General features: G+C 64.8%; 52 protein-coding genes (1 of these 52 running past the window's edge). 22 read left to right on the top strand and 30 right to left on the bottom strand.

The features are described from left to right. Nucleotides 1-3097, bottom strand: the 5' portion of a protein-coding gene (gene recB, locus FLQ03_RS04575) for an exodeoxyribonuclease V subunit beta (protein WP_144373308.1). The gene continues 473 nt to the left of window position 1, outside the view; 3097 of the gene's 3570 nt are visible here — the first part of the coding sequence; it begins with the start codon at nucleotides 3095-3097; its stop codon lies beyond the left edge, outside the window. Nucleotides 3098-3359: 262 nt separating this feature from the next. Then, on the bottom strand, nucleotides 3360-6536 hold the full coding sequence (gene recC, locus FLQ03_RS04570; RefSeq protein ID WP_144373307.1) for an exodeoxyribonuclease V subunit gamma: 3177 nt from the start codon (nucleotides 6534-6536) through the stop codon (nucleotides 3360-3362). Nucleotides 6537-6635: 99 nt separating this feature from the next. Here recC and FLQ03_RS04565 point away from each other — a divergent pair, with 99 nt between their 5' ends. The 3 genes from FLQ03_RS04565 to FLQ03_RS04555 all read left to right on the top strand — a co-directional run bounded on the left by FLQ03_RS04565 (nucleotide 6636) and on the right by FLQ03_RS04555 (nucleotide 9251). Beyond that, nucleotides 6636-7013 carry a SirB2 family protein gene (locus tag FLQ03_RS04565; protein WP_144373306.1) on the top strand — a complete coding sequence of 126 codons (378 nt, stop codon included), beginning with the start codon at nucleotides 6636-6638 and terminating at the stop codon, nucleotides 7011-7013. 78 nt (nucleotides 7014-7091) lie between these two features. Next, nucleotides 7092-8753: a S8 family serine peptidase gene (locus tag FLQ03_RS04560; protein WP_144373305.1), complete on the top strand. Its 1662-nt coding sequence runs from the start codon at nucleotides 7092-7094 to the stop codon at nucleotides 8751-8753. A gap of 42 nt (nucleotides 8754-8795) precedes the next feature. Continuing rightward, a complete protein-coding gene (locus FLQ03_RS04555; protein WP_144373304.1) occupies nucleotides 8796-9251 on the top strand; it encodes a hypothetical protein in 456 nt (151 codons plus the stop codon). 204 nt (nucleotides 9252-9455) lie between these two features. Here the strand turns inward: FLQ03_RS04555 and FLQ03_RS04550 are convergent, their stop codons facing one another. Both FLQ03_RS04550 and FLQ03_RS04545 read right to left on the bottom strand, forming a co-directional pair. After that, entirely contained in the window at nucleotides 9456-10742 is a 1287-nt protein-coding gene (locus FLQ03_RS04550) for an NAD(P)/FAD-dependent oxidoreductase (protein WP_144373303.1), read from the bottom strand. Between the two features lie 218 nt (nucleotides 10743-10960). Next, nucleotides 10961-11929, bottom strand: coding sequence for a LysR family transcriptional regulator (locus FLQ03_RS04545; protein ID WP_144373302.1), 969 nt, complete (start codon nucleotides 11927-11929; stop codon nucleotides 10961-10963). Between the two features lie 524 nt (nucleotides 11930-12453). Here FLQ03_RS04545 and FLQ03_RS04540 point away from each other — a divergent pair. The 8 genes from FLQ03_RS04540 to FLQ03_RS04505 all read left to right on the top strand — a co-directional run bounded on the left by FLQ03_RS04540 (nucleotide 12454) and on the right by FLQ03_RS04505 (nucleotide 20843). Then, a complete protein-coding gene (locus FLQ03_RS04540; RefSeq protein ID WP_206210867.1) occupies nucleotides 12454-13011 on the top strand; it encodes a helix-turn-helix domain-containing protein in 558 nt (185 codons plus the stop codon). Between the two features lie 113 nt (nucleotides 13012-13124). Then, the gene (locus tag FLQ03_RS04535; RefSeq protein WP_144373300.1) at nucleotides 13125-14300 is read left to right on the top strand and encodes an NAD(P)H-dependent flavin oxidoreductase; all 1176 of its coding nucleotides are present in this window, start codon (nucleotides 13125-13127) and stop codon (nucleotides 14298-14300) included. Nucleotides 14301-14421: 121 nt separating this feature from the next. Then, nucleotides 14422-15777 carry an aldehyde dehydrogenase family protein gene (locus FLQ03_RS04530; RefSeq protein WP_144373299.1) on the top strand — a complete coding sequence of 452 codons (1356 nt, stop codon included), beginning with the start codon at nucleotides 14422-14424 and terminating at the stop codon, nucleotides 15775-15777. A gap of 55 nt (nucleotides 15778-15832) precedes the next feature. Next, a complete protein-coding gene (locus tag FLQ03_RS04525) occupies nucleotides 15833-16480 on the top strand; it encodes an exopolysaccharide biosynthesis protein (RefSeq protein WP_144373298.1) in 648 nt (215 codons plus the stop codon). 80 nt (nucleotides 16481-16560) lie between these two features. Then, complete coding sequence (locus tag FLQ03_RS04520; protein WP_144373297.1) at nucleotides 16561-17184, top strand: glutathione S-transferase family protein; 624 nt, start codon at nucleotides 16561-16563, stop codon at nucleotides 17182-17184. An 8-nt stretch (nucleotides 17185-17192) separates the two neighbouring features. After that, nucleotides 17193-17534 (top strand): hypothetical protein, encoded by a 342-nt coding sequence (locus tag FLQ03_RS04515; protein ID WP_144373296.1) that lies wholly within the window; start codon nucleotides 17193-17195, stop codon nucleotides 17532-17534. Continuing rightward, complete coding sequence (locus FLQ03_RS04510) at nucleotides 17527-18909, top strand: FAD-binding oxidoreductase (protein ID WP_144373295.1); 1383 nt, start codon at nucleotides 17527-17529, stop codon at nucleotides 18907-18909. The genes FLQ03_RS04515 and FLQ03_RS04510 overlap by 8 nt, the downstream gene beginning before the upstream one ends. A gap of 122 nt (nucleotides 18910-19031) precedes the next feature. After that, nucleotides 19032-20843, top strand: a complete 1812-nt coding sequence (locus FLQ03_RS04505; protein WP_144373294.1) for a PAS domain-containing protein — start codon at nucleotides 19032-19034, stop codon at nucleotides 20841-20843. Nucleotides 20844-21211: 368 nt separating this feature from the next. Here FLQ03_RS04505 and FLQ03_RS04500 read toward each other — a convergent pair whose 3' ends face one another. The 3 genes from FLQ03_RS04500 to FLQ03_RS04490 all read right to left on the bottom strand — a co-directional run bounded on the left by FLQ03_RS04500 (nucleotide 21212) and on the right by FLQ03_RS04490 (nucleotide 24169). After that, a complete protein-coding gene (locus tag FLQ03_RS04500; protein WP_144373293.1) occupies nucleotides 21212-21739 on the bottom strand; it encodes a response regulator transcription factor in 528 nt (175 codons plus the stop codon). Beyond that, a complete protein-coding gene (locus FLQ03_RS04495; protein WP_144373292.1) occupies nucleotides 21736-22986 on the bottom strand; it encodes an ATP-binding protein in 1251 nt (416 codons plus the stop codon). The genes FLQ03_RS04500 and FLQ03_RS04495 overlap by 4 nt, the downstream gene beginning before the upstream one ends. 193 nt (nucleotides 22987-23179) lie before the next feature. Then, complete coding sequence (locus tag FLQ03_RS04490) at nucleotides 23180-24169, bottom strand: isocitrate/isopropylmalate dehydrogenase family protein (protein ID WP_144373291.1); 990 nt, start codon at nucleotides 24167-24169, stop codon at nucleotides 23180-23182. Nucleotides 24170-24411: 242 nt separating this feature from the next. Between FLQ03_RS04490 and FLQ03_RS04485 the strand changes: the two genes are divergently transcribed. Beyond that, nucleotides 24412-25191: a ferredoxin--NADP reductase gene (locus FLQ03_RS04485; protein WP_144373290.1), complete on the top strand. Its 780-nt coding sequence runs from the start codon at nucleotides 24412-24414 to the stop codon at nucleotides 25189-25191. 72 nt (nucleotides 25192-25263) lie between these two features. Here FLQ03_RS04485 and FLQ03_RS04480 read toward each other — a convergent pair whose 3' ends face one another. Beyond that, nucleotides 25264-26205, bottom strand: a complete 942-nt coding sequence (locus FLQ03_RS04480) for a LysR family transcriptional regulator (protein ID WP_144373289.1) — start codon at nucleotides 26203-26205, stop codon at nucleotides 25264-25266. 86 nt (nucleotides 26206-26291) lie between these two features. Here FLQ03_RS04480 and FLQ03_RS04475 point away from each other — a divergent pair, with 86 nt between their 5' ends. Then, the gene (locus FLQ03_RS04475) at nucleotides 26292-27176 is read left to right on the top strand and encodes a DMT family transporter (protein WP_144373288.1); all 885 of its coding nucleotides are present in this window, start codon (nucleotides 26292-26294) and stop codon (nucleotides 27174-27176) included. Nucleotide 27177: 1 nt separating this feature from the next. Here FLQ03_RS04475 and FLQ03_RS04470 read toward each other — a convergent pair whose 3' ends face one another. From FLQ03_RS04470 to cydP, 15 genes are all read right to left on the bottom strand, one after another. Further along, a complete protein-coding gene (locus FLQ03_RS04470; RefSeq protein ID WP_206210866.1) occupies nucleotides 27178-27840 on the bottom strand; it encodes an EAL domain-containing protein in 663 nt (220 codons plus the stop codon). Between the two features lie 6 nt (nucleotides 27841-27846). Then, the gene (locus FLQ03_RS19250) at nucleotides 27847-28002 is read right to left on the bottom strand and encodes a hypothetical protein (RefSeq protein ID WP_206210865.1); all 156 of its coding nucleotides are present in this window, start codon (nucleotides 28000-28002) and stop codon (nucleotides 27847-27849) included. Nucleotides 28003-28101: 99 nt separating this feature from the next. Further along, nucleotides 28102-29031: a CysB family HTH-type transcriptional regulator gene (locus FLQ03_RS04465; protein WP_144373287.1), complete on the bottom strand. Its 930-nt coding sequence runs from the start codon at nucleotides 29029-29031 to the stop codon at nucleotides 28102-28104. Then, a complete protein-coding gene (locus tag FLQ03_RS04460; protein WP_144373286.1) occupies nucleotides 29028-30104 on the bottom strand; it encodes a sulfate/molybdate ABC transporter ATP-binding protein in 1077 nt (358 codons plus the stop codon). The genes FLQ03_RS04465 and FLQ03_RS04460 overlap by 4 nt, the downstream gene beginning before the upstream one ends. A 1-nt stretch (nucleotide 30105) precedes the next feature. After that, on the bottom strand, nucleotides 30106-30996 hold the full coding sequence (gene cysW / locus FLQ03_RS04455) for a sulfate ABC transporter permease subunit CysW (RefSeq protein WP_144373285.1): 891 nt from the start codon (nucleotides 30994-30996) through the stop codon (nucleotides 30106-30108). Then, entirely contained in the window at nucleotides 30996-31835 is an 840-nt protein-coding gene (gene cysT, locus FLQ03_RS04450) for a sulfate ABC transporter permease subunit CysT (protein ID WP_144373284.1), read from the bottom strand. The genes cysW and cysT overlap by 1 nt, the downstream gene beginning before the upstream one ends. Before the next feature lie 196 nt (nucleotides 31836-32031). Next, nucleotides 32032-32484, bottom strand: coding sequence for a hypothetical protein (locus FLQ03_RS04445; protein WP_144373283.1), 453 nt, complete (start codon nucleotides 32482-32484; stop codon nucleotides 32032-32034). Further along, on the bottom strand, nucleotides 32484-33485 hold the full coding sequence (locus FLQ03_RS04440) for a sulfate ABC transporter substrate-binding protein (protein ID WP_144373282.1): 1002 nt from the start codon (nucleotides 33483-33485) through the stop codon (nucleotides 32484-32486). Before FLQ03_RS04440 ends, FLQ03_RS04445 begins: the two co-directional genes overlap by 1 nt. A 123-nt stretch (nucleotides 33486-33608) precedes the next feature. After that, nucleotides 33609-34076 (bottom strand): hypothetical protein, encoded by a 468-nt coding sequence (locus FLQ03_RS04435; protein ID WP_144373281.1) that lies wholly within the window; start codon nucleotides 34074-34076, stop codon nucleotides 33609-33611. Nucleotides 34077-34106: 30 nt separating this feature from the next. Continuing rightward, nucleotides 34107-34388: a cyd operon YbgE family protein gene (locus FLQ03_RS04430; RefSeq protein ID WP_144373280.1), complete on the bottom strand. Its 282-nt coding sequence runs from the start codon at nucleotides 34386-34388 to the stop codon at nucleotides 34107-34109. After that, entirely contained in the window at nucleotides 34381-34506 is a 126-nt protein-coding gene (gene cydX / locus FLQ03_RS04425) for a cytochrome bd-I oxidase subunit CydX (RefSeq protein WP_144373279.1), read from the bottom strand. Before cydX ends, FLQ03_RS04430 begins: the two co-directional genes overlap by 8 nt. A 25-nt stretch (nucleotides 34507-34531) precedes the next feature. Beyond that, nucleotides 34532-34882, bottom strand: a complete 351-nt coding sequence (locus FLQ03_RS04420; protein ID WP_144373278.1) for a NifB/NifX family molybdenum-iron cluster-binding protein — start codon at nucleotides 34880-34882, stop codon at nucleotides 34532-34534. Between the two features lie 10 nt (nucleotides 34883-34892). Then, nucleotides 34893-36032, bottom strand: coding sequence for a cytochrome d ubiquinol oxidase subunit II (gene cydB, locus FLQ03_RS04415; protein WP_206210864.1), 1140 nt, complete (start codon nucleotides 36030-36032; stop codon nucleotides 34893-34895). Nucleotides 36033-36041: 9 nt separating this feature from the next. Next, a complete protein-coding gene (locus tag FLQ03_RS04410) occupies nucleotides 36042-37595 on the bottom strand; it encodes a cytochrome ubiquinol oxidase subunit I (RefSeq protein ID WP_144373276.1) in 1554 nt (517 codons plus the stop codon). Further along, nucleotides 37585-37776 (bottom strand): cytochrome oxidase putative small subunit CydP, encoded by a 192-nt coding sequence (cydP, locus tag FLQ03_RS04405; RefSeq protein ID WP_144373275.1) that lies wholly within the window; start codon nucleotides 37774-37776, stop codon nucleotides 37585-37587. The genes FLQ03_RS04410 and cydP overlap by 11 nt, the downstream gene beginning before the upstream one ends. Nucleotides 37777-37991: 215 nt before the next feature. Between cydP and FLQ03_RS04400 the strand changes: the two genes are divergently transcribed. Continuing rightward, complete coding sequence (locus tag FLQ03_RS04400) at nucleotides 37992-39332, top strand: sigma-54 interaction domain-containing protein (protein ID WP_144373274.1); 1341 nt, start codon at nucleotides 37992-37994, stop codon at nucleotides 39330-39332. 56 nt (nucleotides 39333-39388) lie between these two features. Here FLQ03_RS04400 and FLQ03_RS04395 read toward each other — a convergent pair whose 3' ends face one another. Both FLQ03_RS04395 and FLQ03_RS04390 read right to left on the bottom strand, forming a co-directional pair. After that, entirely contained in the window at nucleotides 39389-40891 is a 1503-nt protein-coding gene (locus tag FLQ03_RS04395; RefSeq protein WP_144373273.1) for a mechanosensitive ion channel family protein, read from the bottom strand. Between the two features lie 185 nt (nucleotides 40892-41076). Then, the gene (locus FLQ03_RS04390; RefSeq protein ID WP_144373272.1) at nucleotides 41077-42705 is read right to left on the bottom strand and encodes a phosphoethanolamine transferase; all 1629 of its coding nucleotides are present in this window, start codon (nucleotides 42703-42705) and stop codon (nucleotides 41077-41079) included. Nucleotides 42706-42907: 202 nt separating this feature from the next. Here FLQ03_RS04390 and FLQ03_RS04385 point away from each other — a divergent pair, with 202 nt between their 5' ends. Both FLQ03_RS04385 and FLQ03_RS04380 read left to right on the top strand, forming a co-directional pair. After that, a complete protein-coding gene (locus tag FLQ03_RS04385) occupies nucleotides 42908-43708 on the top strand; it encodes a UDP-2,3-diacylglucosamine diphosphatase (protein ID WP_206210863.1) in 801 nt (266 codons plus the stop codon). Beyond that, entirely contained in the window at nucleotides 43696-44760 is a 1065-nt protein-coding gene (locus FLQ03_RS04380) for a glycosyltransferase family 4 protein (protein WP_144373270.1), read from the top strand. Before FLQ03_RS04385 ends, FLQ03_RS04380 begins: the two co-directional genes overlap by 13 nt. On the opposite strand, the gene FLQ03_RS04375 is transcribed toward FLQ03_RS04380, so the two are convergent. From FLQ03_RS04375 to FLQ03_RS04365, 3 genes are read right to left on the bottom strand one after another with little or no spacing between them, the layout of a single operon-like run. Further along, nucleotides 44741-45529, bottom strand: coding sequence for a substrate-binding periplasmic protein (locus FLQ03_RS04375; protein ID WP_170252308.1), 789 nt, complete (start codon nucleotides 45527-45529; stop codon nucleotides 44741-44743). The two genes, FLQ03_RS04380 and FLQ03_RS04375, sit on opposite strands and share 20 nt — an antisense overlap. Before the next feature lie 2 nt (nucleotides 45530-45531). After that, nucleotides 45532-47721, bottom strand: coding sequence for a patatin-like phospholipase family protein (locus FLQ03_RS04370; protein WP_144373268.1), 2190 nt, complete (start codon nucleotides 47719-47721; stop codon nucleotides 45532-45534). 9 nt (nucleotides 47722-47730) lie between these two features. Next, on the bottom strand, nucleotides 47731-48369 hold the full coding sequence (locus FLQ03_RS04365) for a ribonuclease T2 family protein (RefSeq protein ID WP_144373267.1): 639 nt from the start codon (nucleotides 48367-48369) through the stop codon (nucleotides 47731-47733). Between the two features lie 163 nt (nucleotides 48370-48532). Here FLQ03_RS04365 and FLQ03_RS04360 point away from each other — a divergent pair, with 163 nt between their 5' ends. Further along, the gene (locus FLQ03_RS04360) at nucleotides 48533-49075 is read left to right on the top strand and encodes a DUF1523 family protein (RefSeq protein WP_144373266.1); all 543 of its coding nucleotides are present in this window, start codon (nucleotides 48533-48535) and stop codon (nucleotides 49073-49075) included. A gap of 120 nt (nucleotides 49076-49195) precedes the next feature. On the opposite strand, the gene FLQ03_RS04355 is transcribed toward FLQ03_RS04360, so the two are convergent. After that, entirely contained in the window at nucleotides 49196-49399 is a 204-nt protein-coding gene (locus FLQ03_RS04355; RefSeq protein ID WP_144373265.1) for a cold-shock protein, read from the bottom strand. A 271-nt stretch (nucleotides 49400-49670) separates the two neighbouring features. Beyond that, on the bottom strand, nucleotides 49671-50441 hold the full coding sequence (gene xth / locus FLQ03_RS04350) for an exodeoxyribonuclease III (protein WP_144373264.1): 771 nt from the start codon (nucleotides 50439-50441) through the stop codon (nucleotides 49671-49673). Between the two features lie 392 nt (nucleotides 50442-50833). On the opposite strand from xth, the gene FLQ03_RS04345 reads away from it, so the two are divergent. From FLQ03_RS04345 to FLQ03_RS19245, 5 genes are all read left to right on the top strand, one after another. Then, complete coding sequence (locus FLQ03_RS04345; protein ID WP_144373263.1) at nucleotides 50834-51037, top strand: helix-turn-helix transcriptional regulator; 204 nt, start codon at nucleotides 50834-50836, stop codon at nucleotides 51035-51037. Nucleotides 51038-51130: 93 nt separating this feature from the next. After that, entirely contained in the window at nucleotides 51131-52066 is a 936-nt protein-coding gene (locus tag FLQ03_RS04340; RefSeq protein ID WP_144373262.1) for a replication initiation protein, read from the top strand. Between the two features lie 1431 nt (nucleotides 52067-53497). Then, nucleotides 53498-54154 (top strand): hypothetical protein, encoded by a 657-nt coding sequence (locus FLQ03_RS04335; RefSeq protein ID WP_144373261.1) that lies wholly within the window; start codon nucleotides 53498-53500, stop codon nucleotides 54152-54154. 160 nt (nucleotides 54155-54314) lie between these two features. After that, nucleotides 54315-55853: a type I restriction-modification system subunit M gene (locus FLQ03_RS04330; protein WP_144373260.1), complete on the top strand. Its 1539-nt coding sequence runs from the start codon at nucleotides 54315-54317 to the stop codon at nucleotides 55851-55853. Further along, nucleotides 55850-56362: a restriction endonuclease subunit S gene (locus FLQ03_RS19245; RefSeq protein WP_206210862.1), complete on the top strand. Its 513-nt coding sequence runs from the start codon at nucleotides 55850-55852 to the stop codon at nucleotides 56360-56362. The genes FLQ03_RS04330 and FLQ03_RS19245 overlap by 4 nt, the downstream gene beginning before the upstream one ends. Nucleotides 56363-56414: the final 52 nt, after the last annotated feature.

Genomic DNA, 56414 nt, shown 5'->3' with positions numbered 1-56414 from the left:
GCTGCGTCGCCGGCACCGTGGCCAGCCGCACGCCGGGGGCCAGCTCGGCGGTGATGGTGGCGTGCAGCATGTCCAGCGCGGCGTCCTGCCACAGCGCGTCAAAACCATGGCGCTGCAAGGCCTCGGCCACCACCTGCGGCCAACCTTGCGGCTGGGTGAAGTCCACCCGCTCGAACATGTCGTGCAGGCAGGTGCCGGCGCGCGCGCCGCGCGGGAAGGCAAAACGGTCCGGCCGCAGCTCGGTGGGGTCCACCGGCTGTAGCACGCCATGGTCGTGGTCCGGCGCCTCGCTGGCCTGCGGCGCACTGCCGTGCAGCGTGCGCGTCAGGCTGCTGAAGCTGCTGATGAACCACGGCGTGCGCAGGCGGCGGTGCACCGCCTGCACCTGCGGCTGGAACACGCTGGCCGGCGGCGGCGGCAAGGTGTTCACCGCCACATTCACCTCGCGGCAGCACACCGCCCCGCCCTGCCCGGCGGCGTAGGCGGCCAGGTCGGCGCCGATCAGCGCGTCGGACAACTCGGTGTCTTCCAGCGCCGCCAGGTTGGCCGCATGGCGGCCGTGCAGCAGCCACGACAGCGCCGCGGTCTGCATGTCTTTCACGTGGCCCCACACGATGTACTGGCGGTGCTCAGCGCGAGTCAGCGCCACGTACAGCAGGCGCAGCTTTTCGGCCAGGATCTCGCCGCGCGCCGCGTCGCGGGCGGCAGCGTCCACCAGCTCGCCCGGCGCCAGCCAAGCCTCGTCGCCGTCGCGGTAGCGCCAGAAGGTGGTGTCGCGCCGCTCCAGCGCGCCGTCCCACAGGAAGGGGCAGAACACCAGCGGGTACTGCAGCCCCTTCGAGGTGTGGATGGTGACGATCTTGACCAGTTCGGCGTCGCTTTCCAGCCGCAGCAGCGCCTCCTCGCCGGCCGGCGGGTTGGCCACCGCCGCCTCGAACCAGGCCAGCAGCGGCGCCATGCCGGCAATGCGTTCGGCCTCCTGCTGCAGCAGTTCGGCCAGATGGCCGAGGTTGGTCAGCCGCCGCTCGCCGTCGGGCAACGGCAGCAGGCGCGCTGCCACGCCCTCGCGTGCCATGAAGCTGCGCCAGGCCGCCATGAAGCCGCGCTGCAGCCAACGGCGGTGGTCGTCCTGGTTGGCCGCCAGCCGCGCTTCCCACGCCGTTTCGTCTTCGGTCAGCGCCAGCAGCTGCGCTGCGTCCAGCCCCAGCAGCGTGGTGGCGCACAGCACTTTCAGCCGCGTTTCCGACGCCGGCTCGGCCCAGGCGCGCAGCAGCGCCAGCAGCTCGCCGGCCTCGTGGCTGGCGAACACGCTTTCCTGCGTCAGTGCCACCGCTTTCACGCCGCGTACCGCCAGCGCCTCGCGCACGGCGTCGCCCTGGCGGTGGGTGGCGACCAGCACCGCGATGTCGCCGCCGCACAGCGGCCGCGTCTGCTCGCCTTTAGCCAGTGCGGCGCGGCCAGCGCGGGCGTCGCCCAACAGGCGGGCAATCTCGTGGGCGGTGGCTTCGGCGGCGTACTGCGTGGCCTCGCCCTTGCTGACGCCTTTGGCGCTGTCGCTGGCCGGAAAGCGCAGCACGTTGAAGGCGGCGTCGCCGTCGTCGGCCTGCAAACGGCTGCCGCCGCTGGGTGCGGCGTCCACCGGCGGGTAATCGATACCGTCCAGCAGGAACGGCTGCGGCCGCGCAAACAGGCCGCTCACCGCCTGCACCAGCGGCGGCTGGCTGCGGCGGTTGGTCAGCAGCGTGTACTGGCGTTCGGCCGGGGCGTCGCGGCGGGCGCTGAGGTAGGCAAAGATGTCGGCGCCGCGAAAGCTGTAAATGGCCTGTTTGGGGTCGCCCACCATGAACACCGGCCGCTGCTGCAGCACGAAGGCGCGGCGGAAGATGCGGTATTGCAGCGGGTCGGTATCCTGGAATTCGTCGATCAGCGCGATGGAGAAGTCGGCCGCGATGCGTGCGGCCAACCTGTCGCCGTGCTGCGGGTCGTCCAGCGCGGCGGCCAGGTCGGTAAGCAGGTCGTCAAAGCCGCGACGGCGCGTGGCGCGGCGCTGCGCCACCGCCTGTTCGTTGATCCACACGATCATCGCCAGCTTCAGGCCGGCCAGCTGTTGCGCCAGCAAGGCGCTGTAGCCATCCCACGCCGCCAGCCAGGCTTCCACCCGCACAAACAGCGGGTGCTGTGGCGCGCTGTGGCCCTTGTTGACGCCCTTGTCGAGCTGGCTTTGTGCCAGCCGCGCCAGGTCTTTCGCCTGCTGCGCCGACAGCTGCGGCAGGCTGGCGTCGGCCAGCAGCAATTGCAGCAGGCGCAGGTAACGCTGGCACTGCGCCGGCTTGTAGCTGGTCTGCTTCAGGCCGGGCGCGGCCAACAGCAGGTCGGCCGCCTGCGGCAGGCTGGCCGCGTCGGCCTGCAGCTGCGCCCAGGCCTTGGCCGCGGCCTCGCGGGCGGCCAGCAGCGCGTCGCTGGCGATGGCGGGCATGCGCAGGTAGGGCTTGGACAGCCACGGCCGCACCTCGGCCAGCCAGCCTTCCGGCGTGTCGCCGTTTTCGGCCAGTATCTGCGCCAGCGCCGGCTGCGCCACGATGCGGGTGCGCCAGAAATCGTCGGCCAGCTGCTGCAGTTCGGCCAGGTTGTCGGTGGCCAGCTCGGCGGCAAAGGTCTGGCCGCTGTCGAAGGCGGCGTCGGTGAGCACGCGCTGGCAGAAGCCGTGGATGGTGTAGATGGCGGCGGCGTCAAAGCCGGTGATGGCGTCGCGCAGCCGTTGCCGCGCCAGGTCCAGGTTACTGGCGGCCAAGCGCTCGGCCAGCGCCTGCAGGAAGGGGTCGCCGCCCAGACCCTGATCCGGGCCCTGCCCGTCCAGCAGCTGCCACAGCTCCACCAGCCGGCGCCGCAGCCGCTCGCGCAGCTCGGCGGTGGCGGCCTTGGTGTAGGTCACCACCAGCAGGCGGTCCAGCGTGGGCGGCGGCGTGCCGTCCGGCGCGTCCTCCAGCAGCAGGCGCGTGTACAGCGCGGCGATGGTCCAGGTCTTGCCGGTACCGGCCGAGGCTTCGATCAGGTTGATGCCCGACAGCGGGCAGTTCAGGGCGTCGAGGGGGTGCATGCGGTACGACCGTCAAAGAGGTTCAATAAACGTTTACTGCTAGCGTCAGAAAATCAAAGGCTGTTTTTGCCACGAAAACCACGAACCAACACGAAAAACAGCCTGACAACACGCATCGCACTGGCTTTTTTCGTGCTTTTCATGGCGTTCGTGGCTAAGCATTCTTTTGCCACAAAACCGCGAAACAACACGAAAGCAGCCTAACAACAAGCATCTCACTGGCTTTTTTCGTGCTTTTCGTGGGGTTCGTGGCTAAAAACCGTCAATCCTTCACCTGCTGCAGCGCGCCCACCAGCGGCCGCAGCAGGGTCTCGGCCAGCTGTACGAACAGCGGGTCGGACAGCGGCTCCTGATGGCGGAAGGCCAGCAGGTTGGCCGCGTCGTCGCGCTGCGGGCTGCGGCCGAGGCCGGTGAAGTCGGGCGCCCATTCGTTTTGCGCGGCGCCCATTTCCTTGCCGCTGTCGGCGCGGGCGTAGGCAAGCGAGGTGCGGGCAAAGAACGGCAGCGGCTGGCTTTGGCCTTGCAGGTAACGCGCCAGCCACGCCTGCAGCAGCTCGCCGGCGGCCAGCGCCACGCCATCGGCGTCGAAGGCGCCAAAGCGATGCACGCCGTCGTCGGCGTACAGCACGCTGTCCGGCGCCACGCCGGGCAGGCCGGCGGCCAAGCGTACCAGGTGCTCCAGCCACAAGGTGATCAGCTCCGGCGCGTTGGCCTTGCGCGGCACTACCCGTAGCAGGCCTTCCGGCCGCAAGCCGGCCAGCTCGCCGCTAAGCATCACCTCGCCCAGTTGCAGCCGTACCGGCTGCGGCGGCAGGGTGTCGGCCAGCAGCGCGTCCGGCAGGCGGGCGGCAAAGCGGGCGCTGGCGGCACGCTCCAGCCCCAGCCAGGCCTCGCCCAGCGCCGCGTCGGGCAGCAAGCCCTGCCCTGCCAGCCGCGCTTCGGCATGGCGCAGCGGCTGGCCGGCCAGCATGGCACCCACCAGCGTGTCGCGCAGCGTGCTGCGGCTGTCGCGGTCGATGGCAAACGGTTCGCGTACCGGCAGCTCGTCGGCGTGGCGCGCCAGTTTCAGGCCCAGGCGGTCTGCCAGCCAAGCGCGCACCGGGTTGCGCCAGAAGCGCAGGAAGTCGGCCAGCAGTACCACCGGCGGCGTGGCGTACGGCAAGGCGGTGGCAAACGGTGGCGCGTCGCCGGCGGGCGCCGCCAGCGCGGCCGCCCACAGCGGTTCGTAGCTGGGCAGCGTGCCGTCGTAGTAATGGCGGCTGAACGGCTGCAGCGGGTGGCGGGTGGTCAGCGCCGGGGCCACGTCTTCGCCGCACATCTGGCCCAGCGTATCCAGCAGCTCGGCTACCAGCGGCGACGGCGGCAGCGGTTCGTCACTGCGCACGCTGCGGCCAACCCAGCTCAGGTACAGGGTGTCGCGCGCCGACAGGATGGCTTCCAGGAACAGGTAGCGGTCGTCGAAACGGCGCGAGCGGTCGCCACGGCGCGGGTGGCGCGCCACCAGGTCGAAGCTGACCGGGCGCTCGTCGCGCGGGTAGGCGCCGTCGTTCATGCCCACCAGGCACAGCACGCGGAACGGGATGGAGCGCATCGGCACCATGGCGCAGAAGGTGAGGCCGCCGGTAAGGAAGCCGCCGCTGGACGACATTTCCAGCTGGCGCAGCACGGCGTCGCGGATGACGGTGAGCGGCACCAGGCGGTGGAACTGCGCCAGCGCGGCGTCGGCGGCCAGCGCGTCGGCGATGGCGTACAGCTGCTGCAGCGCGGCTTCGTCGTCTTCTGCCACGCTAAACAGCGCCTGCGCCGCCAACCGCAGGCGCTCGGCCCAGTCGGCCACGCTAGCCGGCTGCGCCCAGCTGGCGGCCAACCCTGCCAGCGTGTCGTACAGCGCGGCCAGGCTGGCCAGCTTGTCGGCCAACTGGCCCTGGGCTGCGCTGTCCGGCAGCAGGCCGGCAAACAGCGGCGCGCCGTCGCCAGCCAGGCTGGCCGGCAGCATGGTGCCCAGCAGCAGGCGGTCCAGCCCCCAGCGCCAGGTGTGGGTGGCGTCGGCCGGCAGCCCCAGCGCTGCCTTGTGCGCGGCGTCGCGGCCCCAGCGGATGCCGGCGCGGCGCACCCAGGCGGTGAGCAGGCTGACGTCGTCGTCGCCCAGGCCGAAGCGTGCCAGCAACGGGGCACAATCGAGCAGCGCCAGCACTTCGCTGGCTTCGAAGCGGCCGTCCACCAGCTGCAGTACCTTGCCGAAGGTGGCCAGTAGCGGCACTTCGCGCGCCAGGCGGCGGTCGGCAATGCTGTACGGGATGGACGGCGCGTCGTCGCGGTAGCCGAACACGGCGTCGATATACGGCGCGTAGGCGTTGATGTCGGGGGTGAGCACGGCGATGTCGGCCGGCGTCAGCGACGGATCGGCGGCCAGCATCGCCAACAGCTGATCCTTCAGGATTTCCAGCTCGCGCATCGGGCTGTGCGCGATGTGGCAGACGATGGAGGCATCGCCGGGCTGATGCGGTGCCGGCTGCTGCGACGGCGGCGTCAGGGTAAGGATGTCGTGCTGCAGCCGCGCCAGCAGGCTGTCGCTGTCGGGTGCCATGAAGGCAGACACCGGCTCGCCGACACCGCCGGCAATCTCGTCGAAAAAGTCGCGCCCTTGCTGGCCCAGCGACGCCAGCAGCGGGTGACCGCTGGCCGCGGCGGCGTCGCCGAACAGGTCGCCCTGCGGCGCGCGGGCGCGCAGGTCGCCCCAGTAGGCCTCGCTGGGGTTGAGCAGGAACACGTTGACCTCGGTAAGCTGCGCCATGCGTTGCAGCAAGGCCAGGTACATCGGCGCCAGCGTGGCAATGCCGAATACCGATACCCGCTGCGGCAGGTGCTCGCGGCGCAGGCCGGCAAAGAAGTCGTCCAGCATCATCACGCGGTGGCGGCCGGGCACGTCGGCGGCCAACTGCTGCCACAGCGCGGCCTGCCACGCTTCGTCGTCGCCCAGCCCCAGCAGGCGGCCGGCTTCCCAGGCGCGAATCCAGTCCGGGCGGAACACCAGGTATTGGTCGTAGATGTCGGCCACTTTACCGGCCAGCTCAAAACAGGCCAGCGGGCCGCCTTCCAGATAGCGTTGCAGCGGGGTGAACGGCTCGCCGGACAGCGTGGGCAGTACGTCTACCAGCCGCCAGGCCAGCACCTCCGGCGCAAACGCCGACTTGGGCGGCAGCTCGGGCAGCACGGTTTTCATCAGCCGCCAGGCAAAACCGGCCGGCAGCACGTAATCGAGGTTGGCCGCCAGCCCGCGCTGGCGCGCCAGATTGAGCGTGAGCCAGCGCCCCATGCCCCGGCTTTGCACGATGATGCGCTCGGGCGCGAACGGATCGTCCAGCGGGCTGTCTGTGAGGTGGCTGTACAGGATGCCCAGGGCTTCTAGGCGGTTGGATTGATACAGGTTCAGCGGCATGGCACAGCTATGGCGAAGGCATCGATGCCGGCAGTGTAGCATTCTGCTGCCTGTTCAAACCGCTATCATGGCGGCCAACCTTTACCCCGGAAACACGAGATGGATTACCAGACTTTGAAACACGCCCACGCCGGCCTGGCCTACCTGTCGGTCAGCCTGTTTGCCGTGCGCGCCGCGTTGTCCTACCTGCGCCCGGCCGCGCTGCACACCCGTGCGCTGCGCATCACCCCGCACCTGATCGATACCGCGCTGCTGGCCGCCGCCATCACCTTGGCGGTGATGGCCGGGCTGTCGCCGCACAACCAGCCGTGGCTGGCGGCCAAGCTGGTTGCCCTGCTGGCGTACATCGCGCTGGCCAGCATCGGCCTGAAACGGCTGCAAGGATCGCCGTGGCGCGCCGTGGTGCTGCTGGCAGCGCTGGCGATGCCGCTCTACATGATTGCAGTGGCCAAGACCAAGCTGGTGTGGCCATTCTAGGCTGCTGGCAGAAATGCCGTTTGCACAACCATGCCAGGCAGATAAAATGTTGCCATCACGCTTCGATGACGACACAAAATGAAAACAACTTCTCTTGGCTTGCTGCTGGCCACCACGCTGCTGACCGCTTGTGGCGGTGGCGGTGGTGGGAACAACAGCGCAAGTCAGACCAGTATTGATACTGCCGGCAATGCTTACACAGCGGTCCCCGCTGTTACCAGCAACGGCACAAGCAATTGCAACGCGCTACAGCCGGCGACGGCCATTGCACAGTTGGGGGAAGGCTATTCGAGCCAGCAATGGCACCTGCAGCCAACGGCGCTTGCCTTGGAAAATACCTGGCTTGCGGGCAATACAGGCCAGGGTATCGTGGTATCGGTCGTGGACGATGGGGTGGAACTGAATCATGAAGACCTGGCCAGCAATGTGCTGACCGGACAATCGCGCAATATCGTTGATAACGGTAAAAGCGCCGCTGACCCCAGCCCAACCTTGACGAGCAACGATCACGGCACTGCAGTGGCTGGCCTCATTGCGGCAGCGGCGAACGGTAAAGGTGTGCTGGGGATCGCCCCCAATGCCAAGCTAGTCGCACACAACCTGCTCGCGGCCAATGGCAGCTCCGACCTGCAGGACGCAGCGGCCATGCTGCATGCCAATGATGTCGTGTCGGTTGTGAATAACAGTTGGGGCAGTACAGACGGCACCGGTGAGCTGTATCCTGATGCAGGCACCCTGTGGCGCCAGAGCGTTATCAACGGTGCCACCCAAGCGCGTTGCGGACGCGGCCTGGTGTACTTCATCGCAGCGGGCAATGGCGGCGAGCCCAGTAGTGCCACTTACGAGCGTAGCAATTACGACTATCTCAACAACCACCCGATGATGATGACTGTCGGATCGATCAACGAGAATGGGTCAGCGTCTTCCTTTACAGAGCCCGGCAGCAATGTCCTGATCGCCGCTGAAGGCGGTACAAATATTGCCAGCACCAGACTGCTGACAACAGCACTAAGCCAGACCGGTAACCTCGGCAACAACAAACAGTACCGCAACAACTTTGCCGGCACGTCGGCTGCCACACCGTTGGTGAGTGGTACTGCCGCGCTGATGCTTCGGGCCAACCCCATGCTTAGCTGGCGCGACATCCGCTGGATTCTGGCCAGCACCGCACGTACCGATCTGGAAACCCCGAAGTTTCCCTCTGCCATTGGTAATGGCAATTTTACCTACCGCACCGGCTTTGGCCGTCTCGACAGCAATGCGGCAGTGACGATGGCACGTACTTTTAGCGGCCTGCCAGCATTACGGAAATGCGAGGCTAGCTCGTCACCCAACTTGTCCATTCCGGATGACAGCTCCGAAGTCAGCACTACCCTGACCCTGAACAGCTGCAGCATCAACACCATTGAGTTTGTTGAAATCACACTGGCCATACCGGATGCCGCCAGTAGCAGTGATATGGATATAACGCTGGATAGCCCGAACGGACGTAGCAGCATGCTTGCCATGCCCCGTTCTTGCTATGGTCAGCCAGGATGGATGCCAAGCTCGAGACGATGCAGTGTACCGATGAATCCATTTACCTTTGGTTCGGTACGCCATCTGGGGGAAAGCTTTGGCTCCGGCAACTGGAAACTCCGCCTGAGTGATACCCGTCGTATCTACAGAGAGGGCGGTGTACAGGTCAACGAAGCACCCGCCACGCTCAATAGCTTGCGCATTACCGTTTGGGGGCACTGAAAGATGATGTCAAATCACACACTCGGCCTCGGCCTGGCAGTCTTGCTGCTTACCGCCTGCGCCCACGCTACGCCACCGAATTATCAATGGCATGAAAATGGCCAAACGCGCCAAGGCTGGCTAGACCTGCAAAACGGGCTCGACACCAGTAGCGGCCAAGCCATCCCCAAACCCTACCCTGCTACCAGCCGCAGCAAGTCTGCGCTTGGCATACCACGCGACAGCAAGCTGCTACCTATCGTACGTCTGGGCAACGCGGCCGATGCCCCCTACCTGGTCCCTGCCGGGGGTGTCATCGTGCAAAGCAATAATCCGGCGGCCTTACAAACCTGGGCTGCACAGCGCCAATTAAAAGCCAGCCCGGCGGGTATCGACGGCTATTGGCATATCAATACCGCACCCGGCAATGACAGCCTGGAGGCCGCCACAGCCTTGGCCACACTGCCAGGTGTACAAAGTGCCAGTCCAGACTGGGTAAGGCCACGCCAGCGCCGCTAGCATGGTTGGACTGACTACGTCTGAGGCATCCTCCATACCCTGGCAAGGGGGTGCCCAGACGTTTTTCATTGCAGCAGCGCCAAGCCCTGATGACGCCAACACCGGCTCGTCACAAAAAAAAAACGGCTGGCACAAGGCCAGCCCAGGATGGACAACGATGGGTCCCGGCCACGCCGGGGCCATGGGAGAAAAGCACGTCCTGCCTTACACCCCCAAACGGTCACGCATGCCGTACCACCAGGCGCCCAGCGTCAGCATCGGCACCCGGAACAGGCGCCCGCCCGGGAACGGGTAGTGCGGCAGGCTGGCAAAGGCATCAAAGCGCTCACTCTGGCCACGGATGGCTTCGGCCATGATGCGGCCAGCCAGGTGGGTGTAGGTGACGCCGTGGCCGCTGCAGCCTTGCGAGTAGTAAATGTTGTTGCCGATGCGGCCAGCCTGCGGCAGGCGGGTCAGCGTTAGCGAGAAATTGCCGGTCCAGCCGAATTCGATCTTCACGTCTTTCAGCTGCGGGAAGGTCTTCAGCATTTTGGGGCGGATCAGGCTTTCGATCTGGCCCGGGTCGCGCGCACCGTACACAGTACCGCCGCCGTACAGCAGACGGTTGTCGCCGGTGAGGCGGTAGTAGTCCAGCAGGAAGTTGCAGTCTTCCACGCAGTTGTCGCCCGGCAGCAGGCTGCGCGCCAGGTCGGCTGGCAGCGGCTCGGTAGTAATTACCTGGGTGCCGCACGGCAGGGTCTTCTCGGCCAGTACCGGAATGAGGTTGCCCAGGTAGGCGTTGCCGGCCACCACCACAAAGTTGGCCGTCACCTGGCCTTGCGCGGTTTTCACCACCGCCGGCTCGCCGCGTACCACCTCGGTCACCGCCGATTGTTCGTAAATGCGGCCGCCCAGCGATTCGAACGCGGCCGCTTCGCCCAGCGCCAGGTTCAGCGGGTGGATGTGGCCACCCCAGTGGTCCAGCAGCGCGCCGACGTACTGGTCGGACTGCACGATGCGGCCCATGCCGGCCTTGTCCACCATCTCGATGCCGGTATGGCCAAAGCTTTCCCACAGCCGGCGCTTGGCGTCCAGCTCGTCCAGCTGCTTGTGGGTGAAGGCAGCAAACACGTTGCCGTCCTTCAGGTCACACTGGATGTTGTACTTGGCGATGCGCTCGCGGATGATCTTGCCGCCCTCGAAGGCCATGGCGCCCAGGCGTTTGGCGGCTTCCTTGCCGTGGCGCGCCTCGATCACGTCCATATCGCGGCTGTAGCTGTTAACGATCTGGCCGCCATTGCGGCCGGACGCGCCCCAGCCAACGCGGGCGCTTTCCAGCACCACCACGCTGAAACCGGCTTCAGCCAGGTGCAGGGCGGTGGAGATGCCGGTGTAGCCGGCGCCGATGACGCAGACGTCTGCGCGCACACTGCCCGCCAGTGCCGGGCGTGCCGGGCTGGGGTTGGCAGAATGGGCGTAATAGGAATGGGTGTGTTCGATGCGCTGGCTCATGATGTATGTCATCCATTTTTTAAACACTGGCGTGCAGGTGACGCCGGTTTATGGGCTGATTATGCGCAAGCCTTTGCCGTTTGTCTAATATGTTAAACGCCAATGACGCAAATGTCATCGCCGGCGTGATGCCGGCGCACCACAAGAAAAAGCCGGCAAGCCCCAGGCCAGCCTTGCGGCCAACGGTGGGCTTGCCGGCTGTGCCGGGCCAACCAGGTTTACATGGTGAGGTGCATGCGCAGCGCCTCGCGCTTGGCGGACAGGTCCACCCCCGGCAGGTCAGCAATGATGTCCGGGTGATCCAGCAGCTTCTCGACGGCGAAGTCCACGAACACGCGGGTACGCGGGGCAATGTGATCGCGGTGCGGGAAGCAGATATAGATTGAGCGCTCCATCGACACGTAGTCGGTCAGCACTGCCTGCAGGCGACCAGCGCGAACGTCGGCCAGCACTTCGTGGCCCGGCAATTGCGCCACGCCCAGGCCCAGGCGGGCCATTTCCACTACCGAATCCACGTCATTGACGGTGTAGGTACCGGTCACTTCCAGCGGAATACGCTCGCCATTGCGTTCGAATTCCCATTTGTACAGCCGGCCGGAGGTGGGGAACTGGAAGTTGATACAGTCGTGCGCCGACAGCTCTTCCGGGCTACGCGGCTTGCCGTGTTCGGCCCAGTAGGCCGGCGATGCCACCACGTACTGCGGAATGTGCGCCAGGTGACGCGCCACCATGCGGCTGTCCGGCATCATGCCGACGCGCACGCCCACGTCGTAACCATCTTCGATCAGGTCGCTGAAATGATCGTCCATACCAAAGAACACTCGGATCTTCGGATAACGCTGGCAGAATTCTTCCATCAGCGGCAGGATGAAGCGTCGACCGAAAGCATTAGGCAAACTGATGCGCAGATGACCGGCAGGCTCGTCACGGCTGGCCTTCAGCTGATTGATGGCCGAGTCCAGGTTGTTGACCGGGCCGCGGCACTGCGCGTAGAAGCGGCGGCCGTCTTCAGTCAGCGTCAGCTGGCGGGTGGTGCGGTTGAACAGGCGCACTTCCAGCTCCTGCTCCAATCGCGCAATGCTCTGGCTGACGGCAGCAGGCGAGACGCCCAGCTTGCGAGCGGCATCGGAAAAGCTGCCATTCTCGGCAGTGGTCATGAAGACCATAAGCGCTTTTAATGTATCCATCGGGCTATCTCGCAAATGACATATTCAGGGCGGCAAATGCCACCCGATTTGAAAATGGTGCCAGTATAAAGTTCGGCAAAATTGACACTATCGCTGACAAATAATAGGACAAAATCAGATTCACTTAAAGATATTTTCGACTTTCCTGTCAAATGACGATTTACCACGCCGCATCGCAACAAACTACCCGCCGTTCAGCCAGTTGGCACCGTCCTATCAGCCAGTTTGCAACCTGATGCAGATTTGCAACAGCCAGGCACAGCGCAAAGCCTGATTTCGTGTTACCGCAATACCGCACCAGATAGCAGCCATGCATTTTACTCATGCCAAAAGCAAGAAATGTTGGGTTGCCTTGTCCCCTTGGTTAAGATAGCCCCTCAACACAAAAAACATACAAGGGGAACAGTATGTCGAAAGGTATTCCTTTTGCGTCTGGCTCAATCTCCGCGGGTCTGTCACACGCTCAACTCAGCCAGTTGCTGGAATGGATCCACGGCCTGCCGCAAATGGCAGACGAGAGAGAAATGCACACCTTCCTGCAGGCGCTTGGCAAGGAAGCCGAGGTATCAGCCCTGTGGATTATTCATGGTCAGGCCACACCGCAAGGCTGGCAGGCCAGCCCGCGCAGCTTCGGTCAGCCGGCAGCCTGCCACAGCCACGACTGGCAGCGCCTGCCGGACGATATCGGCCAGCAGGTGCAATTCAGCTGGTTGCCCCACACCAGCCCGGCAACCGCCTGCTTTGCGCTGCAACGCGACGGCTTTGCCACGCTGCTGTACGTACAACCGCGCATGGCTGACGACGCCGCCACGCTGCGCATGCTGGGCAGCCTGCTGCCGCACCTGCACCCCACACTGCAGCGTCTGGCGCCGGCCGCCGCTGGCAGCAACCCGCTGTCGCACCGTGAAAAAGACATCTTTCACTGGATGATGCGTGGCAAAACCAACTGGGAAATCGCCACCATCCTCGATATCAGCGAGCGCACGGTGAAATTTCACGCGGCCAACATCATCCGCAAACTGGAAGCCAACAACCGCACCCACGCCATCGTGCTGGGCATCCAGAAAGGCTTGGCGGCCTGAGCAGGCTCCGGGCAGGACATCGCCCTATCCGGCCGTGCTTGACGTTCGTCAACGCACGGCTGTTTTGCGCTGGTCAGAATCGTGCTCCTGCTCTAACCACCCCGAAAGCACGCATGTCCCGCTCTCTCTTTTCCCCGCTTGTCATCCGTGGCCGTGAACTCCTGCCCATCGTGCAGGGGGGCATGGGCGTCGGCATTTCTGCCAAGCAGCTGGCCGGTGCCGTGGCCCGCGCCGGTGGCGTCGGCACCGTGGCCAGCGTGGACCTGCGCCACCTGCACGACGACCTGATGGCCGACGCGGCCAACCAGCAGGGGCAGGACGGCATCAACCGCCTGAACCTGATCGCGCTGGACCGCGAAATCAAAGGGGCACTGACGCGTGCCGAAGGCCACGGCATGGTAGCCGTCAACGTGATGAAAGCCGTGGACAACCACGCCGCACTGGTACGCCAGGCGTGCGAGTCGGGTGCCCACGCCGTGGTGATGGGCGCCGGCCTGCCGCTGGACCTGCCCGAAATGACCGCCAGCCACCCCGACGTGGCGCTGATCCCTATCCTGTCCGAGTCGCGCGGCATCGGCATTGTGCTGAAGCGCTGGATGAAAAAGGGCCGCCTGCCGGACGCTATCGTCATCGAGCACCCCAACCACGCCGGTGGCCACCTGGGTGCCGCCCGTATTGGCGACGTCGGCGATGCCAAGTTCGACTTCGCCCGCGTGCTGGAAGAAACCTTCGAGCTATTCAAAGGGCTGGGGCTGGAGCGCGAGCGCATTCCGCTGATCGTGGCAGGCGGCGTCAACAGCCACGAGAAGGTGCAAACCTACCTCAACGGCTACGGCGCCAGCGGCGTGCAGATCGGCACCGCGTTTGCCGTCACCAGCGACGGCGACGCCCACATCAACTTCAAGCGCACGCTGGCCGGTGCCAGCCGCGACGACATTGCCGAGTTCATGTCGGTAGCCGGCCTGCCGGCGCGCGGCGTGCTGACGCCGTTCCTCAAAAGCTACCTCAAGCGCGAGGACAAGCTGCAGGCCAACGCCAAGGCCGACCCGGCACGCTGCACGCAGGCGCTGAACTGCCTCACCGTGTGCGGCCTGCGTGATGGCCTGGCCAAGGTGGGCCAGTTCTGCATCGACCTCAAACTGGCGGCCGCCTTCCGTGGCGAAGTCAGCAAGGGGCTGTTCTTCCGCGGCGCCGACCCGCTGCCGTTTGGCGACGCCATCCGCAGCGCCAGCGAAACCATCCACTACTTCCTCACCGGCGAAAAACCGCTGGACCTGCAGCCGGCCTGAACGGCAAGCGCTGCGCACCCTGCGGCCAACCTTGCCCCTGCTGCTGCAGCGTGGTCAGGGTTGGCCGCATTTGTTACAGTGCGGTACTACCCGTCATGTAACCCTCTTACTACGCCCTGCCATGACCGCGTTTACCAGCTGTAACCCCGCCTCCGGCGAAGTCGTGTTCACCCGCCCCGTCAGCAGCAGCGAACAGCTGACCAGCCAGTTGGCCACCCTGCGCCACGCCCAACACCGCTGGGCCCACCTCGATACCGCCACCCGGGCGGCGCGCCTGCTGCGGCTGGCCGACACCCTCAGCGCCCATCGCCACGCGCTGGCCGCGCTGGTATCGCTGGAAGTGGGCAAGCTGGAGCGCGAATGCTTGGCCGAGATCGACAAGTCGGCACAGCTGATCCGCTACTACGCCGAGCTGGCGCCGGCGCTGCTGGCGCCCAAAGACATCCCCACCCAGGCCAGCCGTAGTGGCGTGGCGTTCGAGCCGCTGGGCCTGGTACTGGCCATCATGCCGTGGAACTACCCGGTGTGGCAGGTGCTGCGCTTTGCCGTGCCGGCGCTGATGGCCGGCAACGGCTGTCTGGTGAAACCGGCGCCGTCGGTGCCGCAATGCACGGCGCTGCTGCTGGATATCGTGCGCGAAGCCGGGCTGGACGTACTGGACGTGGCCTGGATCAACCACGACCTGGCCGAAGACGCCATCAAGGGCTGCGACGCGGTGGCGTTTACCGGCTCCACCAGCGCCGGCCGCCAGGTAGCGGCCATGGCTGGCCGCCACCTGAAGAAAACCGTGCTGGAGCTGGGCGGCAGCAACCCGTTCATCGTGCTGGCCGACGCCGACATCGACGCCGCTGCGCAAGAAGCCGCCCACTCGCGCTACCGCGACGCAGGCCAGAGCTGCAACGCCGCCAAGCGCATGATCGTGGTACCCGAAATCGCCGACGCCTTCGTGGCGCGCTTTCTGCAACACGTGGCAGCGCTGCGCCCCGGCCACCCGGCCGACGACCACACCACGCTGGCGCCGCTGGCACGCGCCGATTTGCGCGAGGCGCTCCACGCCCAGGTGCTGGACGCGGTCAGCCACGGCGCCAGCCTGCTGGCCGGCGGCGTGATGCCCCACGGTGCCGGCTTCTTCTACCCGGCCACGGTGCTGGACCACGTCACACCGGCTTGCCGCGTGTACCAGGAAGAAGTGTTCGGCCCGGTGGCTAGCATCCTGCGTGCCCGCGACGAGGCCGACGCGCTGCGGCTGGCCAACGACACGCCGTTCGGCCTGGGCGCCAGCATTTTCAGTGCCGATGTGGAACGCGCCTGGCAGCTGGGCCGCGACATCGAAGCCGGCGCCGTGTTCATCAACCGTTACACCAGCTCCGACCTGCGGCTGCCGTTTGGCGGCGTGAAGGCTTCCGGCTACGGCCGCGAGCTGTCCGAGTTCGGCCTGTACGAGTTCGTCAACGTCAAAACCTACTGGCAGAAATGAACCGGCGCGCAAGCGTGCGGTCGCACCGCACTGTTGCCCTCACCTTGCCGCCACCATGCTGTCTTCCCGCCCCCGCTCTCTTAAAAATTCGCCCCGCAGCAGCTGGCTGCGCATCGCGCTGGCCGCGCAGCAATTGCAGCACGGCACGCTGGCCGACGTCATCGGCCGCCACCCGCGCCAGCAGCTGACCTGGCTGGGCCTGTTAGCCGCACCCTTGCTGCTGCCGGTGGCCATTCCGGGCATGGCCACCACCGTCGGTGCCTTCTGCCTGCTGGTGGCGCTGTCGCTGCTGCTGGGCAAGCCGCTCGCGCTGCCGGGCTGGCTGGGGCGCCGCCAGGTGCCGGATGCGCTGCACGGCCCGCTACACCGCGTCCTGCACCGCCTGGCCGGCGTGCTGGGCCGCATTAGCCAACCCCGCCTGCTGGCTCTGAGCAGCCCGCGCTGGCGGCTGCCCAACGCGCTGATGCTGGCGCTGGCCGGCGCGTCGATGATGACGCCGATGCCGCTGGTATCGTTCGACAACGTGGTGCCTGCCGCCGCCATCGCGCTGCTGGCCTGGGGCCTGCGCGTGCGGGACGGCGGCCTGCTGCTAGCCGGCTACGTCACCACGGTGCTGGCCTGGCTGTACGTGGGCCTGCTGTGGTGGGCAGGCGCCGAAATCCTGCTGTGGCTAAGCCAACGCCTGCCAAGCGGCTGGCTGTAAGCGGGCGCCAGGGCTGCCAAGGCGAGGCCTTGGGCGTATGATCGTGCTTTTACGCATCCGCCTCTGGCACAGGACCCCTCATGAGCACTATCACCCTGTTCGGCAACCGTCTGTCCGGCCACAGCTATAAAGTCCGCCTGGCCCTGGTACTGGGCGATGTGTCGCACGAATACCGCCACGTGTCGCTGCACTTGCCGCGCGAAGAGCGCGAGCCTGAATTCCGCGCCGCCAGCCGCTGGGACGAAGTTCCGGCCCTGGTGGTAGACGGCGTGCCGATGGTGCAATCCAACGCCATCCTGCAATGGCTGGCCGAAAGCGAAGGCGTACTGGCCGGCCAGCCCGGCGAGCGCCAGGGCATTCGCGAATGGCTGAGCTGGGAAGCCAACCGCATCGGGTTTTCGCTGCCCAACCTGCGCTACTCGCGCCTGTTTTCGCCGCTGGACCCGGGCGCCGAAGCGTGGATGGAAACCCGTACCCGCCGCGACCTGGACGTGCTGGACGCCCACCTGGCCAAGCAGGACTACCTGCTGCCCAGCGGCCTGACCATCGCCGACCTGTCCTGCAGCGGCTACCTGTGGCTGATCGAAGACGCCGGCCTGACGCTGGACGCCTGGCCGCATGTCGCCGCCTGGCTGGCGCGCATTGCCGCGCAACCGGGCTGGGAGCCGATCGCCACACTGATGGCGCCGGACTTCCACGAGTAAACCCTGCCGTGGCGCCGCCGCAGCGCATCTGGCTTCAGCGCGAGGCCCCGGCCAAGCCGGCGCCGGGGGCACCGTGCAACGGCTGTGGCGTATGCTGTGCCGCCGCGCCCTGCCCGCTGTCACGGCTGCTGCTGGCGCATCGCCACGGCCCGTGCCCGGCGCTGCAATGGCAAACCGCGGGTAGCCGCTACGGCTGCGGCCTGCTGCTGGCGCCGCGTCACTACCTGCGCTGGCTGCCTGCGCTGGCCCAGCCGCTGTTCCTGCGCCTGGCGCGCCGCTATCTGGCCATTGGCCACGGCTGCGATGCCTATGTCGAGGCCTACCCCGAACCGGAAACCGAAGATGACTGATCTGCACGCCCGCCTGGCCGCCATCGTGGGTGCGGCCAACCTGCTGACCGACCCGCACGACCTGGCCCCGGCGGTCACCGACATGCGCGGCCGCTATAGCGGCCGGCCACTGGCGATGGCGCTGCCGGCCAGCCGCGATGAGGTCTCGGCCTTGGTGCGCCTGTGCGCGGCCGAAGGCATCGCCATCGTGCCGCAAGGCGGCAACACCTCTACCTGCGGCGCCGCCACGCCGGATGGCAGCGGCCGCCAGCTGATCATCGGCCTGCGCCGCATGCAGCGCGTGCGCCATATCGATGCGGCCAACCAGTCCATCACCGTGGACGCCGGCTGCACGCTGGCCCAGGTACAGCAGGCGGCTGCCGGCGTGGGGCGGCTGTTTCCGCTGTCGCTGGCCAGCGAGGGCAGCTGCCAGATCGGCGGCAACCTGTCCACCAACGCCGGTGGCCTGGCGGTGCTGCGCTACGGCACCATGCGCGAGCTGACGCTGGGGCTGGAAGTGGTGCTGCCGGACGGCACGCTGCTGGACGCGCTGTCCGCGCTGCGCAAGGACACCACCGGGCTGGACGTGAAGCAGCTGTTCATCGGCGCAGAAGGCCAGCTGGGGCTGATTACCGGCGCCACGCTGAAACTGTTTGCGCTACCTACCGCCTACAGCACCGCGCTGCTGGCGGTAGACAGCGCCGAGGCCGCCATTGCCACGCTGAACGCGTTGCAGGCACGCTTTGGCGACCGCCTTACCACCTTCGAGATGATCTCCGAACCCTGCCAGCGCATCTCCGAGCGACACAAGCCCGGCTGCATGCCGTTCTTTGCACCATGGGCGCTGCTGGTGGAGCTGTCCGATGGCGGCGAGCCGGCCGCGCTGCAAGCCAGCTTCGAACAGTGGCTGGGTCAGCAAGACTTCCGCGACGGCGTGCTGGCGCAAAGCGAAGCCGAACGCGCCAGCCTGTGGCAGCTGCGCGAAGACATCTCCGACATGCAAAAGCGCGAAGGCCCCAGCATCAAGCACGATATCGGCGTACCCAGCTCGGCCATCCCGGCCTTCCTGGCCAGCTGTGGTGATGCGCTGGAGGCGGCCTTCCCCGGCGTGCGCATCGTCGCCTTCGGCCACGCTGGCGACGGCAACCTGCACTACAACATCAGCTATACCCGCCCTGGCAACGCCGAGCTGTTTGCCGACGAAGACGCGGTGAACGCCATCGTCTACGAGCACGTCTACCGCTACCGCGGCACCTTGGCCGCCGAACACGGTGTCGGCCAGCTGAAGGCGCACTGGCTGCAACGCTACAAAGACCCGGCCGCGCTGACGCTGATGCGCGGCATCAAGCAGCTGCTGGACCCGCAAGGCCTGATGAACCCGGGGCGCTGGCTCTAGCATTACCTGCTCTTATGCGTTGCATGCACGCATCTTATTGATAGTAAACGATTGAAATAGCATTGTGCTTTCAGGACAAATGGCTATCCTGAGGAGTGAATCCATCACTAACAGGTAAGCGCATGGCCACCGAACCCGACCCACAGCTGCTGATCACCAGCCTGCTGGAGACGGCCCCGATCGGCATTGCGGTGCTGGACGCCGAGTGCCGCTACCTGCACATCAACGCCTTGCTGGCCGCCTCCAACGGGCTGCCGGCAGCCGCCCATATCGGCCAGCGGCCGCGAGACGTGCTGCCGGACGCCGGCCCCGGGCTGGAAACCATCATGCAGGCGGTGCTGGCCAGCAACCAGGCGCGCACCCGCTTTGCCGCCTGTGCCGAGATCCCGCCCGGCTCCGGCAAATTGCGGCACTGGGAAGCCAGCTATCACCCGCTGCCGGGGCGCGACGGCCAGCCAGCCGGCATCATCGCCATGGTGGAGGACGTCACCGTCCGCCACGAAGCCGAGCGCCTGCAACGCGAAAACGACGCCCACGTCCGCCGCGTGCTGGACAACCTGTTCACCTTTGTCGGCGTACTCAGTCCGGACGGCACCCTGCACAGCGCCAACCGTGCACCGCTGGAAGCCGCCGGCATCCGCATGAGCGATGTGTACGGGCTGAAATTCTGGGATTGCTACTGGTGGAGCTACGCCCCGCACGTCCAGGCCCAGCTGGAGCACGCCGTGATGCAGGCCGCCTGTGGCGAGGTGTCGCGCTTTGACGTGGTGGTCCGCATGGCTGGCGACAGCCGCTTGCCGATCGACTTCATGCTGGCGCCGTTACGCGACGAGCACGGCCAGATCACCCACCTGATCGCCTCCGCCATCGACATCAGCGCCCGCAAGCGCAGCGAAGACGCGCTGCGCCAAAACGAAGCCCTGCTGCGCGAAGTGGTCGAGGCCATCCCCGACGGGCTGATGATGATCGATAGCCAGGGGCTGATCCGGCTGGTGAACCAGCGCATGGAAAGCCTGTTCGGCTACCCGCGCGCCACGCTGCTGGGGCAGCACTTCGACTATCTGCTGCCGGAAACCCTGCGCGAGTCGCACCGAGCCCGGGTACAGCACTACATGCAAGCCCCTGCCAGCCGGGATATCGCCAGCAGCCAGGTGCTGCAGGCCCGGCGCCGCGACGGCAGCCTGTTTCCGTGCGAGATCGGCCTGACACCTTTGCTGGTGGGCGGCAAGCCGCACGTGCTGGCGTCGATCACCGACATTACCGAGCGCTATCAGGCGCGACAGGCCATCGAACAGGCGCTGCAGGAAAAAACCGCGCTGCTGGGCGAGGTGCACCACCGCGTCAACGACAACCTGCAGGTGATCTCCAATCTGCTGCAATTGCAGGCGCGCCACGCCAGTGCCGAAGTGCAGGCCGCGCTGGCCGACAGCCAGAACCACGTGCGCGCCATGGCGCTGATCCACCAGCTGCTGTACGAGCGCAAGGACTTCGCCCACTTGCCGCTGGGCGATTACCTGCACCGTCTGCTGCAACTGCTGCAACCGGCACACGGCGACATCCGGCTGCATTACCAGCCGGCGGCCAAGGAAGTGATGCTGGCGATGTCGCAGGGCATACCGCTGGGCTTGCTGGTCAGCGAGCTGATCAGCAACGCCATACACCACGCGTTTGCCAGCGGCCTGGGGGACATTTACCTGGACTTGCAACAAGACGGCGACACCACCTGCCTGGTGGTGCGCGACAACGGCTGCGGCCTGCCGGCCGGCAGCTACCCGGGCCCGGGCCGCTCGCTGGGGTTCCAGATGCTGCCCTTGCTGGCGCAATTACTGCATGCCAGCCTGGAATGCGATACGCCACCGGGCGGCGGCACGCGCTTTACGCTGCGCTTCCGGGTGGCAGCCGCGACGGCCACGGCTGGGGGCACGCCCGGATGACGGGCAAAAAAAAATCCCCTGGGATACTCCACAGGGGCCAACACGAGGAAGAAACATCTCGCCGGCTGGGCCGACACGATGCTTCGAGGGGCTAACACCACAAAAACCTTTCGGCTTGAGTGCGCTGCACAATTTAAGGCAATTACTCTAGATTGTCCATTGTTTTATCAGGGGATTGGCAATAAGTTCCGCTTGCACGTGGTGATTTTGTTCGCCAAGCAGGCTAAACAGACTGCATCAATCCCATAGGCATTGACCGCTACCGCAATCCAAGCAACTGGCAATCCGTCAAACAGCACAAGGGCTGCTTGCATGGCAAGCAGCCCTTGTGTTCACCACGCCAGCAGCCTGCCGGGCCGGTGCCTGTCTCAGTTCTTCACCGGCCGCTTGGCCAGCATGCGCTGCAGCGTGCGGCGGTGCATGTTCAACGCCCGGGCGGTGGCCGACACATTACCGTCGTGCTCGGCCAGCACGCGCTGCAGGTGCTCCCAGCTGACGCGCTTGAGCGACATCGGCTGCGTGGTGACGTCCTGCTCGGGGTTGGCCGCCACCTGGCCCAATGCGTTCAGGATGTCGTCGACACCGGCCGGTTTGGCCAGATAGTTGACCGCGCCCAGCTTCACCGCCTCCACGGCGGTGGCGATGCTGGCGTAGCCGGTCAAGACCAGAATCCGTGCCGCCGGGGCTTTTTCCAGCAACAGCGGCAGCAGGCGCAGGCCGCTTTCGCCGGCCAGGTTGAGGTCGAGGATAATGTGCGGCGGCGGCGCCGCCGCAACTTCGCCCAGCGCCGCATCGGGGTTGGCCGCATGGCGTACGGCATAGCCGCGCCGCGTCAGGCTGCGCGCCAGCACCGTGGCAAAGGCCACGTCGTCGTCGATGATCAGCAAGTCGTTCATGGGGTTTCCAGTGGCAAGCGCAAGGTGGCGCAGACGCCGCCCTGCGGGTCGTTATCCAGGTTCAGTTCGCCGCCCAGGTGCGACAGCGTCACGTGCGACAGCATCACCCCCAGGCCCAGGCCGGCCGGCTTGCTGCTGTCCAGCGGCGCCAGGCCGGCACGCGCCAGTTGCGCAGGGCTGAGGCTGCCGCGCCGGTTGCGGATCTGCAAGGTCAGCCAGCCATCGTCGCTGGCGACGGTCAGCTCCACTTCGCCGCCGCCGGCTTCCGCCGCATTGTTCAGCAGATTGAAAAAGGCCGGCCAGAAGCGCGGGTCGAACGCCACCGCCGGGCCACCGTGGTGTAAACCATGGCGCAGCAGCTTCACGTCCGGGCGGCTGGAATGCCAGCCCTGCAGCCGCTCGTCCAGCGCCTCGCATAAGGGCTGCGGCGCCGGCCGGCTTTCAGCGCCGGCTTTCAGTCGCGCCAGCGCTTCGCGGCACACCGCCAGCTGGCCGTGCATCAGCTGCAGGTCCTGCACCAGCTCGGGTGGCGTGGCGTAGCTGGCCTGCATGTCTTCGCACAGCAGGGTCAGCGTATTGAGCGGGGTGGACAGCGTGTGCGCCGCCCCTGCCGCCTGCACCCCCAGCGCCACCAGCTGTTCGTCGCGCAGCTGCGCCTCGCGCGCGGCGGCCAGCGCCGCTTCGCGCTGCGCCAGTTGCCAGGCGAGGTAGGACACAAAGCCGGTCAGCAGCGTCACCGACACCGCAAAGGTGATCCACATCCCCACCAGGTGCAGCTGGAAGGCGTAGGCGGCATCGTCACCGGCCAGCGGCCACGGCAGGTGCCAGACAAACAGCAGGCCGTAAGCCATCAGGCTGACGATGGCCAGCCCCCAGGCCCGCGCCGGCGGCAGCAGCAAGGCGCCAAACAGCACCGGCGGCAAATACAGCGAAGCCAGCGGGTTGGCCGCACCGCCGGTCAGCGCCAGCATTTCGGTCAGCACCGCGATATCGGCCAGCAGGCCGATGGTAATCAGCTCGCGCGGCGGCAAGCCGCGCCGCGCCAGCCAAGGCGTCAGCAGATTCAGCAGCGCCAGCGTCAGCCACGCCTGCCCCAGCAAGACCAACGGCAGCACCAGGCCGGCCAGCTGGCCCAACACGATCAGCAATAGCGCGGCCAGCAGCATGGCCCAGCGCAGTTGCAGCAGGCGCTGCTGCACCAGTTCGAGGTTGGCCGCAAACAGGGCCGGAAACACGGTAGGCATCATGGCGGCACTTTACCATCGCCATCGATAGTGGCGCAGCGCTGCGGCATTTTGTCGCGGCCACAAAAAAGAAAGCCACCCGTTCGCAGTGGGTGGCCTCAACTGTTCTAGTTCGCAAGCAGGGGCGCCCCCCTGCTGACCAGCAATGTAGCGCATGGCCGGCGGCGGCGGAATGCGACACCTTGCCGCAGGGGGGCTACAAGGCGGCGATCACCGCATCGCAGAACTGCGCAGTGCCGGCGCTGCCCCCCAAGTCCGGCGTGCATTCGCCGCCTGCCAGCACCTGCCGGACGGCCTGTTCCAGCCGGTTGGCTTCCTGCGGCTGCTGCCAGTGGTGGCGCAACAGCATGGCCAGCGACAGCAGGCTAGCCACCGGGTTGGCCACGCCCTGGCCGGCAATGTCGGGCGCGCTGCCGTGTACCGGTTCGGCAATGGCCACGCCCTGCCCCAGGTTCAGCGACGCCGCCACGCCCAGGCCGCCGCCAAATGCCGCCGCCAGATCGGACAGGATGTCGCCGTACAGATTGGGCGCCAGCAGCACGTCGAACGCCTGCGGCGCCTGCGCCAGTTTCAGCGCGGCGGTATCCACCAGCATTTCGTCTACCTGCAGCTGCGGGTAACGCACCGCCACCTCGCGTGCGCAATCGCGGAACAGGCCGTCGCTCAGCGGCATGATATTGGCTTTATGCACGATGGTGACGCGGCGGCGCCCGGCCGCTGCGGCCAGCGCAAACGCGCTCTCGGCCACCCGCAGCGACGCAGCGCGGGTGATGCGCTTGATGGCGGTGGCGGTGTCGCCGTCGCTTTGCTCCTCGCCCACGTACAGGTCTTCGGTGTTTTCGCGCACCACCCACAGATCCACCCCCGGCAGGCCGCAGTCTGGCAGGCTGAGGGTTGGCCGCAGGTTGGCGTGGCAGCCCAGCAAGCGCCGCAACTGCACGATGGGCGAGCGGTAGCCGGCCACCGCCCGCGCCGGCGAGCTGACCGCGCCAAACAGCACCGCGCCGCACGCACGCGCCGCCGCCAGCGTGGCGTCCGGCAACGCCGTGCCCTGCTGCTGAAAGGTGGCCCAACCGGCGTCGGCGCTGACCGTTTGCAAGGCGGGCAGCAGGTGCTGCAGCACCCGTACTGCCTGCGGCACCACCTCGGCGCCAATGCCGTCACCGGCGATCACGCACAGTTTCATCACTGCTCTCCGTGTTGTTGTTGCAGGGCAACATAGCGCGCCGCGTGTAGGCGCGCAACTACAGGCTGTCCGACACCCTGACAGCCGCGTACGTGCTGCGTATCGAGAACTTATATCATTATATAAATTGACCAACATCAAAAAACGCAATAAAGACAGAACCTTTCCGTCCAAGCAGTTATTTGCAAGCTGCGGTAGAATGGCGGCTTGATGATTTTTGCCTGTATCCAAAGACAATCCACATGGCTACTCTTTCGACCGAAACCGTCCTGTCCGTCCATCACTGGAACGACACCCTGTTCAGCTTCACCTGCACCCGCGACCCGGGTCTGCGTTTCATCAACGGCCAGTTCGTGATGATCGGTCTGGAAGTGAACGGCAAACCGCTGATCCGTGCCTACTCGGTGGCCAGCGCCAACTGGGAAGAACACCTGGAGTTCTACTCCATCAAGGTACAGAACGGCCCGCTGACCTCGCGCCTGCAGCACCTGCAACCGGGTGACAAGGTGGTGATCTCCGGCAAGCCCACCGGCACCCTGGTGCAGGACAACCTGCTGCCGAACGCCAAGCACCTGTTCCTGCTGTCCACCGGCACCGGCCTGGCCCCGTTCATGTCCATCATCAAGGACCCGGAAGTCTACGACCTGTACGACAAGATCTTCCTGATCCACGGCGTACGCTGGGTCAGCGAGCTGGGCTACCACGACTACATCACCAAAGAGCTGCCGGCACACGAGTTCCTGGGCGAGATCATCAGCGAGAAGCTGGTGTACTACCCCACCGTTACCCGCGAACCGTTCGCCAACCAGGGCCGTCTGACCGACCTGATCAAGAGCGGCGAGCTGGCACAGCGCCTGGGCATTCCGCAGCTGAACCCGGAAACCGACCGCGCCCTGCTGTGCGGCAGCCCGGCCATGCTGGAAGACACCTGCCACATTCTGGAAGAGCTGGGCTTCAAGGAGTCGCCGCGCATGGGCGAGCCGGGCCACTTCGCCATCGAGCGCGCCTTCGTCGAGAAGTAAGCGCCGGTCTGCGGCCAACCCTGCCACACCCCGCCACGGCGGGGTGTTTTGCTTGGTGCAGCTACCGGCTTATCAGCCAGGCGGCAGGCTAGACGTGCCATAGCCCAGCCGCGTGGCCACGCCCAGCAGGAAATCCACCACCGCGCGTACCCGCGCCGAACGGTAACGATCGGCGTGGTACACCAGCCAGCTGGTGCCCTGGTAGCGGCCCAGCAGCTGCCAGTCCGGCAGCACCGCCAGCAGCCTGCCCTCGTCCAGCGCCTGGCGGGCGGTAAAGTCGGGCAGGCTGGCGATACCCATGCCCCACTCGGCGGCCTCGCGCCGCATCTCGCTGTGGTTGCTGGCGTAGCGGCCGCGCACGTTCACCACTACCCGTTCGTTGTCGCGCACCGCACACCACTCGTCGTCGCCGGCCTGCTCGGCCAGGTGCAGGCAGCTGTGGCGCACCAGTTCGGACGGGTGCTGCGGCGTGCCGTGCTGCGCAAGATAGGCCGGTGCGGCGTACAGCTTGGTACGCACCACCATGAACGGCCGCGCCACGTAGCCGGCGGGCGGGTCGCCCAGCCGCAGCGCGATGTCCACGCCGTCGGCGATCAGGTCGGCCGGCTGGTCGCTTACCTGCAATTCCAGCGCCAACTGTGGATAAGTCTGCAACAAGGCCGGTAGCTGTGGATGAATGATCTGGCGCAAGGCGGCCTTCGGTGCGGCCAACCTCACCCGCCCTGCCACGGTGCTGGCGTGCCGGGCGGCGCCGTCGCAAGCGGCACGGGCCGCGTCCAGCATGCTGCGCGCGTGGCGTACCACTTCCTGTCCGCCACTGGTCAGCCGTAGCCGGCGCGTGCTGCGCTCCAGCAGCGTCAGCCCCAGTGCCGCCTCCAGCCGCGCCATCTGCCGGCTGACCGCCGACGGCGTGCTGCCCTGCAGCCGTGCCGCCGCGCTGAACGAGCCGGCTTCCACCACGTCCACCAGCACTGCCAGGTCCGGCAGCAGCGGTAACAGTTCATTTGTTCTCATGGCGCACAAATCCTTTGCCTGAATGGCCGATTATCAGCCTGAATGACCAGTTTCATACTGGGCCACACCCAAGACAAGGAGAAATCATGCCCACCCGCCGCCCACTGCCGCCCGAGTTGCTATTGCTGCTGACTGCCGTGATCTGGGGCAGCAGCTACAGCATGGTGAAGACCGCGCTGGCCTACTACCCGGTGGCCGGCGTCATCGCCATCCGCTTTCTGCTGACCGCCGCGCTGCTGCTGCCGTACTGGCTGCGGCTGCCGGCGCCACAGCGTGCCGCCACGGTACGGGTAGCGCTGCCGACCAGCGTCGGCCTGCTGGCCATTTTTCTGGCCGAGACCGCCGGCGTGGCGCACACCAGCGCCGGCAAGGCGGCGTTTCTGGTCAGCCTGTGCCTGCTGCTGACGCCGCCGGTGGAATGGCTGTGGCTGGGCAAGCGTCCGGCCGGCAAGCTGTGGCTGGCCGCCATCGTGTCGCTGTTGGGCACCTGGTTGCTTACCGGCATGGCCGGCGGCGGCCTGAATCCAGGCGACGCGCTGATGCTGCTGGCGGCGCTGATCCGCGCCTTCCAGAGCTGTCTGGCGACGCGGCTGACCGCCGGCAAGGGCATCGACATGCTGGGGCTGACTGCGGTGCAAGGCCTGCTGGTGGGCGCCGCCGCGCTGGCGCTGGGCCTGCTGCAGCCGGGCGGGCTGCCGGCCTTGCCGCTGCAGGCGGACTTCTGGCTGCCGATGCTGTTCCTGACGCTGTGCTGCACGCTGTTTGCGTTCTGGGCGATGAACCGCGCGCTGGCGGCCACCAGCCCCAGCAAGGTGGCGCTGCTGCTGGGTAGCGAACCGCTGTGGGGCGCGCTATTTGCGGTGAGCTGGCTGGGCGAGCCGCTGGCCGCTAGCGGCTGGCTGGGCGGACTGATGATCGCCGGCGCCGCCTTATGGCTGGCGTGGCCGGCACGGCAGAGCGCCGCCGCCTGAATCAAGCCGGCAGCGTCTGCGCCGCCAGCAAGCGCGGCGACGGCTCACCGTACAGATAGCCCTGCAGCAGGTCGGCGCCGGCGTCCAGCGCCAGCGCCTGCTGCACCGGTGTTTCGATGCCCTCGCACACCACTTGGGCGCCCAGGTCCTGGATCAGCCGCACCAGCACCGGCAGCACCTTGGCCGCGCGCGGGTTCTGCGCTGCCTGCGCCGTCAGGCTGCGATCGAGCTTGACGATGTCCGGCTCCAGCGCCCACAGGCGGTCGAAGTTGGAATGGCGGGCACCGAAATCATCGATGGCAATGCGGAAACCCTTGGCCTTGTACGCGGTAATGGCCTGCTGCAGCAAGGCCAGGTCATCGACGCTGGATTCGATGATCTCCAGCACCACCTGTTGCGGCGCCAGCCCGCAGTAAGCCAGCAACGCTTCGAAGGTAGCGCCGTGGCGGCCGCTGGCAATGCCCAGCAGATGGCGGCCGTTGACGTTCAGGTACAAGGCCTGCTGTTGCGGCTGCTGGGTCAGGAAGTTGACGCTGTGGATGACGCGGCACAGCCGGTCCACGCCGATCACGTTGTGGCTGTCGTCCAGCGCGGCAAAAAAGCGGTCCGGCGCGATGCGCCGCCCCTGCGGGTCGCTGACGCGCAGCAGCGCTTCGTAGGCCACCGCTCGTTACTGGCGGTCGAGCAAGGGCTGGTAGTGGCTGTCCAGCCGCAAGTGGCCAAGGCGGCCGAAGGCGCCGTCGTCGTCAAAGGCCAGCTGCGGCCCGGCGCCGTGCTGCGAACGGCCCCAGATCTCGAAATAGCTGACCAGCCGTTGCAGATTCACGCCATGCCTCGCAAGGAAAAAGGAAAGCGGCCAAGGTTGGCCGCAAGGGCTGCCCCGCCCGCTGGCAGGCGGGGGCCACGCTGTGCCTTATGCGGGTACTCAGTCCTGCACTGCCGGCAGCAGCGCCTGGCGCACGCTGTCTTCGTCCAGCGCGGCCGAGCACAGCTCGATGAAGCGGTAGGCGTAGCTGCGCAGGTAGTGGCCGCGACGGATGGCGACGCGGGTGGTCTGGTGGCCAAACAGCGGCGCGCCTTCTACCACGCGTACCTGGCTGTCGCGCTGCGCATCCACCGCCATCGAGGCGATGATGCCGACGCCCAGCTCCAGCTCCACGTAGGTCTTGATCACGTCGGCATCCAGCGCTGCCATCACGATGTCCGGCGCCAGGCCAGCGTCGGCAAAGGCGCGGTCGATCTGGGCGCGCCCGGTAAAGCCCTGGTGGTAAGTGACGATCGGGTACTCGGCCAGCGTGTCCAGCGACAGCGTTTGCCCGTGCAGCGGGTGCTCGGGCGGTGCGATCACCGCGTGGTGCCAGCTGTAGTACGGGAAGGACACCAGCTCCGGCACCTCGGCCACCGCTTCGGTGGCGATGCCGATGTCGGCCTCGCCGGCCAGCAGCAGGCGCACCAGCTCGTCCGGGCTGGCCTGGTGCAGCACCAGGTGCACTTTTGGGAAGGCTTTCTTGAACGCGGTCACCACCTTGGGCAGCGCGTAGCGCGCCTGGGTGTGGGTGGTGGCAATGGTGAGCTGGCCCTCGTCGCGCAGGCTGAACTGCTCGGCCAGGCGCTTGATGTTGCCGGCGTCCAGCAGCATGCGCTCCACGATCACCAGCAGTTCCTTGCCGGGGTCGGTCAGGCCCAGGAAGCGCTTGCCCTTGCGGATGAATAGCTCCACGCCCAGCTCGTCTTCCAGGTCCTTGATGTGTTTGGATACGCCAGACTGCGAGGTAAACAGCGCGTTGGCGACCTCGGTCAGGTTGAAGTTCTGGCGCACCGTTTCACGGATGATGCGAAGTTGCTGGAAATTCATGCGGCACCTGCGGTTTCGGGTTGGGCAAACACGCGCACGGCGCGCGGTTGCAGGCGCACAGTCTGGCCTGCGGCCAACTGTGCCACAAGCGGGTTGGCCGCGTGCAGTTCGACGTCAAAATGCTGACCCGCCACGTCGGCCAGGCCTTCCAGCTCCACACGGGTCAGCGCGCCCAGCGTCAGCACGCGGCTGATGCGTGCCGGAATGCCGCTGGCGTCCGGCTGCAGCACGATGTCCAGCTCGTGCGGGCGAACGAAGGCAACAACCTTGTCGTGCGCCGGCTGTGCCTCACCGGTCAGCGTGCTGGCGCCCACGGCGATGCCGCCGGCGCTGCTGCTGCCTTCAAAGCGGTTAGCCGCACCCAGAAAGCCGTACACGAACGGTGTGGCCGGCTGGCGGTATACCTCGGCCGGGCTGCCGATCTGCTCGACGCGGCCGTGGTTCATCAGCACCACGCGGTCGGCCACTTCCAGCGCTTCTTCCTGGTCGTGGGTCACGAAGATGGAGGTGATGTGCAGCTCGTCGTGCAGGCGGCGCAGCCAGCGGCGCAGCTCTTTGCGCACCTTGGCGTCCAGCGCGCCGAACGGCTCGTCCAGCAGCAGCACGCGCGGCTCTACCGCCAGCGCACGGGCCAGTGCAATACGCTGGCGCTGGCCGCCGGACAGCTGAGCCGGAAAGCGGTCGGCCAGCCAGTCCAGCTGTACCAGGTTCAACAGCTCGTGCACCTTGCGCTTGATCTCGGCTTCGGACGGACGTTGGCCGCGCGGCTTCATGCGCAGGCCGAAGGCCACGTTGTCGAACACGGTCATGTGGCGGAACAGCGCATAGTGCTGAAACACAAAGCCCACCTGGCGCTCGCGCACGTGGGTGTCGGAGGCGTCTTCGCCATCCAGCAGCACCTTGCCGCTGTCGGCTTGTTCCAGGCCGGCAATGACGCGCAGCAAAGTGGTCTTGCCGCAACCGGACGGACCCAGCAGCGCCACCAGCTCGCCGGCGGGGAAGTCCAGGGTCAGGTTGTCCAGCGCCACGAAGTTGCCGAACGCCTTGTGAATGTTTTGTACCTGAATGCTCATCTCAATCCTCCTGCACAAGGCTGTTGCTGGCACGCCATTCCACCCAGCTCTTCACCGCCAGCGTCACCAGCGCCAACAGGGCCAGCAGCGACGCCACGGCAAAGGCAGCCGCGAAGTTGTACTCGTTGTAAAGAATTTCCACATGCAGCGGCAGGGTGTTGGTTTCGCCACGAATGTGGCCGGATACCACCGATACCGCGCCGAACTCGCCCATCGCCCGCGCATTGCTGAGGATCACGCCGTACAGCAGCGCCCAGCGCACATTGGGCAGCGTTACGTGCCAGAACACCTGCCAGCCACGGGCGCCCAGTACCACAGCGGCTTCTTCTTCCTCCCGCCCCTGCGCCTGCAGCAGCGGAATCAGCTCGCGCGCCACGAACGGTACGGTCACAAACACGGTGGCCAGCACAATGCCGGGCACGGCAAAAATCACCTTGATATCGTGCGCCAGCAACCAGGGGCCAACCCAGCCGTGGCTGCTGAACACCAGCACGTAGATCAGGCCGGCCACCACCGGCGACACCGAAAACGGCAGGTCAATCAGCGTGATCAGCAGTTGTTTGCCACGGAAGTCAAAACGGGTGATGGCCCAAGCAGCGGCCACGCCAAACACCAGGTTCAGCGGTACCGAGATGACGGCGGCCAACAGCGTCAGCTTCACCGCCGACAGCGCGTCCGGCTCTACCAGCGCGGCGAGGTAGGTGTCCCAGCCCTTGGCCAGCGCCTCGACAAACACCACCAGCAAGGGCAGCAGCAAGAACACGGTAAAGAAGCCCAGCGCAACGGTGAGGATGGTGTACTTCACCCACGGCGCCTCGCGGGTGGCCTGGCGGCTTTCCAGCAGCGCCGCCTTGTCGTGCTGCAGGGTCAATGAGGATACGGCACCGGCCATTACGCACTCCTTCCGTTACGGCGTGCCTGCCACGCCTGCAAACCGTTGATCGCCAGCAGCAACAGGAACGACGCCACCAGCATCACGCTGGCGATGGCGGTCGCGCCGGCGTAGTCGTATTGCTCCAGCTTGCTGATGATCATCAGCGGGGTAATTTCCGACACCATCGGGATATTGCCGGCAATGAAGATCACCGAGCCGTACTCGCCTACGGCGCGGGCAAAGGCCAGCGCAAAACCGGTCATCATTGCCGGCTGCAACACCGGCAGGATCACGTGGCGGAAGGTCTGCCAGCGGTGCGCGCCCAGGCTGGTCGCGGCTTCTTCCAGCTCGGTTTCCATGTCTTCCAGCACCGGCTGCACGGTACGCACCACAAACGGCAGGCCGATGAATACCAGCGCCACCAGCACGCCCAGCGGGCCGAACGCCACCTTGATGCCCAGTGGCTCCAGGTACTGGCCTAGCCAGCCGTTACCGGCGTACAGCGCAGTCAGCGCAATACCGGCTACTGCGGTCGGCAGCGCGAATGGCAGGTCCACCAGCGCGTCCACCAGCTTCTTGCCAGGAAAGCGGTAGCGCACCAGCGCCCACGCCAGCAGCAGGCCGAACACGCTATTGATGGCGGCGGCCAACAGCGCCATGCCGAAGCTCAGCCGGTACGAGGCCAGCACGCGCGGCGCGGTCACCGCGTCCCAGAACGCTTCCAGCGGCAGCGCGCTGGAGCGGATGAACACGGCTGACAGCGGGATCAGCACGATCAGCGACAGATAAGCCAGGGTGAAACCCATCGACAGGCCAAAGCCGGGCAATACCCGTGGCAAGGTGGCAGCGCGGCTCATGGGCGGCGTCCTTTCAGGGTGAGCATCATCATGCATCCCGTGGTTGATATGACTGGGAACAGCATATTGGCCGCCGCTTTATTCCAGAAATAAGGATTTCTTCGTTACTTATTCAATAACCAGAAAAGAAAAAACTGGCTATTGATAGAAGAAAATGCACTAAAGCGAGTGCAGACAGATCACGGCGCGACCGGCACTAGAATTCGCCGAACTGCGGCTGCGCCGCCAGCCGGCGCAATGCGGCCAACAGCGGGCTGAGTTCGGCCAGCGCGTCGCGGCCTTGCAGCAAGTGGAATCGCGCCTGCCACACCGCCGCCAGCGAGGCGGCCTGGGTCAGGCGTGCCGAATGGGCGTCGGGGCGATGACACGCCACCAACGCGGGGAAAGGCAAAGGGGATGCCGCCAGCGCGTCACCGTCCGGCTGCAGCAGCAAGGCGGCACGGCACAGCGCGTTGCCACGCCAGCTGGCCAAGGCCGGCAAGCAATGACCGCCGTGCGCCAGCAACAGGAAGGGCTGGCCGGCAGGCGGCAACAGCAGGCCATCGGCGTCAGGCAAAACACCCTGCCGGCGCGCCAGCGCCAGCAGGGTGAGGCCATCGGGGTGGCTGACGTCGCCCTGCAGCAGCAAGGGCAACGAAGGCGGGATCATTACTTGGCCTGGATCTGGTCGAACACGCCACCGTCGTCGAAGTGGGTCTTTTGTGCCTTGGTCCAGCCGCCGAACAGCTGATCGATGGTGAACAGTTTCACCTTGCTGAACTTGTCGGCGTACTTGGCAGCCACCTTGGCGTCACGCGGGCGGTAGTAGTTGGCCGCGGCCAACTCCTGGCCTTCCGGGCTGTACAGGTACTGCAGGTAAGCCTCGGCTACCTTGCGGGTACCGCGCTTGTCTACCACCTTGTCCACCACGCTCACCGGCGGCTCGGCCAGAATCGACAGCGACGGGGTGACGATGTCGAACTTGTCCGGGCCCAGCTCCTTGGTTACCAGGTAGGCTTCGTTTTCCCACGCCAGCAGTACGTCACCGATGCCGCGCTGGGTGAAGGTAACGGTGGCACCACGGGCACCGGAATCCAGCACCTTCACGTTCTGGAAGACTTTCTTCACGAAGTCCTTGGCCTTGGCGTCATTGCCACCCGGCTGCTTCAGCGCGTAGCCCCAGGCCGCCAGGTAGTTCCAGCGCGCGCCGCCGGAGGTTTTCGGGTTCGGGGTGACCACTTCCACGCCCGGGCGGATCAGGTCGTTCCAGTCCTTGATGGCCTTGGGGTTGCCCTTGCGCACCAGGAACACGATGGTGGAGGTATACGGTGCCGAGTTGTTCGGCAGGCGCTTTTGCCAGGTCGGCGGAATCAGCTTGGCTTCGGTGTTCAACGCGTCCACGTCGTAGCCCAGCGCCAGCGTCACCACGTCGGCCTCCAGGCCGTCGATCACGGCGCGCGCCTGCTTGCCGGAGCCACCGTGCGATTGCTTGATGGTAACGGTTTCACCGGTCTTGGCTTTCCACTGCTTGGCGAAGGCGGTGTTGAAGTCCTGGTACAGCTCGCGGGTCGGGTCGTAGGACACGTTGAGCAGGGTCACGTCGGCCAGGGCGTGGCCGGCCAGGGCAAACAGCAGGGTAGTAGCAGTAGCAAGGCGGGTAAGGCGCGTCATGGTGTATCCCCATCAGTGAGAGTGCGATGGGGGAAATCTAGCCAAGGCGGCGGCCGGCCAGAACCAAGAAAATCTGCTTTGCTTATCAAGCATTCTTCGATAAGCAATGCAGCTTGCGGCCAACTAGCGCTGCAGCAAGGCCGGCAAGGCGCCCACATCGGCCAGGTAATGCAGCGCCGCCACCTTGCCGTCTTGCAGTGCCAATACCGTGAGTTTGCCGGCTTCGCGCGGCAACATCGCTACATTGGCCGCATCGCGCGCCAGCCACACCGCAAACGGCAGCTCGCGCATGGCCGGTACGGCAAACAGCCGCGACACCAGCGCCGGCATGCGGCTGATGTCGGCCACGTACACCACGCCATCGCGCTGCGCCGCCGGCAAGGCGGCCAACACCGGGTGCAGCGCGTCGCTGACGGCGCGGTCGTGGCTGAACAGCAGCCAGCGCGTGTCGGTCGTCAGCGTGTGGTTTTTATCGAACTGGTCGGCCAGCGCCAGCGGCGGCAGCGTATCGCCCACCGCAAGGTTGGCCGCCAGGGCAGCCGGGTTCAGCAACAGGCATAGCGACAGCAGGGCAAACAGGCGGCGCAGCATGGCAGGGCTTTCAGATGAGAATGGCTCGCATCATATCGCCAAACCGTGCAGGCTGGCCATGCGCCACAGCGCTGCCAGCAAGGCCAGCGCCATCGCCGGCAGGCCCAGCAGCCCGCGCGGCAGCCAGTGCTGCGGCACAAAACCGACGCCGCGTACCAGCGCCGCCGACATCGCCCACATCAGCAACATGGCCGCCGGGTGGTCGGCCAGCCCTTCCGGCGTGGTGAGCCACTGCGGCTGCAGGCTGATGCCCAGCATCAGCCCTACCCCCAGCAGCAAGGCCAGCGGCCGGGTGCGCGCCGGCTCAGACACCGCCCTGCTCCGGCACGCCGCGCTGGGCGCGGTCTTGTTCGTACTCGCCCCACATCGCGTTCAACACTCCCAGCAGCACCGCAAAGCCGATGCCCAGTACCCAAGCGAAATACCACATGATGTTTCCTTTCGATCCAGCGTTTTTAATCCAGCGCCTGGCAAAGCTGCTTGCCCGGCTGCGCCACCGGCTGGCACTGCCCGGCAAGCCAGGCGGCCACCGCCAGCAGCGGCTCGCGTTCCTGCGTTTGCGCCAGCGTGATGCCGGCTGCGGCCAACCTTTGCGCCAGCCCCTGCCCGCCGCCGGCGGCCAGGATGACCTGGCAGGCGGCCAGCGGGTGGCCGTGCAGGCTGGCCTGGCGCAGCATGGCGCTGGCCGGCAGCAACAGCAGCTGCGGCGCGGCCAGGCCACCGCTATCCACCAACAGGAAGCGAGTGCACTTGCCAGGGTGGGCACTCACCTCGCGCCCGTTCTGGCAACACACGGCTATCTTCATCGCGGCGGCCTCAGTACGTGCTGTGGCTGTTTTCACGCACGTAGGCCGCCGTCACCTTGCCAGCCATCACCGCATACGCCCAGCGGGTGTACAGCAGGATGATGGGCACGAATACCAGCGCTACCGCCAGCATCAGCCCCAGCGTCATGTGGCTGGAGGTGCTGTCCCACACCGTCAGGCTGGACGCCAGATGGCTGGACGACGGCATGATGAAGGGGAACAGCGAGATGCCGGCGGTGCCGATGATGCCGGTCAGCCCCAGCGCACTGGCCCAGAAACCGGCAAAGCTGCGGCCAACTCTGGCCAGCAGCACGGCACCGATCAGGCCGGCGTAGCCCAGCAACGGCAACAGCATGGCCAGCGGCCAGCGCTGGTAGTTGGCCAGCCAGGCGCCGGTTTCGCGTACCACGGTTTTGGCCAGCGGGTCGGGCAAGGCATTGCCATTTACGGCGGAGCTGATCACGTAGCCATCAATCCCCAATGCCAGCCACACCCCCGCAGCGGTGAAGCCCAACAGCGCCACCAGCACACTGATATTCAGCGCACGGGCGGCACGGGCCTGCACGGCGTCTTCGGTGCGGTGCACCAGGTAGATGGCACCGTGGGCGGTAATCATGGCGCTGGACACCACGCCGCACAGCAGCGCAAACGGGTTCAGCAGTGCCCAGAAGCTGCCTTCGTAGAATGACACCAGATGGCTGTCAAAATGGAAGGGCACGCCCAGGAACAGGTTGCCAAAGGCCACGCCAAAGATCAGCGGCGGCACAAAACCTCCGACGAACAGGCCCCAGTCCCAGGCGGTACGCCAGGTGGGGTTGTCGATCTTGCTGCGGTAGTCAAAACCCACCGGGCGGAAGAACAGCGCCCACAGCACCGCCAGCATGGCCCAGTAAAAGCCGCTGAACGCGGTGGCGTACACGAATGGCCAGGCGGCAAAGATGGCACCGCCACCGGTGATGAACCACACCTGGTTGCCGTCCCAGTGCGGGCCGACGGTGTTGATCACCACGCGGCGTTCCACGTCGGTTTTACCGACAAAGGGCAGCAGTGTGCCCACGCCCATATCGTGGCCGTCCATGATGGCAAAGCCGACCAGCAGCACGCCTACCAGCAGCCACCAGATGATTTTCAGGGTTGCGTAATCCAGCATGATGACTCCTTAGTGAGCGGGGGCTTCGTTGGCGTAGCGGCCAGTACCCAGGCTGCCGGGGCCCTGGCGGGCAAAGCGCACCATCAGGTACATCTCGGCGCACAGCAGCACGGTGTAGAAGCCGACAAAACCGGCCAGCGAGCCGTACAGCGACGCTTCGGACAAGGTGGACACCGACAGCCGCGTTGGCAGCACACCGTAGATCGTCCACGGCTGGCGGCCGTATTCGGCCACAAACCAGCCCACCTCGCAGGCCACCCACGGCAGCGGCAGGCTGTACAGCGCCAGCTTCAGCAAGCGGCGGTTGGCCGCAAAGCTGCCGCGCACCGAGCTCCACAACGCCCAGCCAAACAAGCCCAGCATGGCCATGCCCAGCGCCACCATGAGGCGGAAGCTCCAGAACATCGGCGCCACTTTCGGGATGGTGTCGCGCGCGGCGGCATCAATCATCGCCGGCGTGGCTTGTGCCACATCGTCGGTGTATTTCTTCAGCAGCAAGCCAAAGCCCAGGTCGGCCTGGTGCGCCTTCAGCTGAGCCTGTGCCGCGGTATCGCCACGGTTGATGCGCAATTTGTCCAGCGCCACCACCGCCTGCTGGCCGGACACGATACGGGCACGGTTGGCCGCCATGATCTCGTGGATACCGGGGATTTCCTTGCTCACCGAACGGGTGCCGATCAGGCCCATGACCCAGGGTACTTCGATGGCCCAGTCGTTCTTCATCTCGGCTTCGTTAGGCCAGGCAATCACGTTGAACGACGCCGGCGCCGGCTCGGTGTGCCACATCGCTTCCATGGCTGCCAGCTTGGTCTGTTGCGATTCGCCTACCGAATAGCCAGACTCGTCGCCCAGCACGATCACCGAGCACACGCTGGCAAAGCCGAACGCGGCGGCAATACGGAAGCTCTTCTTGGCAAACTCCACGTCACGGCCGCGCAGCAGGTACCAGCTGGAAATCGACAGCACGAACATGGCACCGGTAACGTAGCCGGCCGACACGGTGTGCACGAACTTGGCCTGCGCCACCGGGTTGAACAGCACCGCCCAGAAGTCCGTCATTTCCATGCGCATGGTGTGGTAGTTGAACTCGGCCCCGATCGGGTTCTGCATCCAGCCGTTGGCGATGAGAATCCACAGCGCCGACAGGTTGGAGCCCACCGCCAGCAGCACCGTCACCAGCAAGTGCTGCTTGCGCGACAGGCGGTCCCAGCCAAAGAAGAACAGGCCGATCATCGTAGATTCGAGGAAGAAGGCCATCAGGCCTTCGATAGCCAGCGGGGCGCCGAAGATATCGCCCACATAGTGCGAGTAGTACGCCCAGTTGGTACCAAACTGGAATTCCATGGTGATGCCGGTGGTCACCCCCAGCGCAAAGTTGATGCCGAACAGCTTGCCCCAGAACTTGGTCATGTCCTGGTACACCTGCTTGCCGGTCATTACCCATACGGTTTCCATGATCACCAGCAGCCACACCATCCCCAGCGTGAGCGGCACAAACAGAAAGTGGTACATCGCCGTGGCGGCAAACTGCAGCCGCGACAGGTCCACAACATTATCGAGCATGTTCTTCTCCTGATTGACGGGCGGCCGTGGCCGGCGCCGCGACCATACTGGCCATCGCCTGCGTATCCACCTGCACCCGCTGCGGGGCGATGAAGGCATGCCACAAGCCGTACAGCACGGCCAGTTTCAGTACGATCACCCACGCCAGTTCGCGGCGCAGGCGGCGGTCTTCCGGTAACACGATGCAGCCCTCCCTGAGCAAAGGCCGCCGGCAAACCATGCCGGCAACAGGGTTAAAGTGTGCTGCTGCGGCCAACCCGCCGGAATGTGACACGTTGCCGCAGCCTGCCCGGCTTACCGCAAGCCGCATGCCATGCCCGAAGCCGGCAAAATGCGCCCCCAGGCGCCGTTTTGGCGGCATAATTAGCCAATACCGTCATGTCAGGACTGACACAAATGTCACCCATTCCGCCGCAATCCACGCTGGCTACCATCGCCGCCATGCTGGACGCCGTGCCCGACCCGCGCATCGTCATCACCCCCGACTACACCATCCGTCACGCCAACCCGGCCTACCGCGCCGCCTATGGCGACGACGCCGTTGGCCGCGCCTGCTTCGCGGTGTCGCACGGCTACGCCCGCCCCTGCGACGAGGAAGGCGAAAGCTGCCCGCTGAAAGCCACACTGGAAAGCGGCCAGCCAGAGCGCGTGCTGCACATCCACCGCAGCCGCCACGGCGACGAACACGTGGACGTAGAACTGTCACCCATGTCAGACGTCAGCGGCTACCCGCTCTTGTTTGTGGAGAAGATGAAACCGCTGGCGCTGGCCAGCAGCCAGGCGGTGCCGGACCGCATGGTGGGCCGCAGTGCGGCGTTTCGCCGCATGCTGTTGCTGGCGCAGCGGGCGGCGCCGTCGACGGTGGCGGTGTTGTTGCAGGGGGAATCGGGCACCGGCAAGGAAGGTCTGGCGCGCGCCATTCACGACGGCGGCGGCGCGACGCGGCCGTTTGTGGCGGTGGATTGCGCCAGCCTCACCGAAACGCTGCTGGAGAGCGAGCTGTTCGGCTACGAAAAAGGCGCCTTCACCGGCGCGACGCAGCGCAAGCAGGGCCTGGTGGAAGCGGCCAACGGCGGCACGCTGTTCCTGGATGAAATCGGCGACCTGCCGCCCAGCCAGCAGGTAAAACTGCTGCGGCTGCTGGAAAGCGGCACCTTCCGCCGCGTGGGCGGCATCAGCAGCATACCGGCGCGCTTCCGCGTGATTGCCGCCACCCACCGCGACCTGGCGCAGATGGTGCGCGACGGCAGCTTCCGCGCCGACCTGTACTACCGGCTGGCGGTGTTTCCGCTGCGCCTGCCACCGCTACGCGAGCGGCAGGAAGACATCCCGCTGCTGGCCGAGGCGCTGCTGGCACGGGTGGCGCCGGGGCGCGGCCTGACGCTGGCGCCCGACGCGCTGGCCTGGCTGCTACAGCACCCGTTCCCCGGCAATATCCGCGAGCTGCGCAATCTGCTGGAGCGCGCCAGCCTGCTGTGCGACGGCGACCGCATCCAGCCGGAGCACCTGTGGCTGGATGCGCTGGCGCAGCCTGCGGCCAACCCTGACGGCCACTTTCATAGCCCCTTGCTGCCACTGGCGGCGCTGGAGCAGCGCTACCTGGCGTGGGCACTGGCCAGCCACCGTGGCGACCGTGCCAGCCTGGCGGCGGCGCTGGGCATGACCGAGCGCACGCTGTACCGCAAGCTGGCCACGCTGGCTGATCTGTCAGCTGGCACGACAGATGCTACTAGCTAGCGACAAACCTCCAAGTTTGCCTTGGCCCGCGCCGCGAACGCGGGCCGTTTTTTTGCCTACTTCCAGCCGAACAAACTGCGCAGGCCGGCCAGCAGCTCGCCGTCGCGCGGTAGCGGCGCGTGCTGGCGGTGCTGCTGCAACAGCAGTTGCTGCTCGTCCAGCCGCTGTTGCAGCACGTCGCTGAGGTGGCGCTGCAGCGCGTCGCGCGCCAGGAACACTTGCTGGAACACCTCGCGGCCAACGCGGTAGCACTCCACATGGCCGGCGGCGCGCACGCCGTAAGCGCTGGGTGCCTGCATCAGCAGGCCCATCTCGCCGAAGAAATCGCCGCTTTGCAGCCGGCCCAGTACCAGCTCCTGGCCGTCAGGCTGGCGGCAGAGCATGTCGGCCTCGCCGCGCACCATGATGTACAGCCATTCCGCCACCTGCCCTTGCGCCAGCATCACGTCGCCCTGCACGAAGGGGGTGAACTTCAGGCTGTCGGCCATGCTGGCCAGCGTGTCGTCGTCCAGCATGGCAAACAGCGGCAGCTGGCGCAGCACCGCCACCCGCTCGGCAGAGTGGCGCTTGTGGCGGGCGTCGCGGTACTCGCCTTCGGTATTCATGAACACGTTGAACACGGGTGGCGTCAGGCGGCGGTCGTTGCGGCGCAGCGCGGCGTCGATCAGCGTGCGCACCGACGAATCGGTGGCGTCGTCGGCCTGCATGTCGGTCAGCCAGTAGCGCACCGCGTAGCGGCCGATACCGTTTTCCACACTCATCAGCACGCAGTTGGGCGCCGGCTCGCTGGCGATGCCGGGCAGCGACGCCTCGCGCAGCGACTTTTCCACCAGCTGGATGATCTGCGTGGGCAAGGTGTCCAGCGTGATGTCGAACCACACCCAGCGCCGCCACAGCTGGGGTTGGCCGCGGCGCCGGCCCTGGATGGTGAAGCGCTGCTTCAGCAGCATGCTGTTGGGGATGATCACCGTCTCCCAGTTGCGGGTTTCGATGCTGGTGGCGCGCCAGTTGATTTCCACCACCCGGCCGCTGGTCTTGTCGATTTCCACCCAGTCGCCGATGCGCAGCGAATCGTCCAGCTGGATGGCCACGCCGGCCAGCAGGTTGCCCAGCGTGTCCTGCATGGCAAACGCCAGTACGGCGGTGATGACGGCCGAGGTGGCCACGATCTGCCCCAGTTCCACCCCGGCACTGTGCAGCCGCAGCAGGCCCCAGGCCAGGTAACACAGGCTGACGAAGATATCTTCGATGATGCGCGGCGGGCGCCAGCCCAGCCACGGTAGCAGCAGGTGGAACAGGATCAGCCCCCACAGGCGCAGCAACAGGATGCCGGCCACCAGCACCAGCAGCGCGGGCAGCCAGTAGCCGCCTGGCGGCAGCAGGCCGGGCGGGATCTGCAGCGGCGCCAGCAGCCAGCACAGCAGCAGGCCCGCCAGCGGCAGGCGCATCGCCCGGCGCAAGGCGGGGCGACGCCAGGCCAAAGCGGCCAACAACATGGCGCTTGGCAAAGCCACGCCGGGCAGCCAGGCCGGCCACAACAGGGAGGTGTCGTACTGCATCAGGGGGTACCGAGTTCCGGATCATCGCTGCAGTATAGGCCGCAGCCACCGCGCCACCTTGCGCTGGCTTAAAGGCCGGTCAGCCCGATTGTTTACAGCGGCGCCGGCCCCAAGGGTTGGCCGCAAGTAAAACGCCCCGCTTGCGCGGGGCGTGTCGCTGAGGGCTTCAATAGCGTTAACAGGCCCTAGTGGGCCGGGCGGCAGGCGGCGTAGATGTCCAGCGACTTGTCGTAGACCGAGGTTTTTACCCCCATCACGCCCAGTACGCTGTGGAACAGGTTGTCCTGGCTTACCTTCTGCTTGCTGCCCTGCTGCAGACAGGCCGGCTGCATGCCGGATGCCTGCAGCCAGTCCGGCGAGAACCAGGCCAGCATCGGGATGTGCTTCTGCGCGTCCGGTGCCAACAGGTAGGGCGTGGCGTGCAGGTACATATTGTTTTCGCCCAGCGATTCGCCGTGATCGGACAGGTAGATCATGCTGCTGGCCACCGCCGGCTCGGCCTGCAGCGTGGCAATGGTTTTGGCCAGGATGGCGTCGGTGTACAGGATGGTGTTGTCGAAGGCGTTGATGATGTCTTCGCGGCTGCACTTCTGCAGTTCGCTGGTACGGCACACCGGCGTGAAGCGCTCGTACTGCTTGGGGTAGCGCTTGTAGTAGGCCGGGCCGTGGCTGCCTTTCTGGTGCAGTACGATCACGGCGTCGCCTTTCAACGCCTTCAGGCGCTGCGGCAGCCCGTCCAGCAGGATGTCGTCAAAACACTCGCCATCGGCACACCAGGCCGGGTTCTTGTCGCCAAACACCATGTCACTGGGCACGCGGTTGCACACTTCCTTGCAGCCGGAGTTGTTGTCGCGCCAGTACACGCTGATGCCGGTACGCTGCAGGATATCCAGCAGGTTTTCGCGGTGTTTGGCCTGCTCGGCGTCGAACTGCTCACGCGGCAGCGACGAGAACATGCACGGCACCGAGATGGCGGTTTCGGTACCACAGGACCAGGCGTCACGGTAATTTACCAGCCCCGCTACCTTGGCCAGCTGCGGGTTGGTGGGGCGCGCATAACCGTTCAGCGAGAAGTGGTCGGCGCGGGCGGTTTCGCCCACCACAATCACCAGTACCCGCGGCTTGCTGCCGGCCGGCCAGGCACCACTACGGGCAGCGTCCACGCCCACTTTCTGCAGCGGCATCGGCTTGGCGTAGGCACGCTTCAGGTAAGAACTGGTGGCTTGCAAGTAGTTGGTGGGGGTCAGCGCAAAGCGCAGCTCGCGGTTGTTGCGGAACAGCGAGGCAAAATCCTGGTAACCGGCCATCGCCACCGCCAGCAGCACGCCGGCGCTGACCAGCAAGGCCACCACGCGCACACCCAGCTCGCGCAGCGGTGCGCGGTAGCTAACCGGGGTTTTCCACAGCCACAAGCTGGGCAGGCCGCCCAGCAGCAACACGGTGAGTACCATCTTCAGCGTGATCAGGTCACGCACCTCGGCGCCATCGGTCTGCATGGCGTTACGCACCATGTTCATGTCGATCAGCACGCCGTACTGGCTCATGAAATAGGTGACCCCGGCCGTGGTCAGCAACAGCGCGGTCAGCAGCGGTTTACCCAGCCACGGCCACACCAGCAGCTGCAGTAGCAGGCTGAAAAAGGCGGTCAGCAGCAGGAAAGCCAGCCCCAGCATCTTCACGCCGTGGCCATCCAGCGGCGACACGATGGCGTACAGGCGCCCCCAGAACGGGACGTTGAACGCCACCACCAGCAGCAAGGCCACGACCAGCGCCAGCCATTCGGCGCGCATGGGCTGAAAAAGCTTGAAATTCATTCACACTATCCGAAGCCGCAACAGGAGCGACAGCATACGCAAAGGCATGCAGTGAACCAAAGCTTTCTTAAGCAAAACTTATCGTCACCAACGCGAGATGCATCAATTAAGGAACAATTTTCATACAGTCATCACGCCAGTCACATCCTGCCGTCACACAGTGCCCGCAGCATGGCAAGCATCTGCCCCGCCGGAGCGCCCCATGAACCAACGCTACCGCACCATCTGGCTGTCGGATGTCCACCTGGGCACCAGCGGCTGCCAGGCCCCTTTCCTGCTGGATTTCCTGCGCCACAACGAGTCGGACACGCTGTACCTGGTGGGCGACATCATCGACGGCTGGCAGCTCAAAAAATCGTGGGGCTGGAAGCAGAGCCACAACGACGTGGTGCAAAAAGTGCTGCGCAAGGCGCGGCGCGGCACCCGCGTGGTGTACATCCCCGGCAACCACGACGAGGCAGCGCGCCAGTACTGCGGGCTGGACTTCGGCGGCATCGCCATCCGGCAGGAAGCCGAACATCTCACCGCCGACGGCAAGCGCCTGCTGATCATCCACGGCGACGAGTTCGACGGCGTGATCCAGCACGTGAAGTGGCTGGCCTACGTCGGCGACAGTCTGTACACGGTGATCCTGCACCTGAACCGCCACTACAACTGGCTGCGCCAGAAGTTGGGGCGGCCGTACTGGTCGCTGTCGCAGTACCTGAAGCACAAGGTGAAGAACGCGGTGAACTTCATCAGTGATTTCGAAAAAATCCTGGCCGATGAAGCGCGCCGCCGTGGCTACGACGGCGTGATCTGCGGCCATATCCACAAGGCCGAAGTCAAAGACATCGGCGGCATCGTCTACGGCAACTGCGGCGACTGGGTGGAAAGCCTGAGTGCGCTGGTGGAGCACCACGACGGCCGGCTGGAAGTGGTGTACTGGACACGGCAGGCCGGCGTGCTGGCCGCCCAGGCCGTACCCGTCCGCGAAGAGGAGACCGAAGCATGCGCATCATGATCGTCACCGATGCCTGGGCGCCGCAGGTAAACGGCGTGGTACGCAGTATCGTGGAAACCGTGCGCGAGCTGCGCCTTCTGGGCCACCAGGTGGCGCTGCTGACACCACTGGGCGGCGAGCACGACGACGGCGACGGCTTCCTCACCGTGCCCTGCCCTACCTACCCCGATATCCGCCTGTCGCTGTTCCCCTACCGCAAGGCGGCGGCCAGGTTGGCCGCGTTCGCGCCGCACGCGGTGCACATCGCAACCGAAGGCCCGCTGGGGCTGGCAGCGCGGCGCTGGTGCCGCCGCCACCGTCAACCGTTCAGCACCGCCTACCACACCCGCTTTCCGGAATACATCCACGCCCGTACCCGGCTGCCGCTGGCGGTCAGCTACGCCTGGATGCGCCGCTTCCACAACGCCGCCCAGGCGGTGATGGCCCCCACGCCGGCCATCGTGGCCGACCTGAAAGCACGCGGTTTTCACAACGTGGTGCTGTGGAGCCGCGGCGTGGACATCGACACCTTCAGCCCCGGCGCGCGCGACCGGCTGGACAGCACGCCACCGCGCTTTGTTTACGTTGGCCGCGTGGCGGTAGAAAAGAACATCGAAGCCTTCCTGCAACTGGCGCTGCCCGGCAGCAAGTGGGTGGTGGGCGAAGGCCCGCAGCTGGCGGCGCTGCAGGCGCGCTACCCGGACGTGCACTTTGCCGGCGTACTGCCGCAGGCCGAATTGGCGCGCATTTACCGCGCCGCCGACGTGTTCGTGTTCCCCAGCCGCACCGACACCTTCGGCCTGGTACTGCTGGAGGCGATGGCCTGCGGCACCCCGGTGGCCGCCTACCCGGTGCCCGGGCCGCTGGACGTGGTAGGCAATAGCGGCGGCGGCGTGTTGCACGACGACCTGGCCACCGCCTGCCAGCAGGCGCTGCAGCTCGATCGTGACCACGTGCGTCGCGTCGCAGAAGGGTTTTCCTGGGCAGCGGCCACGGTACAGTTTGAAGCCCACCTACACCCGCGACCGATAGGCGAACAGGAAGGTATGGCGTTTACGGCCGGGGGTCGCTAGGCGGCGGGTTGGCTTGCAGGTAGCGGCGGTGCTGCCGCTGCAGGCTGTCCTGTAACAGTCGCGGGTAAGCCGGCGCCGCCAGGTAATGCTGCACTGCCGGCAGGTAGGGCAGCAGCCAGCGCGACTGTTTCGATACCGAGATGTACAACTGGCCGTGCAGCAACGGGGTGGGCAAGTCCGTCAACTGCGCCCCCAGCCCCAGGCGGGCAACGGCCAGCTTGCCGGCTTCGCGGCCGAACGGCACCACGTCCACCCGCCCCAGTGCCAGCTTGCGCAGGCTGGCCGCAAAATCGTTGGTGCGGTCGATGCTGGTGTGCTGTTGCAGGAACTGGTCCAGCTCGCCCCCCATCGACACGCCGTTCACCAGCCCGACGCGGCGGCCCTTGAGGTCGTCCCAGCCGTGCAGCACCCAGCCGGCATCGCGCCGGACAAAGGCCGCTACTTCGTTATTGCCCAGCGGTACCGGAATGAACTGCGCGTACGCCTCGCGCTCGGCATTGCGAAAAGCGCAGATATTGATATCGACGCGGCCGGCGGCCACCAGCGCCTGACAGCGGGGCCAGGGGCCGATGTAATCGAAGCGCACCGCCACACCGGCGCTGGCAAACGCGCGTTGTACGATGTCAACGCAGCTACCGACGATCTGATTGCCTTGCTGCCAGTTCCACGGTGCGTAATCGTGATGGCCGCAGGCGGTGGCCACCGGCTCGGCGCGCAGCGCTGGCGACAGCAACAGTGCCAGCAGCAGCCCGACGCGCAGCGATGACACGGTCAGTACTCCACGCCCAGATTGAAGTAGCCGGTCAGTTGCCCTTTCTTGCCGTGGCCGACGCCGATGAACACCGGGCCCAGCAAGGTATCGGCCCCGACAAACACCGAGCCGGCCGGCAGCCAGCGGGTGTCCTTGTCTTGCAGCAAAGTGGACCACACGCGGCCAACCTCGGCCGACGCCCCCACGTACAAGCCGGAACCCAGCGCGGACGGCAGGCTGGACACGCGCCACGACACCATGCCACGGGCGAATGCCATCTGGTGCCCCAGCAATTCGCCCGGCTGGTAGCCGGACAGGTTGCGGAAGCCACCCAGCTCGAACACCTCGGCAGAATCGCTCTTGTCGCTGTAGCCGCCACGCAGCGTCATGCGCCAGCTGATGTCATGGCGGTCGGTACTGACGGTATCGATCATGAACGAGGCACTGGGTTGCGGGCTAGGGTCATCGGTACGATGCAAGGGTTTGCGCGCCTCCAGCTGCACGGCAAAGCCATTGCGCGGCCAACGCGGGTTATCCAGCTGGTCCAGTACCAGCAGGGTGCGCAGACCTTGCTCGCGCGCCTTGCTGTCTGACGCGTCGAACAGGTTTTTGAAGCCGGTCTGCAGCGACAGGCTGTCGCGGCTGGCGTACCAGCCGTTGCGCCACTCGCCCAGCTTGCCCAGGCTGACACCGGCATCCACATTGACGCTATTGGTCTGGCGCAGGAATTCGGCAGACGACTGGTGATCGTCCACGTACAGGTTGTAGCGCTTCTCGCGGCGGCCAGCGCCCAGGCTAAGGAAGAACGGCGAGTTGGCCGACAGTGGCTGCTGCCACTCGGCACGGAAAGTGGGCTCCTCGCCCAGCTTCATTTCGCCCAGCAGGCTGCCACCGGCACGGTTAAGCCAGGTGCGCTTGTATTCGCCCAGCAGCGAAAAGGTGGCGTCGCCTTGCGAGCTACTGCGCAGCTCCAGCCCGCCCCGGATGTAGTTGGGGCCGGTATGGCGTTCTTGCAGGTGCACGTCGGCCACGTGGCGGCCATCTTCCGGGCGCAGCGTGTAGTCCAGCTTGTCGAGGTCGCCCTCGGCAAACACGTCGTCCAGTTTCTGATGCAGCGCGCTCAAACCCAGCCGGCTGCTGATCGACAGTTTCTGCTGCATGGCCTCCGGGTCGACGAAATCGAAATTGCCGCCCAGACGGATGCTGTCGATACGCGGCCGCTCGCCCAGCTGCCGCCCCTGCTGCCAGCCGGCATACTGTTCTGCGGATACGCCTAATGCGGCCAACTTGGGCGCCAGTGCCCGTGCCGCCTGGCGACCGGCCTCGATGATGGCCGCGTTGTCGCCGAAGTCGGCCGGCGAGACGCCATCCAGCTGCGGCCGGATCAGCACATCCTGCGGCCCCAGCCGGGCCAGCGATTCGCGGCTGTTACGCGCCACCATCAGGTAAGTGGTCTGGTCCAGCACGTCCAGAAAGCTGCCCAGCTGCTCGCGCGGCACCGGCGGCGTGCCGACGTCGATGACGATCAGCACGTCGGCACAACGGCCTTGCAGCTCTTCTACCGGCAGCTGCCGTGCCAGGCCACCATCGACCAGGATGCGGTCGCGGTCTTCCACCGGGGCGAACATGCCGGGTACCGCCATGCTGGCGCGCATCGCCAGGCTGAGGTCGCCAGCGTCGAATACCACCGGCTCGCCGCTTTCCAGATCGGTGGCAACCGCGCGGAACGGAATGGCCAGCCGGTCGAAGCTGGCTTCGCTGCGGGCGCGGGTGAGCTGGCGGATGAACAGGTCGATCCCCTGGGCATTGATGGCCGCCTTGGGCAAACGCCATTTGCCATCGCGAAAACCGATGGTGAGGTCGAAATAGTTGCGGCTATCGCTCTGCTTGCGGCTGTACGGCACGTCCTGGCGTCTCGGCTTGCCGGACAGCAGGGTTTCCCAGTCGGCGGCGGCAAACTGGCGCTCCAGTTCGTCCAGCGGCTGGCCGCTGGCGTAGGCGCCGCCGATCAGCGCGCCGGCCGAGGTGCCCGCGATGCAGGCAATCGGTACGTGCAGCTTTTCCAGCTCCTGCAGCACGCCCAGATGGGCAAAACCGCGCGCCCCGCCCCCGCCGAGCACCACGCCGATGCGCGGCGCTACGGCGTCGGCCGCGGTGGCCAGCGCACTGAAACACAGCAGGCAGCACGCCAGCCAGGCAGATCGCATCATGGCTGGCTCCTAGCGCACACTGCGGATCAGCACGTCCGGCTGGCGGCAGCTGCGGCGCTCGCCGGCCAGCACGTCAGCACCACAGGGCTGGCCCTGACGGCCTTGCTTGTCGGTGCAAACGTAAACCTCTTTCAGGAAGCGGCCACCACCACTGCAGGCGACGGCCAATGCATCACGCCCCAGCCAGGGGTTGGCCGCAGCCAGTTCGGCCTTCAGTGCGGCCACGGTCTTGCGCAGCGGCTGCGCCGGCGCCTGGTAGCTGGCGGGCACCTGGAAACGGGCCTTCAGGCTGGCGGCCAACTGGTGATAGGCCGTCTGGCCCAGGCCGCTGCAGGTGCCGTGCTTTTCCCATTCATGGCGATACAGCTTGCGGCTGGGGTAGAGGCCGGCAAACTGCTGCTCGATGCGGCCGTCCAGGCGTTCGGCGCTGCAATCGGCCGGGTAGCCGCGCTGGTATTGCGGCCACAGCCCATGCAATACAAAGCCGAACTGGCGGCTGCATTGCTCGCGGTCGTCCGGACGCGCAGCGCAGTAGTCGGGCGACCACGACAGCGCCATCACGTAGTAATCGAACTGACCGGGCGTCCCCGCGGCGCGGGCGGCGGGCAACAGCAACAGGGGCAACAGCAGGGCAAGCAGGCGGCGCATGGGCGGGCTCCAATGGATCACTGGCTGCTAGTGTACCGGCGCCAAGGGGTGCCATGCCATAAGCCTTTGCTGGCGCGCAGCAAAATTCCGACCGGGCAAAGCCGGTTTGTGCCCATAATGTGTCGCGTGGCTAAGCGCCAGATTTGCAAAGGGAAAATATTAAATGAAACAAAAATTACGCAAGTTTGCCTTCACGCTGCTGGCCCTAGTCGCCCTGGCCGGTAGTGCGGTGCTGGATTACTTCCTGCCGGAAAACGCCATCACCACCATTACCGGGGTGGAAGTGAAACTGGCGGACAAGGATGGCCCGATCAGCAAACAGAACCCGGCCGACCAGCCGGTGCGCGACATGTACCTGATCTATACCCAGCATGCGATCGACGACGTGCGCGTCTACCGCAACGAGGACACCGGCTGGGGTTGGCCGCCGTACCTGAAGTTCGACTCGTCGGATGTGCAGGCCACCGCCCGCGCGCTGGAAAACGCACGCCAGCCGGCCTACATCCGCAGCTACGGCTGGCGCATCAACATGTTCTCGCTATACCCCAACATCACCAGCATCCGGCTGGCCCAGGCCGACGAGGGCACCTGGAGTGCGGTACGCTGGCTGGTCTTCGGTCTGTGGGGCATTGCCCTGGTCTTGTTGGCGCGCTTGGTGTGGCGCTGGACCCGGGTGACGGAGAAAGACCCTGACGTCATTGGCTAGCCGCTGCCGCACCCGCCAGCAAAAAGCCCCCGCTTTGCTACCGCAACGGGGGCTTTTCCATGAAAAAACCCCGCTGACGCGGGGTTTTTTTGCTACAGGCAGTACCTGATCGCGCTGAAATTACAGCGGCTTGATCTGGGTAGCTTGCGGGCCTTTTTTGCCCATGCCAGATACGTAGCTTACTTTCTGACCTTCGGCCAGGGATTTGAAGCCGTTGCTCTGGATTTCGGAGAAGTGGGCGAACAGGTCGTTGCCACCAGCGTCCGGAGTGATGAAGCCAAAGCCTTTAGCGTCGTTGAACCATTTAACGGTACCGGTTTCCATGAAGGTTTCCTTTTGAAAAAACGTGAAAAATCGGGCTATGCCCTAAGGAGCGAAATCATCAAGAAGAGACCGCTGGAAACAATGGCGTACCGCTTGTGCAGGGGAACAACGTTGAAACTTTGGATCGACAGCTTGAAATCTTGCTGGGCACGTTATACGCACCAAGTCGCTGTGCTGCAAGCACTTTCTGCATCAAGGGGGTGGAAAGCATGAAATATGCATTAAAAATGCCTACCTTTCACCACTTGCCCCCCTCTCCCGCCGCTTGGCGCTAGCCCAGCGTCAGTACCACCGGCGTGTGGTCGGACGGGCGTTCCCACTTGCGTGGCGTCTTGTCGATGACACACGCGGTGGCGCGCGCTTTCAGGCTGTCGGTGATCAGGATGTGGTCGATACGCACGCCCATATTGCGGCGGAACATCATCGCGCGGTAATCCCACCAGCTGTACTGCTTGGCCTCCTGGTTGAACAGGCGGAAGCTGTCGTGCAGGCCCAGGCCCAGCAGGCGGCGGAAGCTGTCGCGCTCCGGCGTGGTGCACAGTACCTGCTCGTGCCAGCCTGCCGGGTCGTAGACGTCGATGTCTTCCGGCGCGATGTTGTAGTCACCCAGCAGCGCCAGCTCGGTATGCTGCTGCAGCTCGGCGGCCACGTAGCGCTCCATCGCGGCCAACCAGCCCAGCTTGTACTGGTACTTGGGCGAATCCACCGCTTCGCCGTTGACGAAGTAGGCACAGATCACGCGCACGCCGTCCACGGTGGCGGTAATCACGCGGCGCTGCTCGTCTTCATAGCCGGGCATGCCGGTCACCACATCGCTCAGCTGGCAGCCGTTCTTTACCAGGATGGCCACACCGTTATAGGTTTTCTGCCCCAGCCACACCGCCTGGTAGCCGGCGGCCTCGATCTCGGCTTGCGGAAATGCCGGCTGGTCCAGCTTCAATTCCTGCAGGCACAACACCTCTACCGGGTTATCGGCCAGCCATTGCAGCACGTGCGGCAGGCGCACTTTCAGCGAGTTGACGTTCCAGGTGGCAAGCTTCATATCAAACACATCCTATTGATTATTATGAATTTTATAAAATTAACAATTTTAAGTACCCGATTGGATACCCGCTTTAATCATGCACTGAGGTGGTTCGCGGTGATACCGAGTTTGCCCTAGCGTATCTTCCAGCTTTGTATCGCTCACTGAACCCGCCCAGTGAGTTCAAACCATCGCCGCATGGATGTGCAGCATCCACACCAAAAACGGCTATCAAAAATTCATTTTGATAGAAAAATACAATGTAAATATCAGCATCAAAACTGCCTATACGGTCACAAGCGTCAATTGACGCCACCGGACACTGGCAGGACTACCCAGCTTGCCAGTGGAGGTATATCTGACTTGTGAGGACACATTTCCGGCAAACCTTCTGGGGATGGAAATGCGTAATGACTACAACCGATTCTTTCCTGCGCCTGCCTGAAGTGCTGGCAATTATCCCAGTCTCGCGTGCGACGTGGTACGACGGCATCAAAAAAGGCCGTTTCCCTGCACCAGTCAAGCTCGGACCACGAGTATCGCTATGGCGACGTAGTGACATCGAGCTATTGATTGCATCGCTCAGCACCAACACAGCAGCCACACTTAACTAACTACCCCGCGCCGTCTGCAGCGTAAGGGCATACCGACTATACCGAGGACAACATTGATTGCTGCATGCGGCACGCCCTTGACTGGAGCGTGCCTTGGCATCTGCCGCCCTCTCTGCGCTCATCGAAGCGCATGCCCCCCGACGCCCATACTGCGCCGATGAAAAACACTTCGCTCGTATTCGACCGAGGGTCACCGCACTTGGCGAGCGATACATACAACTCAACCCACCGGCTCATCAGGCTTGGTTGATACTCGACATCGACCGCCCTGGTGCGGCAATGGCATGGGAAGACTTCGGCTTACCACCACCGACCTATGTCGCCATCAATCCTGCAAATGGTCATGCACATATCGGATATGCCTTGTCATCACCGGTCTGCACAACCGATGCGGCCCGGATAGCGCCAATGCGCTACCTGGCAGCAATTGAGCGTGCCTACACGGAGAAAGTTGGTGCAGATTTTGCCTTTACAGGCCCATTAGCAAAAAACCCACTGCATCTCTCTTGGCGGCTGTGGGAGCCGGCCAACGCGCCGACCTATGAGCTCGGCTACCTGGCCGAGTTCGCCGACTTGTCCACTAGGCCAGCTCCTATACCAGCAGGTGTAGGACGTAACTGCGACCTCTTCGATAAACTGAGAATATGGGCTTACAGTGCTGTCAGAGGATACTGGCGCCCTGACGGCCAGCGCTTCTGGGCCGAAGTCGTTAGGCGGCAAGCGGAAACCCTGAATTGCTACCCTGTTCCATTAAGCAACGCTGAAGTTGCGGGTATCGCTCGCAGTGTGGCCCGCTATGTATGGCGGCGCTTCTCCCCGGCGGAGTTTCGTGAGCTTCAAGCGGAACGCGGGCGCCGTGGCGCGGAAGCGACTGCGACATTGAAACGCAACCGCCGGGAGCAAGCTATTCATGACGCCATAGCCAGGCTCTCAGTCGAGGGCTGGAAACCGTCGATGAGAACCGTTGCACAAGCACTCGGCTGCTCGGTGTCTACGCTATCGGAAGGCTATGGCCATCTCTGGACGTAATCAGCCAAAATGCTCGGTTAGGCCATATCAGGTAGCAGCGCCCAAAGGGGGCAAACACAGCGCCAAGCCCAAATTCGGGGAGGCTCGCCGAGGTACTCCGAGCTAGAGCGGTGGTGACAAGGCGAGGGGCGGAGCCCCCCAAAAAAACAGGGGGAACACAGACATGACATGGCTACGGTCTGGCGTCACAACTGGAAAAACAGGCTGCACATTTTCAGCGCAGCCTGTTCAGAGTGGTTGGTTTGCCTCTACCTACTTATTGCTCTGCAGATAGTTGCTTGGGGGTTAGCAAGCTGTCACCGACACACTTAACCCCAACATATGAGACCTCCGTCCGCCAAGACTAAAGGTCAGCTCGCAACGCGCCAACGTTGCTGCCTTTTTCATCATCACGCTACTCTCTTCGTTCTGTCAGCTTCACAACTCGCCCTGGCTTTCGGTCAAGGGTCATCATCGAAAAGCCTCGCTCATACTCTCTATGCGACTTGTCAGAGTCGTTACTTCCGTGCCGGTATGTGCCACCACACCGACCGCAAGAGAGCATTTCGCACCACTTAGACCAAATTCTCACGTTCATGCAGGAACGCCACTGGCTCACTCTATGGCAATAGAAACGGGCTGGTTACCGTATTTCAGCGGGGCGAACCGGGAAAAGCCCCTCGCTTACTTTTCAATCCATCGTTACCCATAGAGCTTCCACCAATCAGCAGGCACTTCAGGCCCTATATGGCTTCTGCACTTTCCAGACTGCACCCTTGCGGGCGCGGTTACAGGTTTAAGCTCTCAGCGCGGCTTGCAGCTTCCCAGGCGCGACCCTGGTTCACCACACGCTCGCCCGCCAGGTCTGACCCACTTGGGTCATCCTGGCGAGGCCGGCATCACTACCGGCGATTACGCAGCCATCCTGTCTGGCAGACGTTACGCGGCTTTCCCGCGTCCCCGTCGTCGGGACTTACACCCGATTTTCAATTGGTCAGGGACTCTGGGACATTTGCTCCCCAGGCCCGTTTCGTGTTCGCACCAGTTGTCGCCGAGTTGGGCACTCGGCAGCCATGGGATAAAGCAGAGGGGTTACGCCGGCGTAAGCCGGTATTAGTCCCCTGCCTCCCCCTCGCACCGTACAAGCTCCATTACGAGCATACGGCGCCACAGAACTACCCTCTGGCGGAAGGTCGGAGCACTGCTCCAGAGCGGTGAAGGCGTTGGCGCGCCTCTCACCCCATGCATGATGTGATGTGGAAGAGGTTGGCGCCCCAGGTACGTATTCCTTATTGCGTCTTTCCTGCTTGTGTATAGCGCCAAAAATCTGCGCGACTCTCCCAGTTCATTCATGCAATTAGAAATGTGTCTAATCGCACGCCGCTACGCGGTGCTATACCGAGTATGACTACTCGCAAAATCATCAAGCTGCCTAGTTCCAGAACTGCCGCCATGCTGCTGATGCAGCAACTAACAGCGGCAGGCCACTACTACCATCTGTCAGGCAGGATGCCCGCCAGCAAACTTGGGCGGTTCCAGCCTAAGCTAGAACAGTTCGCCATTCATCGGGACGCACCAGGCCGAGCGTATGATCGCCGCAAGCGGAGTGCGTCTGTGCATTTAGTAGTGGTAGCGCTCGACGACGGCGAGGTTTTCTGGTGCTTACTCTCGACGGAAGGCAAAGGAGGACTTGCTGACCCCACAGCTCCGAACCTCGGCGCATTCAAAGACAGCCGCCGCCGTGGGCAGCATCTGCGCTTTCTCAGCTATGAACTGCTTGAGTACGAAAAGCGCATGCCCAAAGTCAAGGCAACGACATGGACCTGGCGAATCGTACCCACACGCTACGCAGAGCTTGAGGCAGCCGTGGTGCAAACCGTGCGAGAGAGAGACATCGCAGCCATTGCCACCATGGTTGAGCGACATTCCGCCATGCCGCTATTCAGCGGCGTGCGCGGTCAAGTTCTCAAGCTCAACCACCTGGCAGCCAAGCTGGCTAGCAAATTTGGCCGGGGCATGCTTGAGCTACCAACTCTGCCGTATATAGTAAAGCTTCCTATCTACGGCACCCCGGTACGCACGCTGGAAGAGTTGCTCGTGACACATTAACCGTGAGCATGACGCCTCCCACTGATTACCGGTCACGCGACATGTGCAATCAGCCAATATTTTGAATCAAACACTGACTAGCCGTTATCATGTTTGCATGATTAGCATAGGGCGACTGTTCCGTGCTTAGCCGCAGTGAAATTCAAGGAATTAACTAGTTATGCTTACAGGCGAAATCCGCTCACAAGTCAACGCCATCTGGGACGCCTGCTGGTCGGGCGGTATCTCCAACCCGATGGAAGTGCTGGAACAAATCACCTACCTACTGTTCATCCGCCGACTCGACGATGCACACACGCGAGAAGAGTCCATGGCAGCGCTGCTTCGCAAGCCCATGGCTACGCGTATTTTCCCTGAGGGCAATGACCCCAAAGGGCGCCCATACGACGACCTGCGTTGGTCTCGCTTCAAGCATTTCTCTCCGGCCGAAATGCACACGGTCGTTGGCGAGCATGTTTTCCCCTTCCTTCGCAGCCTTGGTGGTGATGGTTCTACCTATTCGCAGCATATGAAGGACGCGCGCTACACCATTCCGACAGCCGGCCTGCTGTCCAGGATTGTGGACATGCTCGACCACGTACCGATGGAAGACCGTGACACCAAGGGTGACCTGTACGAATACATGCTGGGCAAGATTGCCGCAGCAGGTCAGAACGGTCAGTTCCGCACCCCGCGCCATATCATCAAGCTGATGGTGGCGCTTACCCAGCCCACCCCCAAAGACATCATCTGCGACCCGGCCAGCGGCACCTGCGGCTTCCTGGTTGCTGCAGGCGAATACCTGCGTGAGCAATACGCTGACCTACTTAACGACTTTGAGACCCGTACTCACTTCCACCACAGGATGTTCCACGGCTACGACTTCGACAACACCATGCTGCGCATTGGCTCCATGAATATGGCGCTGCACGGGGTGGATAACCCGGACATCCGCTACAAGGACTCACTGGCGCAAGACCATGCCGGCGATGAAGAGAAATACAGCCTCATCCTTGCTAACCCGCCGTTTGCCGGTAGCCTCGACTACGAGAACACCGCCAAAGACCTGCTGAGCATCGTCAAAACCAAGAAGACCGAGCTGCTGTTCCTGGCACTTTTCCTGCGTCTGCTCAAGCCTGGTGGCCGAGCCGCTGTCATCGTCCCCGATGGCGTGCTGTTCGGCTCCAGCAAGGCGCACAAGGCGCTACGGCAGATGCTGGTAGAAGAACAGAAACTGGACGGGGTGATTTCATTGCCGGCCGGCGCGTTCAAACCGTATGCCGGCGTCTCCACCGCTATATTGTTGTTTACCAAAACCAACTCGGGCGGCACCGACAATGTGTGGTTCTACGACATGTTAGCCGACGGCTGGAGCCTCGACGACAAACGCCAGCCACTGCTGGACGAGGACAAACTCGGCCCCAACCCGGCCCAAACATTGAACGAGGCCGAACACGCCAAGAACAACCTGCCCGATGTGCTCACCCGCTGGGCGCTGCGCGATGGTAGCGAGCGCGACCGTCTGCGTACCGCGCAGAGCTTCTGCGTACCCAAGGCCGACATCGCGGCGAAGGGTTACGACCTCAGCATCAACCGCTACAAGGAAGTGGTGCATGAGGCTGTCGAGCACGAACACCCGCTGGACATCCTCGCCAAGCTGAAGCAGCTCGAAGTCGAGATTCAGATTGATATGGCGGAGCTTGAGGGGATGCTGAAGTGAGCGTCATTCCCATGGTTCAGCTTGAAGAGCTGATGGCGACTCGATTGGGTAGTGTTGACCCCTCGAAGTTTGTTGATGAGACGTTTGAGCTTTACAGCATCCCGGCATTCGACAGTCGCAAACCCGAGGTAGTCACTGGCGCAGAAATTGGCTCGACAAAGCAAATCGTTCAGCCACGAGATGTGCTGTTGTCAAAAATCGTGCCCCACATCCGACGGTCATGGATTGTTGGCCCGGTCGGAGAACATCGACAGATTGCTTCGGGTGAGTGGATTGTTTTCCGCAGCGAGGATGCGGCGCCTGAGTACCTACGGCACGTCTTGCTGGGCGATGACTTTCACGCCCAGTTCATGCAAACCGTGTCCGGTGTGGGTGGGTCGCTGTTGCGAGCGAGACCGGCACAAGTTGCGAAGATTCGAATCCCGCTCCCACCCTTCCCCGAACAACGCCGCATCGCCGCCATCCTCGACAAAGCCGACGCACTGCGTGAATCGCCCCAGCTTCTCTAGACACTCTTGAGCCGTTGGAAATACTGCTTCTCGTACTCTACCGGTGACAGCC

This window comes from Vogesella urethralis, assembly GCF_007644045.2.
Taxonomy (GTDB): domain Bacteria; phylum Pseudomonadota; class Gammaproteobacteria; order Burkholderiales; family Chromobacteriaceae; genus Vogesella; species Vogesella urethralis.
This window is presented reverse-complemented; position numbering and strand designations above follow the sequence as displayed.

Bases quoted from the DNA above. Each gene is read 5' to 3' on its own strand.
- FLQ03_RS04495 (WP_144373292.1), bottom strand. From the start codon at position 22,986: ATGATGCCTACCGTGTTTCCGGCCCTGTTTGCGGCCAACCTCGAACTG.
- FLQ03_RS04440 (WP_144373282.1), bottom strand. From the start codon at position 33,485: ATGACGCGCCTTACCCGCCTTGCTACTGCTACTACCCTGCTGTTTGCC.
- FLQ03_RS04355 (WP_144373265.1), bottom strand. From the start codon at position 49,399: ATGGAAACCGGTACCGTTAAATGGTTCAACGACGCTAAAGGCTTTGGC.
- FLQ03_RS04360 (WP_144373266.1), top strand. From the start codon at position 48,533: ATGAAACAAAAATTACGCAAGTTTGCCTTCACGCTGCTGGCCCTAGTC.
- FLQ03_RS04380 (WP_144373270.1), top strand. From the start codon at position 43,696: ATGCGCATCATGATCGTCACCGATGCCTGGGCGCCGCAGGTAAACGGC.
- FLQ03_RS04465 (WP_144373287.1), bottom strand. From the start codon at position 29,031: ATGAATTTCCAGCAACTTCGCATCATCCGTGAAACGGTGCGCCAGAAC.
- FLQ03_RS04475 (WP_144373288.1), top strand. From the start codon at position 26,292: ATGCCCACCCGCCGCCCACTGCCGCCCGAGTTGCTATTGCTGCTGACT.
- FLQ03_RS04395 (WP_144373273.1), bottom strand. From the start codon at position 40,891: ATGCAGTACGACACCTCCCTGTTGTGGCCGGCCTGGCTGCCCGGCGTG.
- FLQ03_RS04370 (WP_144373268.1), bottom strand. From the start codon at position 47,721: ATGATGCGATCTGCCTGGCTGGCGTGCTGCCTGCTGTGTTTCAGTGCG.
- cysW (WP_144373285.1), bottom strand. From the start codon at position 30,996: ATGGCCGGTGCCGTATCCTCATTGACCCTGCAGCACGACAAGGCGGCG.
- FLQ03_RS04460 (WP_144373286.1), bottom strand. From the start codon at position 30,104: ATGAGCATTCAGGTACAAAACATTCACAAGGCGTTCGGCAACTTCGTG.
- FLQ03_RS04545 (WP_144373302.1), bottom strand. From the start codon at position 11,929: ATGGATACATTAAAAGCGCTTATGGTCTTCATGACCACTGCCGAGAAT.
- FLQ03_RS04400 (WP_144373274.1), top strand. From the start codon at position 37,992: ATGTCACCCATTCCGCCGCAATCCACGCTGGCTACCATCGCCGCCATG.
- FLQ03_RS04530 (WP_144373299.1), top strand. From the start codon at position 14,422: ATGACCGCGTTTACCAGCTGTAACCCCGCCTCCGGCGAAGTCGTGTTC.
- FLQ03_RS04510 (WP_144373295.1), top strand. From the start codon at position 17,527: ATGACTGATCTGCACGCCCGCCTGGCCGCCATCGTGGGTGCGGCCAAC.
- cydB (WP_206210864.1), bottom strand. From the start codon at position 36,032: ATGCTGGATTACGCAACCCTGAAAATCATCTGGTGGCTGCTGGTAGGC.
- FLQ03_RS04485 (WP_144373290.1), top strand. From the start codon at position 24,412: ATGGCTACTCTTTCGACCGAAACCGTCCTGTCCGTCCATCACTGGAAC.
- FLQ03_RS04445 (WP_144373283.1), bottom strand. From the start codon at position 32,484: ATGATCCCGCCTTCGTTGCCCTTGCTGCTGCAGGGCGACGTCAGCCAC.
- FLQ03_RS04500 (WP_144373293.1), bottom strand. From the start codon at position 21,739: ATGAACGACTTGCTGATCATCGACGACGACGTGGCCTTTGCCACGGTG.
- FLQ03_RS04565 (WP_144373306.1), top strand. From the start codon at position 6,636: ATGGATTACCAGACTTTGAAACACGCCCACGCCGGCCTGGCCTACCTG.
- cysT (WP_144373284.1), bottom strand. From the start codon at position 31,835: ATGAGCCGCGCTGCCACCTTGCCACGGGTATTGCCCGGCTTTGGCCTG.
- FLQ03_RS04550 (WP_144373303.1), bottom strand. From the start codon at position 10,742: ATGAGCCAGCGCATCGAACACACCCATTCCTATTACGCCCATTCTGCC.
- xth (WP_144373264.1), bottom strand. From the start codon at position 50,441: ATGAAGCTTGCCACCTGGAACGTCAACTCGCTGAAAGTGCGCCTGCCG.
- FLQ03_RS04525 (WP_144373298.1), top strand. From the start codon at position 15,833: ATGCTGTCTTCCCGCCCCCGCTCTCTTAAAAATTCGCCCCGCAGCAGC.
- FLQ03_RS04520 (WP_144373297.1), top strand. From the start codon at position 16,561: ATGAGCACTATCACCCTGTTCGGCAACCGTCTGTCCGGCCACAGCTAT.
- FLQ03_RS04540 (WP_206210867.1), top strand. From the start codon at position 12,454: ATGCACACCTTCCTGCAGGCGCTTGGCAAGGAAGCCGAGGTATCAGCC.
- FLQ03_RS04390 (WP_144373272.1), bottom strand. From the start codon at position 42,705: ATGAATTTCAAGCTTTTTCAGCCCATGCGCGCCGAATGGCTGGCGCTG.
- FLQ03_RS04330 (WP_144373260.1), top strand. From the start codon at position 54,315: ATGCTTACAGGCGAAATCCGCTCACAAGTCAACGCCATCTGGGACGCC.
- FLQ03_RS04490 (WP_144373291.1), bottom strand. From the start codon at position 24,169: ATGAAACTGTGCGTGATCGCCGGTGACGGCATTGGCGCCGAGGTGGTG.
- FLQ03_RS04535 (WP_144373300.1), top strand. From the start codon at position 13,125: ATGTCCCGCTCTCTCTTTTCCCCGCTTGTCATCCGTGGCCGTGAACTC.
- FLQ03_RS04420 (WP_144373278.1), bottom strand. From the start codon at position 34,882: ATGAAGATAGCCGTGTGTTGCCAGAACGGGCGCGAGGTGAGTGCCCAC.
- FLQ03_RS04345 (WP_144373263.1), top strand. From the start codon at position 50,834: ATGACTACAACCGATTCTTTCCTGCGCCTGCCTGAAGTGCTGGCAATT.
- FLQ03_RS04560 (WP_144373305.1), top strand. From the start codon at position 7,092: ATGAAAACAACTTCTCTTGGCTTGCTGCTGGCCACCACGCTGCTGACC.
- FLQ03_RS04365 (WP_144373267.1), bottom strand. From the start codon at position 48,369: ATGCGCCGCCTGCTTGCCCTGCTGTTGCCCCTGTTGCTGTTGCCCGCC.
- FLQ03_RS04410 (WP_144373276.1), bottom strand. From the start codon at position 37,595: ATGCTCGATAATGTTGTGGACCTGTCGCGGCTGCAGTTTGCCGCCACG.
- FLQ03_RS04480 (WP_144373289.1), bottom strand. From the start codon at position 26,205: ATGAGAACAAATGAACTGTTACCGCTGCTGCCGGACCTGGCAGTGCTG.
- FLQ03_RS04335 (WP_144373261.1), top strand. From the start codon at position 53,498: ATGCTGCTGATGCAGCAACTAACAGCGGCAGGCCACTACTACCATCTG.
- FLQ03_RS04385 (WP_206210863.1), top strand. From the start codon at position 42,908: ATGAACCAACGCTACCGCACCATCTGGCTGTCGGATGTCCACCTGGGC.
- cydX (WP_144373279.1), bottom strand. From the start codon at position 34,506: ATGTGGTATTTCGCTTGGGTACTGGGCATCGGCTTTGCGGTGCTGCTG.
- FLQ03_RS04505 (WP_144373294.1), top strand. From the start codon at position 19,032: ATGGCCACCGAACCCGACCCACAGCTGCTGATCACCAGCCTGCTGGAG.
- recC (WP_144373307.1), bottom strand. From the start codon at position 6,536: ATGCCGCTGAACCTGTATCAATCCAACCGCCTAGAAGCCCTGGGCATC.
- FLQ03_RS04435 (WP_144373281.1), bottom strand. From the start codon at position 34,076: ATGCTGCGCCGCCTGTTTGCCCTGCTGTCGCTATGCCTGTTGCTGAAC.